Below are 57671 nucleotides of genomic sequence, written 5' to 3' on the forward strand. Positions count from 1 at the left end.
CTGTAGCGACCCTTTGCCGTGAACACGGCATGAGTAATGCTACCTTTTATAAATGGCGTGCCAAATATGGTGGTATGGATACATCATTAATGGCTCGACTGAAAGAGCTAGAAGCCGAAAATACCAGACTTAAAAAGATGTATGCGGAAGAGCGATTAAAGGCCGAAATCATCCAGGAAGCGATGGCAAAAAAGTGGTAAAGCCATCTTGCCGGCGTAAGATGGCACAACAGGCAGTTGCCCAGCATGCCATTAGTATTCGTTTGGCTTGTAAAGCATTTGGCATTAGTGAAACCTGCTACCGCTATCAAGCCAAACTCAGCGATGACAATGCACTCATTGCTGAACAGCTCATTGAACTCACTGAGGAAAATTCCGATTGGGGCTTTGGTTTGTGCTTCTCGTATTTACGGCATGTTGAGAGTTGCTGCTGGAATCACAAGCGGGTTTACCGCATTTACTGTGAGTTGGCACTGAATCTGCGTATTAAACCGAGAAGAAGACTAAAACGGCATGCGCCTGAACCATTGAAAGAACCAATCCGAGAAAATCAGGTTTGGTCATTAGATTTTATGCATGATCAGCTTTCCGATGGTCGCAAGTTTCGATTATTGAATGTGATTGATGATTACCGCCGCGAAGGCCTAGCCATTGAAGCAGGGTTCTCATTGCCCACAATCAGGGTTATTCGTACGTTGAATCAATTGCTGGAGTGGAGAGAAAAACCGTTAGTGATCCGATGCGATAATGGTCCCGAATTTATCAGTCACGAATTTGTGCGCTGGGCTACTGAGCACGGTATTCGTATTGAATATATTCAACCGGGTAAGCCACAGCAGAATGCGTATATTGAACGCTATAATCGGACCATACGTTATAGTTGGCTGAGCAAGCATTTATTTGATACTTTGGATGAAGTACAAGATTATGCAACAAACTGGTTGTGGCATTACAACCATGAAAGACCACATCAAGCTAACAAAGGAAAGCCACCTCTAATGGCTGCTTAACCTCTACTTTTAACTTCGGTTATTTATGGGAGGATTACCGCAAGACTTGTTTTTCCAGCTCCACCCGGACCTATGAAATGTATAAGCATGGGTCAATTTCCTTTATTAATTCAGCCTTATTTCACCAATAAATATAGTTTACATTTTCACCGGAAATCTGTCTCATAGCCGCGATGAGCAATCTTTCAATTATTTTATCAAGAGCTAAATAATTAGGAGGAAAACTTTCTAACGTAATAATATCGGTACTTATTTCCCATAAATTTTCTTTAATTTTTATACTCTTTTTTATTTGAATAGAATTTATTTTTTGTTGAAGTAAATCAATACAATCAGTTATTGCAACTTCTACAAATCCTACTATCTCATTATCTTTCGGCTTGAGCTCGACTAATTCAATATTTAAAGGGAGTAAGAAGATATGTTGAAATTCATTTGCAATATAATTATCTGTAATATGGCAAGAAGTCTGTCTAATTCCTATAGGGATAAGCTGATTGAATTCAACCTTAATTCCTAACTCTTCCTCACTCTCTCTTATTCCTTGTTCAATAGTTTCACCTGCCTCGTAATGCCCACCAACAGAGATATCAAGAAAACTTTTTCTATCAAAAGTATAGTTATCAGAATTTTTTAGCTGGAAATAAACATATTGAGTTGATGGGTTGTATACAAGACAAGTAAACACCCTATGCCATAGTCCCAATTGATGGGCTAATTTTTTATCGACAACCCCAATATATTCATAATTATCATTAAATATATCAATATTCATATCTTTTTTATCAAGTATAAATTTAATCAGAATATTTTAACTTCATTTAAAGTTTTAAGTATCAAAAAAGCAATTTTATTCTAGCTGCGCTTTACTCATAAAAGTTATAGATTACATTTGAATAAATAGAAGGATTCAATAATGAAAACAATTGGCTTATTAGGCGGAATGAGTTGGGAATCTACAGCGCTTTATTATCAACAAATCAATAAAATGATTCATAGCAAATTGGGAAAATTGCATTCTGCTAAAGTGATTATTAATAGTGTTGATTTTGAAGAAATAGCAGCCTTGCAAGCAAAAGGTTTATGGAAAGAGGCTGGAACATATTTAGCCGAGCAAGCGCAAAACTTAGAGAAAGCAGGGGCAGATTGTATTTTGGTGTGTACCAATACCATGCACAAAGTTGCTGCACAGATTGAAGATTCAATTACCACGCCTTTCTTACATATTGCCGATGCAACCGCAAAAGAAATTGTGAGTCAAAACATTGGTAAAGTCGCTCTCTTGGGAACGGCGTTTACAATGGAGCAAGATTTTTATAAAGCTCGATTACAAGATCATGGAATTGACGTAATTATTCCAAATGAAGCAGATCGAAAGATAGTCCATCGAATTATTTATGAAGAACTTTGTTTAGGGGTAATCAACCCAGAATCACAGCAAAAGTACATTGCTATTGTAGAGAGGCTCATTGCTGAAGGCGCCCAAGGAATTATCTTGGGTTGTACCGAAATTTGTATGTTGATTGGTGAGGTTAAATTTTCGGTGCCTTTATTTGATACGACCGCCATTCATGCAAAAGAGGCGGTGAGTTTTAGCTTAAATGAGAATAAAAACTCTAATGGTGTCAATCTACGTATGTCTGCTGCGAATATTGTTTAGCCATATTTCAAATATCCGTCTTGTCATTAAACGTTAAGCCTGTGTCGTCAAATGTAAAGTGGCGCCTATCCTACTTATTGTAGTTTTAGTTATTGCTTTTATAGGCACTCAATAAAAAACCAAAATATGGGATAGGACATGACGTTGACGAAAGCTATACGTTTCTATGGAACAGGAACGCCTGAAGTAATGCGCTATGAAGATGTAGAAGTAAGAGACCCAAAAGAAGGGGAAGTACGCCTACGTCATGTGGCAGTCGGTTTAAATTATGCCGATACATATTTTCGTAATGGAACCTATAAAATTCCAATGCCTAATGGCATGGGCGTCGAGGCTTCAGGTGTAGTGGAAGCCTTAGGTGAAGGCGTGACTCAGGTCAAAGTAGGTGATCGAGTCACTTATACAGGTTTTCTAAATACTTTAGGTGCATATAGCACCCACCGCATAATTCCAGCAGATGCTTTAATTAAATTACCCGAAGAAATTTCCTGTGAAACTGCGGCGGCCATGACCATGAGAGGGCTGACTGCTGCTTATTTAATGCGCCGTATTTATGACTTTAAAGCGGGCGATTCAATTTTATTGCATGCAGCAGCAGGTGGCGTTGGCCTGATTGTTTCTCAGTGGGCCAAATTACTTGGCTTGACCGTGATAGGCACAACGTCGTCAGAAGAAAAAGCAGCCGTAGCGCGAGCTCATGGTTGTGACCATGTGATTAACTACAGCCATGAAAATGTTGCTGAGCGTGTACGTGAGTTAACAGGCGGCGTTGGTGTAAATGTCGTTTTCGATAGTGTCGGTCAAGCCACTTTCATGAGTTCATTAGATTCTCTAAAACGCCGTGGTTTGTTGGTCTGTGTAGGCACTGCGTCTGGTCCAATTCCTGCTTTTGATCCGGTATTACTTGCCGTAAAAGGTTCACTGTTTGTGACGCGTCCAGCTTTGGCCGATTACATTGCAGATCCTGCCGAGAAAAAAGAACTGGCAAATGAATTATTTGAACATGTGCGACATGGACGAATCAAAATTGAGATTAATCAGCGCTATGAGCTAAAGGATGCGGTACAAGCTCATCTCGATTTAGAAGCACGTAAAACAATAGGTTCATCAATTTTTGTAATTTGAAGGGATTTCTTATGCAAATTGAACAGTTAACTTGCAATATTGGTGCAGAGTTAAGCGGTGTAAAACTCGCTGATGCTATTTATGATGATGGCTTATTTTCTGAAATTCGCTCACAACTGCTTAAACACCGTGTTTTGTTCTTGCGAGATCAACATTTAACTCGTCAGGATCATGTGGCTTTTGCAGAAAAATTTGGACAACTAGAAGATCATCCTGCTGTAGGGAGTCATCCTGACCATCCGGGTTTAGTACAGATTTATAAAAACCCCGAAAGCCCAGTCGATCGTTATGAAAATGCTTGGCACAGTGATGCGAGTTGGCGCAAGATCCCACCAATGGGATGCGTGCTGCATTGTGTCGAATGTCCACCTGTAGGCGGCGATACAATGTGGACCAATATGGTCATGGCTTATGAGTCATTACCCGATGATATCAAATGTAAGATTGCAGACTTACGTGCTTACCACAGCATAGAAGCGAGTTTTGGTGCTGCAATGCCACTTGAAAAGCGCTTGGACTTAAAAGCAAAGTTCCCCGATGCTGAGCACCCTGTGGTCCGTACTCATCCTGAAACGGGCGAGAAAGTTTTGTATGTCAACGCGTTCACAACGCACTTCAGTAACTATCACACCAAAGAGCGGGTCAGATTTGGACAAGATGCCAATCCAGGCTCAGCTGAACTGCTACGTTATTTAATATCTCAAGCCTATATACCAGAGTTTCAAGTGCGTTGGCGTTGGAAGCCTAACAGTATTGCAATTTGGGATAACCGCAGTACGCAGCACTATGCCGTGATGGATTATCCGCCTTGCCATCGAAAAATGGAGCGGGCAGGCATTATTGGTGATGCAACCTATTAAGGTTATTGGTTAACTCATTTTATCTATTTGAAAATTCTAAAAATATATTAGGAGATGCGCATGCAATTCTTTGACGACTCATTGCACCCAGAAAATATGGAAAAAGTGGTGATTACTGTTGCGCCGTATGGACCAGAATGGATGCCAGAAGACTTTCCCGAAGATATTCCTGTGACCATGGATGAGCAAATACAAAAAGCGGTCGAGTGCTATGAAGCGGGTGCTACCGTGCTGCATTTACATGTTCGTGAGCTTGATGGTAAAGGCTCTAAACGCCTATCAAAATTTAATGAACTGATTGCAGGTGTGCGTGAAGCTGTGCCTGACATGATTATTCAGGTGGGAGGTTCGATTTCATTTGCACCAGAGAGTGAAGGTGAAGCGGCCCTATGGTTAAGTGACGACACTCGACATATGTTGGCTGACCTTACACCAAAACCTGATCAGGTCACGGTAGCAATTAACACCACACAAATGAATATTATGGAATTGCTCTATCCTGAATATTTGGAAGGAACTTCACTGGCACATCCAGCGACTCAGGCAGCATATGCAGAGATGACTGTGCCAGCAGGGCCTGCATGGGTTGCCGAACATATTAAACGCTTATGTAAAAACAATATTCAACCACACTTTCAATTAACGGGAATGCATGGTCTGGAAACTCTAGAGCGTATGGTGCGTAAAGGGTTATATATGGGACCATTAAACTTAACTTGGATTGGAATTGGTGGTGGTTTTGATGGTCCAAACCCATTTAATTTCTTTAATTTTATTCATCGCGTACCTGATGGATGTACTTTGACCTCAGAATCACTACTCAAAAATGTATTGCCTTTTAACACCATGTCGATGGCAATGGGTTTACACGCTCGTGTGGGTAATGAAGACACGATTATTGATCATCATGGACGTCGTTTTTCATCTGTAGAGCAAATTAAACAAACAGTTCGAATTGCCCATGAACTAGGCCGTGAAATTGCTTCTGGAAAAGAAGCCCGCGAGATTTATCGTATTGGCGTTCAATACAACACCATCGAAGAAACTCTAATTGCAAATGGTATGTCACCTAACCGTCAAGCAGGGCAAAAGGGCGTTCCTCAACGTCGTTAATATGACGAGGTCTAATGGAATTTAGACCTGAATTATAGTGCAGCTTATTCGCGTTGGTTTTTAAAGGCGGGGTGCTGCACTAGCTCAATAGAAATTATAAAAAATACAAGGAGGTCTTATGAATGCGCATCAGTATTCAGATCAGATGAGCGATGTTGATACGTCAATCAGTATACCTCGTCGTTATGCATGGCTTGTTTTTGCTTTGACATTTGGTTTGCTCATTTCAGATTACATGTCCAGACAAGTCTTAAACGCAGTCTTTCCTTTACTTAAAAATGAGTGGTTGCTCAGCGATAGCCAGTTAGGTTTGCTCAGTGGCATTGTGGCTTTAATGGTGGGTTTATTGACTCTGCCATTGTCTTTAATGGCAGACCGTTTTGGGCGAGTTAAAAGCTTGGCCATTATGGCGGCTTTATGGAGTTTGGCGACTTTAGGATGTGCACTCGCTGAAAATTATGAGCAAATGTTTATTGCTCGTTTTATGGTTGGTGTGGGCGAGGCAGCGTATGGCAGTGTTGGTATCGCAGTGGTGGTAGCTGTTTTTCCTCGAGAAATGCGTGCAACACTCGCCAGTGCTTTTATGGCGGGCGGCGTATTTGGTTCGTTTTTGGGTGTGGCTTTAGGTGGTGTACTCGCACAGCATTTCGGTTGGCGTTGGGCTTTTGGTGGTATTGCTTTATTTGGTCTCATTTTGGCTTTTCTATATCCAATTTTAGTGAAAGAAAACAGAATAAAAGCAGCACCTCAAAATAAAATTCGTAGTAAAACCCAGCACATAAAAAGCCCTTTAAAAACTTTATATTCAAGTCGTTCAGTCATTGCCACTTACATTGGTAGTGGTCTGCAATTATTTGTTGGTGGCACAGTAATTGTCTGGATGCCGAGTTATCTCAATCGCTATTACGGCATGAGTACCGACAAGGCAGGTGTGATGGCAGCGGTCATTTTGCTATGTAGTGCAGTAGGCACAATTCTATGCGGGATGTTGTGTGATTATTTGGGCCGTAACTGTCCAGATCGTAAGGTCAGTTTAGCGATTACATACTGCTTGCTCGGTTGTGTTCTTTTATTAATTGCTTTTGCTGTGCCTGTGGGACGTAACCAGTTACTTCTCATTTGTCTCGGAATGTTTATTGCCCTAGGAACCAATGGGCCATCTAGTGCCATGGTGGCCAATCTCACACATAACTCAGTTCATGGTTCTGCATTTGCAACACTCACCTTAGCTAACAATTTTCTTGGTTTAGCACTTGGTCCTTTAGTCGTTGGTAAAGTATCTGATGTGATTGGTTTACATAGTGCATTTCAACTGATGCCATTGGTCAGTATTGCAGCCGCAGCCGTATTTTTTTATGCCAAACGCCATTATCACAAAGATATCGCACGCTTTGAGCAGCAAGGAATAACTGAGCTTAAAAATCATTCAAGTAACCAAATACAAAAATGCGAGATGAATAACAAATGATGATTCGGCAATTACATATTGATGTATTTTTTGACTTTATTTGTCCTTGGTGTTTGATCGGAAAACGTCAGTTACTGATCGCTATAAATAGATTTTATCAGCTTCACCCCAAAGTCAAAGTTGTCGTGCATTGGCGAGGTGTACAGCTCATACCAGACTTACCCGTTGAAGGAGTCCCGTTTCAAACATTTTATTTGAAAAGGTTAGGCAGTGTGACAGCAGTTCGTATGAGACAGGAACAAGTCAATAAAGCTGCAAATAAGGTCGGGCTTAAGATCGATTTTGAACAGATTAAACGCATGCCAAATACGGCTAAGGCTCATCGCTTATTTGATAAAGCTTTAAAGGTAGGCACTCCTGAGCAGTGCAATATGCTGTTAGAGCAACTCTTTGCGGCATATTTTTATGATGGGTTAGATATTGGAAATACCATCACTTTATCCAGAATAGCAAAACGTTGTGGCTTTTCACCTGAGCTTATAAAAAGTTCACTTATTCAAGATCGTCAAGATTTTATATCAGCAAGTACAGGCGGGAATGGCGTGCCTTACTTTATTTTTGATAATGGTTCTGTGCTGGTTGGAGCGCAATCAGCAGATGCACTTTACCAAGCGATGCATGAGGCGCTTGTGGGACAAGGAGAGTTGATATGACCCAACGATTTGAAGTGCCTCTAGAAAAAATACCGAATTCAGGTGAGCGGGCTTTTTTAAAAATTGGAGATAAAACTCTCGCGCTATTTAATGTTGCGACTCAGTTTTATGCAATCGATGACAGTTGTCCTCATCAGGGGGCATCGCTATTTAGTGGACGTCTAGAAGGACGAGTGATTCAGTGCTGTGCCCATGGTCTACGCTTTGATTTAACAAATGGCTGTTTAGTTAATTCTGCTCATCTCAAAGTGGCGACTTATCCCGTAGAAGTGAGTGGAGAAAAGTTATTTATTGTGATGGGTTCTGGGGAAAATCATGGCTAGTTTAGTTTTGAAAAATTTTACCCAGCGTACAAAAGAATTGGCACCAGGTTTTATTGTAAGTTCGATCGTTGCGGCGGCGGCATGTTTTTTATCTGAGCACTACGGTGCCCCAGTCATGTTATTTGCGTTGTTACTGGGAATGAGCCTGAATTTTTTAGCAGCCGAAAGTAAATGTAAGGCGGGCATTGAATTTACCGCACGCAGTGTGCTGCGAATGGGCATTGCGTTACTCGGCATGCGTATCACTTTGGGGCAAATCACTGCATTGGGCTGGCAGCCTGTAGCTTTAGTCGTAACACTTGTGATTGTCACAATCGCCGTCTCTGTAATTGCAGCTAAAATTTTAGGTTTCCAAAAATTATTTGGCATGCTCACTGGTGGATCAACGGCAATTTGTGGCGCTTCAGCTGCGTTAGCACTATCCGCCGCTTTTCCGAATCATCCGCAAAAAGAAAAAGCGACTCTGTTTACAGTCATTGGTGTGTCGGCACTTTCGACATTTGCAATGATTGTCTATCCCATGATTGCGAAGTGGCTAGAACTATCGCCACAAGCTGCTGGCGTGTTTCTTGGTGCAACGATTCATGATGTAGCCCAAGTGGTCGGGGCGGGTTATAGCATGTCTACTCAAACAGGTGATACGGCGACTGTCGTTAAACTTATGCGTGTGGCAATGTTGCTTCCAGTGATTGTTTGCGCTGCCATGATTACCCGCATGCAAGGTGCAAATTCAACGGGAGAACGACCGCCATTATTGCCTTGGTTTGCAGTTGGATTTTTAATACTGGCTTGTATTAACAGTACTGGATGGGTGCCAGTGGTCGTTCAAAATGGAATAAATGATTTATCACGTTGGTTTTTAGTCATCGCGATTAGTGCCTTAGGCATGAAAACTCAGTTAAAAGAGTTAGCTTCTGTCGGGATTAAACCAATTCTTTTGATGGTCGGCGAAAGTATCTTTTTAGTACTATTGGTACTCGGCCTCATGCACTTGTGGTTTTGACCTCATTTTAAATATTTAGAGGAGGTTTTGGGTTATGCATAAAACCTCCTCTATCTTTTGTATGTCACTTTATTTTTGAATCCATTCATTTTTTCTAATTTCAATGTAGACGAGTTTAACTATGAAGTGATTTGTTATGGCTGCGCCACATTGTTGGTGACATGCCAAACTGACTAATAAACCAACGAGTAAAAGAACTCGGCATCGAGTAACCTAAAATATCAGATACTTGAGCGAGTGAATAATTTAGATTTTTTAAATAACGAAATACGAGATCTTTACGGACTTCATTGATTAAATCACTAAAACTCGTCTGAGCTTCTTCTAAACGACGCTGTAAGGTCCGAACATGAATACCATGTGTTTGAGCGACTTGATCAATCGTGGCACGGCCCATTGGTAAAAGAAGATAAATACTTTTACGAATATCAAAAATCATGGTCGATTCATCACTATTCTGTAAAATATCTAAATAGCGCTGTGCATGGTTGGCCATAGCCAAATTTGCCTGAGGATTTGTTGTATCAAGTTCGGCCGTGGTACAAACAATACCATTAAAGTCACTGCCAAACTCTAATGCACAGCCAAAAATCCGTCGATGCAGAGTTAAATCGCTTGGTGGATTATGGGTAAAGTGAACACTCAAAGGCCGCCATTTTTGCATCAATAATGCTGCACAAAAACGATGGGTAATTCCTAAAGCAAGTTCAGTTGCTTGACGACTATATCCGCAAGTTGTTGTGACAACTTCTTCTCTAATGACAACAGTATCATCAATTTCTTCAATATATATTTCAAGTGAGTTGTTAAGTAAATTTCTATATCGAACAAGAGTTTGTAAGGCATCTCGCAATGTGTGCTGATAATTTAACAAAAGGCTAATTTCACCAAAATCTGCGATTTCACGTTGCTCTGCCATGTGTAAACCGAAAACATCACAGCTACTCATTTGGGCTGAGTCTTCAAGTAAGGTAATCGCTTTATCTACAGGAATGCGCTGATTAAGATCATTTAATTGAGTTTGGCTAAGACCAACGCGTGATAATAAATGGTATGGATTAATAGCTAATTGCTGTGCAACGGCCAAATAGTTTTTTAAAGAGGCGGTATGCGCAAGAGGAACCATTTTATTATCTCCTTGTTCTTAATAAGCCATATTCCTTACAGCTCATATTTAGTTATAACCAAAATCTTCACATTACAAAAGCTTTTATTTAAGAGCTTAAACGTTAAGTACGGTTAATTTTACACTTCTTCTTTTAATTTATTTGTAATTACAAAACTTATTTTAATTAATTTTAAGAAGATGTGTCGTCAAATGAAAAGCCCGTGACGCCTTATGTGCATCATTGAATGAAATGAGACTTTATTGTGAGTGTGAGTTTTATAAAAATTCTTATGCATCCTAGATGGCGAAGTTCACAGGTGTCGAAATGGAAAAAATACAAACCAGAGCAACAATTTTAATCATTCCGGGGTTACGTGATCATGTTCCCGAGCATTGGCAAACCATTTTAGAGACAAGGCTAGCGAAGGTTCATTCTGTGCCACCTGTGCAGAACCATAAACTGAATTGTCAAAATAGAGTTGCTGCTATACAAGCCCAACTCGAACAAATACAAGGACCTGTCATTTTAGTTGCTCATAGTGCTGGTGTACTTATGACTATACATTGGGCAGCAAAATATCAACGACCAATTCATGGTGCGTTACTTGTTGCACCGCCTGATTTAAACAAAAGTTGGCCTGAAAATTATCCGAGCCCAGCCGTACTTCATCAAGAAGGATGGAGTCCTTTACCAGATCAAACCCTTCCTTTTCCAAGCATGTTGGTTGCAAGCACAAATGACCATTTAGCGCGTTATGAAGCTGTAAGTGATATGGCAGAAAAATGGGGAAGCCAACTCGTAAATTTGGGTGATGTGGGACATCTAAACCCAGCATCTGGCTTTGGGTATTGGCCCTTAGCTGAACAATTTATTCAACAGTTAGATCAGGTAGAACAACCCGCCTAGTACAAAAAATACCTGCTTATTTAAATCCTTTAAAAGCCAATGGATGGTTTTTAGTAATAAGCATAAATAAGAAAAATCATATTTATATGGAGATAATATGGTCATTACCTACGCATGTTTAAATCAAAGAAACAATTATATTTTATATATTCAAAAAATAAGTGTTTCATTAAGTCTGATTTTACTCATGTCTAAAGCAAGTGCTGGCAGTTTTGATTTTGATAAAGATTGGCAATTTGAATCAAAAACCACATTAAGTTTAGGCGCCAGTTGGAGTACACAAGATCCATCTACTTCATTACTTTATCGGCCTGATGCAAATAAAATCGGCAAACAAGGTTCTAGCATTGATGTGAATGGTGATGATGGACGCATGAATTTTAGTAAATATGACGCCATTTCACAGATCATTAGAGGCATAACTGAAGTTAAGCTCAATGGGAAGCAGCAAGGTGCGGTCATTAGTACTAAATATTGGTATGACCATGCCTATGAAACAGGACACGGAGACTTGAAACCCTTTAATGATTCAGCGTGGCCAAGGCTTGCAAAGTTCAAAGGTATCGATTTATGGAATGCCTATATATGGAAAGATTTTGAACTAGGTGAAGGAAAAACCATAAATTTAAAATTAGGTAAACAGACTTTAAATTGGGGGAAATCGCAGTTTTTCCAAAATGGTTTAAACTCGGTGAGTGCATTTGATTTTGCCGCAATCAACCGACCAGCTGGTGATGCAAAAGAAAGAATGATTCCCACCGAAATGTTTTCATTCGATACAAGCATTAATAAAAATTTGAAAATAGAAGGGTTCTATCAATTTAAATTTAGACCGTCAGTCGTTGATGGTAGCGGAACTTTCTTTGAAATTTCTGACTTTGTTCCCGAAAATGCGGGTCCAGTTCTGATTGCAGGGGGCGGAGATAAATTGTCAGATACAGCAATGCGTTTACGTACTTATATTCCGCGTGCAGAAAGCAGAAAAGCAAAAGACAATGGTCAATATGGTATTGCTTTAAAACAGACATTACCAAGTTTAAATAATGCCGAACTGGGTATTTACTATGCTAATTACCATAGTCGCAATGCAAACTTTGATGGAACGGCTGTAACAGCGCGGGGGCCAGAGAACTTTAATACCGCAAGTTATTTTTCTATCTATCCTGAAAATATCAAAATGTTTGGATTAAGTTTGACTGGCAAAGTTGGAACAACAACTGTTTTTAGTGAATTAACACATAAGCCAAATCAACCTTTGCAATTAAACGGTACAGACATTGTCTATGCCCAAGTGTTATCGGACGGCACACCATTTTCGCCGCCGGGGGAAACTCCTGAATTAGGTCAATATATTCAGGGATATGTACGCTTACCCGTAACACAATTCTCCATTGGCGCAACTGATAGCATATCGAATATTTTTGGAGCAAATTCGATGACTTAGTCTACAGAGTTTGCCTTAAATCATATTGCAGATATTGGTAATCATCGGATAGGTCGAACAGGAGCTTTTGGCCGTAGCGAGCTTTCAACGGGTGCCTATAATCCTGATACAGGAGCATTCAAATGTACGCCTTATGGTACAGCGCATCTTACAAATGCAGAAATTGACAACTTAAATGAACGTTTTTGTAATGGAAATGGGTTTTTTAGCGAATGGTCATTGGGTTATCGTTTACGCGGCGCGTTAAATTATCAGGATATTTTACCTTCCACAATTATTACTCCAAGTCTTAGTTTTAGACATGATGTTTATGGATTTAGCCAAAACTTTCAAGAAGGGCAAATGAGTGTAAGTGCTGCGTTATCTATGACTTATCAGCAAAAATATACCACTGAGATTGCTTATAATAACTTTTTTGGTTCCAATGAATTTAGCACGATAGATGATCGAGATTTTGTGTCATTAGCATTTAAAGCTAATTTTTAGTTTGATCACTTTTTCTCTCCCGATAAATTATAATAAATGAAAATTAAATAATTTTTTGATTCATCATTTTTAATAAAGGAGAATTCATTTTGAAATTTACCTCAAAAATTGATTGGTGGCTTTTATTAATCCTGATCGTTGTTACAGTAAGTATAATCTCAAAAATTTATAAAGCTCATCATACTGATTCTTTAGCATCTAATTTTAGTTACTTAGCCATTTATAGCGTTATTATTTTTCTAATTTGGTTGCCTGTATTTAATACTTATTATGTTATAGATCAGAATAAATTAATCATTAAAAGTATAGTGTTTCGCTGGAAAATCAATATTGATGATATTACTAAAATTGAAGAAACTCATAACCCACTTTCTTCACCAGCACTGTCATTAGATAGACTAAAAATTTATTATTTTAAAAATGGGAGCATGAATTCGGTCATGATTTCACCAAAAGATAAAGAAGGTTTTTTTCAAGCAATAAACAAAAGACCATATTAAAGTTGCTTGTTTAATTGCACACATAAACTACGCTATCTCCATTATGACAAAAAAGAAATGGAGATAAGCCATGTCCACACGCTTTTTACTGCCTATTTTAAGCACTACGGTTTTAATGGCATTAACGGGATGTACCTCATCTGCTCAATATTCTATTGCAGAAAGTTATGGTCCCGAACCAAAATTGCCTGAGCCTAAATCAAGTTTATTTCCAACCGTAAATATCGCACCCGCTGAAGGATGGCCAAGTGGTGTTATGCCAAAACCAGCAGAAGGTTTGAAGGTAAAGGCATTTGCACAAGGCCTTGAGCATCCACGATGGTTACATGTTTTACCTAATGGAGATGTATTGGTTGCTGAAACCGATGCACCCCCTAAGCCAGATGATGGTAAGGGGATTAAAGGTAAAATAATGAATTTAGTGATGAAAAGAGCAGGTTCATCTCATCCGAGTGCTAACCGTATTAGTTTGCTTCGTGACACTAACGGAGATGGAGTTGCCGACCAAAAAACGGTATTTCTCAAAAACTTGAATTCCCCATTTGGCATGGCATTGGTGGGTAATAACTTATATATCGCCAATACGGATGCACTTGTACGTTTTCCTTATCAAGAGGGTGAAACACAAATTAGTGCAAGTGGAACCAAAGTATTGGACTTACCGGGCGGGCCTTTGAATCATCACTGGACCAAAAATGTAATTGCAAATCCTGAAGGAACTAAACTATATATTACGGTCGGCTCCAATAGTAATGTTGCTGAAAATGGTCTAGATAAAGAAAAAGGCCGTGCACAAATTATGGAATACGATATTGCGAGCGGTCAGTCTCGTCCATTTGCAACTGGATTACGTAATCCAAATGGTATGGCTTGGCAGCCTCAAAGCGGAAAACTTTGGACAGTTGTAAATGAGCGCGATGAAATTGGCAGCGACTTAGTCCCTGACTATATGACGTCAGTTCAAGATGGCGGTTTTTATGGCTGGCCTTATAGCTACTATGGTCAACATGTGGATGTGCGAGTAAAACCACAAAATCCTGAACTGGTCGCACGTGCCATTAAACCTGATTATGCACTGGGCAATCACACTGCCTCTTTAGGCCTTACATTTTATGCAGCTGAACTCATGCCGCAATTCCGAGGTGGTGCATTCATTGGTCAGCATGGTTCTTGGAACCGTAAGCCTCACAGCGGTTATAAAGTCGTTTTTGTACCATTTAGAAGTGGTCAACCCTCTGGGCCACCTCAAGATATTTTGACTGGATTCCTAAGTGACAAAGGCAAAGCTTATGGGCGTCCTGTAGGAGTGGCAGTAGACTTTTCTGGGGCAGTGCTAGTCGCAGATGATGTGGGTAATACTATTTGGCGTGTCTCACCCATTGCCGAGACGACTTATGAAGCTCCTATGAAACGTGCTATTGGAACCCCGCCAGGCACGCCATAAAGTGTATTAATGATCATTAATTAGCATGGGCGGCCTTTAAGTTTTATAGAGGCCCGTCCAAGAGGCTATTATTTAATTTTTAAATAATTGAACAAAAAAAATACTAATTGGACTTTATAAGCCAACTTCTCAAGAATGAATATGTGAAAACGATAATGATGTTTAAGGATCAAACACATGAATACACATATTCGAATTGCCGTGGTTGGTGGTGGTATTGCTGGTCTGGCTTTAGCAAGTAATTTAAGTAAACATGCTCATTTAGATGTACAAATGTTTGAATCTGCACCTCAGTTTTCTGAAATTGGGGCTGGGATTTCTTTTGGTGCTAATGCAGTCAAAGCCATTGAATTATTAGGTTTAGCTAAAGAATATCACGCCATTGCAGATAAGGTGAGTGCACCGTTTCAAGATGTTTGGTTCCAATGGCGCAATGGTTATACCGATGAATATTTATCTGCATCTATTGCTACAGGTGTAGGGCAATCTTCGGTTCACCGTGCAGATTTTCTAGATGCCATTATTCCTCACATGCCTACGCAAAATGTCCATTTTTCTAAACGCCTTGAAGCAATTGAAGAACAAAACGATCAGGTAATTTTGCACTTTAATGATGGTAGTCGGCACGAGTGTGACTATTTGATTGGTGCTGACGGTATTCGCTCTGTTGCTCGTCAATATGTTTTAGCTACTCATCATTTGCCACCAGTTCATCCACGTTTTTCAGGAACTTGGGCATATCGTGGCATTATTTCGCACGCTTCATTTAAAGAAGCTTTGCAACAAGTAAATGGCGATACAGATTTAGCAGATATTCCCCAAATGTTATTGGGTAAAGACAAACATATTTTAACGTTCCCAATTCGTAAGGGAGAGCAAATTAATATCGTTGCTTTCTGCTCAAACCGCGAAGATACAGTACTACCAGCCGATACACCGTGGACTAAGCCTGTCGATAAAGCTCAAATGCTTTCCGATTTTTCAGACTGGAGTGAAAGCTGCCAAACATTACTCGGTTTAATTGAACAGCCTACCATTTGGGCCTTACATGAAATTGAAGAGCTTTCAACTTATCAAAGTGCTTCTGGTCATGTCATTGTCATGGGCGACGCTGCACATGCCATGTTACCTCACCAAGGGGCTGGAGCAGGGCAAGGTCTCGAAGATGCATTAATCATTGCAGCCTTATTGGCGACCAAAAACTTACAAGCAGAGCAGTTAACCGATGTGTCTGCCATCTATGAAAAGTTGCGTTTAAAACGCGCTTGCCGCACTCAACAAACTTCTCGTGAGTCTGGCGAAATTTATGAATGTTATTCAGCTCAATACCCAACATTTGCCGCAATTGGCGAACATCTTGAACATCGTTTTGACTGGTTATGGCAACACGATCTAGAGCAGGATGTTGTAGATGCACAGCGCCAATTACATCAATTAGGAATGGCAACCATTTAAATAAATTTTTGTTTTACACACAATTTGCTAAGGAAAGCAATTATGGAAAAACTAAATGCAAATCAATTGATTGATGATGCAAGATTAACACCCTTACATTGGCGGGTGATCTTGCTGAGTGCACTCATTATTATTTTTGATGGTTATGACCTCGTCATTTATGGTGTTGCATTACCCAAGCTCATGCAGCACTGGCAGTTAGATAGTATGACTGCTGGATTGCTCGGTAGCGTTGCGTTATTTGGCATGATGTTTGGTGCCATGATTTTCGGGAGTTTGGCAGATAAATTAGAGTCCTATGGGTTTAGCCGTAAACGTTTAATTATGCTTTGCGTGCTCATTTTTAGCGGTTTTACCGTGTTATGCGGTTTTGCCAATAGCCCTAAAGAATTTGCCATCTATCGTTTTATTGCTGGCCTAGGTTTGGGCGGTGTCATGCCAAATGTTATTGCCATAATGACCGAATTTGCCCCAAAGAAATTACGATCAACTTTGGTATCGCTCATGTTTAGTGGCTATGCGATTGGTGGTATGAGCTCAGCACTTTTAGGCATGTGGTTGGTTCCTAAATTTGGTTGGCAAATCATGTTTATTTTGGCAGGTATTCCTCTCATTTCATTACCTATTATTTGGAAATTTTTACCCGAATCAATTGATTATCTGGTTCGCCAAAAAAAATGGAATGAGGTACGTCATTTACTTCAACAGTTAGCACCAGAACAAAACATAGCTGATCATACGAGCATCGTATTACATCAAGAAAATCAACAAACTGTAGCTCGACCTTTGGTTGCTCTTTTTACCGAGAATCGCGCTTTAGTCACTGTGTTTTTCTGGCTGAGTGTATTTATGGCTTTACTGATGGTGTATGCGCTCGGTAACTGGATACCAAAACTCATGGTCGAGGCGGGATATGATTTATCAACCAGTCTGGTCTTTTTATTGGCGCTAAACTTAGGCGGGATGTTGGGTGCAATCGGTGGAGGGTACTTTGCTGATCGTTTTCACCTAGGCAAGGTCATTTGTTCACTCTTCTTAGCGGGTGCAATTTCACTTTACTTGCTGAGTTATGCTTTACCCATGGTTATTTTATATCTCTGTATTGCCGTGGCAGGCGCGGCATCTATAGGTGGGCAAATTTTATTGTTAGCCTATATGGCCCAGTTTTATCCGTCGCCCATTCGCAGCACTGGCATTGGTATGGCTTTGGGTGTGGGGCGTATTGGCGCTATTTTAGGCCCGATTTTATGTGGCTGGCTTTTAAGTTTACATCTACCCATTGAATATAATTTTATCGCTTTAGCCATTCCTTGTGTGCTGGCAACTTTAAGCGTCGTTGCCATAAGTATTTGTAGCCGAACCAAACAGGTCATATTGAATTCAAGCATGTCTCCATAGTTAAGTATTTTTATTCCCACAAAAGGAACTACACTCTAAACAAGGAAGTTAACGTCTTTGTTTAGAGTATTTAAAGGATCAGAACCATGGATTTAGGTTTGATTAAAGTTTTTGTCTGTATTTATGAGTCTCGTCACATTAGTAAAGCTGCCGATAAATTAAATTTGAGTCAGCCTTCTGTGACTTATAATTTGAACCGGTTACGCCGTCAGTTAAATGACGAGTTGTTTACCCGAAGCAGAGGTGGGGTCGAACCGACAAAAGTTGCACATGAGCTTTATCCAATTTTTCATCAAGCAATTTTTAATATTGAGTCAGCAATTGCTCAAGCACAGGAATTTCATCCTGAAAATTCAAATAAAACTTTTCGCATTGGACTGTCAGATGCAGGGGAAATTTGCCTCTTACCCAGTCTGATGGCTTTTTTGCAAAAAACAGCACCCTATATTCAAATTGAGATTGAAGAGATTCAGTCGTCTAAGGTTGAACAGTGGCTCATTGATGGTTTTTTAGATCTAGCCGTATTTAATAGTACGCAGACCATAATGCCTAAAATAGAAACGCGTACTTTATTTGAAGAAAGATATGTATGTATTGCCAGAGCTGACCATCCAAGGCTACAACAGCAACTGACGTTAGAACAATATTTGCAAGAAGATCATGTTGCCATCAAGTCATCGACAGGGCATATCCAAGTTGAGCAATATTTAAAAACAATGGATTTGAAGAGACGTATTCGATTAGAGGTTCCTCATTTTAGTGTTTTGCAGGGCGTTTTGCAGAGTTCAGATATGTTGGTGACATTACCGTCGAGAGCAGCACGACATTATTTAGCGCATGGTAATGTTCAAATGTTTGAATTACCTTTTGCTATGGATTCTTTTAAAGTGAGCTTAAATTGGTTTAATCGTAGTGATGATATTATTGCCAGAAAATGGTTGATTCAATCTGTTGGTCAAATATTTGAAGTTCTATAAAACCATTAATATCTGTGTTGAAAGTTATATTTAAAATTTCATTTTCAGATGAATGAGCTTGATCTGAGAAGTTAAAGTTCTTTCCAATTTATTATTAAATTTTGATAGCATTCGCGGCATACACAATAAGAACTGTTGATACGAATTATGACCGATCAATTAAGAGCAAAATTTGAAAATTTAGAACTTAACGCAGGTTTAGGGAAAATCAGTGCCTTTATTTCAATGTCACTCAGCTTACTTTGTTTATTTGGTGCATTATGTTTTTTATTTCCCAGCATATTAACGACACCGGAACTTCGTCCTCTTTACGCAAAACACTATAATCTTTTTTATTATGGCCTGATCACTGGCATTGTGATTAGTGCTGGTTTTGGTGCATTTAGTGCAATTATTCGTCAAAACCGATATGGATTCTACGGGCTATGTTTTTCACTTGTAGCAGCAGTTTTGGGCTGTGGTGTAATTAAAGCACCCGTTTTACCCAGTGTACCGTTTTATGCAGGTATCGATTATTTTGTACTGACCTTATTCATTTTAGCGTTTGTTTTTATTCCGCTTGAAGGTTTTTTTGCTAAAAATCCTGAACAAAAAATATTAAGAGTGGGCTGGGTGACCGATATGAAATATTTCATGGTCAGCCATGTTGGAATCCAATTATTCAGCTTTTTAACGGTCATGCCGATTCAATATTGGATTACCCATCTACCTGATAATCCGATTGTGCCTTATGTACAAGCTCAGCCGATTTGGCTGCAATTTATTGAGCTACTGATTGTGGTCGACTTTACGGTCTATTGGCTACATCGTGCTATGCATGAAGTTAATTTCTTATGGCGTTTTCATGCGATTCATCATTCGACTGAATATATGGATTGGTTAGCATCTTCTCGTTTACATGTCATAGAAGTGCTAATGACTCGTTTTATTGCGACTTTACCGATTTTCCTATTAGGTTTTCATACTTCAGCTGTTTTTGCTTATTTAATTTTTATTTCGTTTCACGCTATTTTTATCCATTCTAATGTGCGTTTTCGTTTTCCATATTTGCGCTGGATTATCGCAACACCAGAATTCCACCATTGGCATCATTCCTCAGAAAAACCTGCTATTGATAAAAATTACGCTGCTTTTATTCCACTCTATGATGTCATTTTTAAAACCGTCTATATGCCAAGTCATTTGGCGAGCGTATATGGGACGGTGGGTTATAAAATCCCAAATAGTTTTATAAAACAGTTTACTTGGCCTTTTAAAAAGTATGTAAAACGTTTTTTAAAACCTTGGCGTGATCAGTAAAATAAAAATAGCCTCGATGGAGGCTATTTTTTTAAAACATTATTTGCTTTTAATATTTTTAAAAATCATTACAAGGGCAATCAGAGCAAGGCTAATAATTAAACTCATATAAATATTGGCACTGTTCATAAGTCCAATTTTACCCACAAAATAGCCTGCAAGAATTGCCGGAATGCTAAAAGCTAAATAGCTTTCAACAAAAAATGCGGCCATAAGACCTGCACGTTCTTCGGGTAAAGCTAGGGGCATGACTGTGCGGATTGCTCCCATAAAAGCTGTACCAAAACCCACTCCAGTAATAATAGAACCTATAAATAAAACAGCCGCACTTGTAAAATTAATCGCTAAAAATAAAACGGTTGCGCCAATAATGATGGATAAGGTGCCCGTCAGCAAAATACGAAAATTTGTAGATTTTCTAAGTGTCAGAATTCCTGCTGCACCTGAAAGGGCGAGAGCCATAAACATAATACCGTTTAGCCAAGCCGAAGATGTCTGAAAAATTTTTGCCAGCAAAGATGGCATCAGTGATAAGAAAAAACCACTGACCATCCAAAGCGCAATATTAATAGGACTAATACTGAATAAAGCACTTCTTGCCTGATGAGGAATGGCCATGTTGGGTTTTAAAGAAGCAAGCGCACCCGATCTTTTTTGTACAGTTTCAGGATTAAAAAAACTTAAAATGAGTTGAAATGTAAAGAGAACACATAAGAGTTCAAAAACCAGATGTAAAGGTTGTGATGAGAATTGCAGAATAAGACAGGTAATAAAAATGCCAGCTGCCATGCCAACCATTGGAGCAATACTATTAATCAGAGATCCTTGAAGCTTGCTGAAATCTAAGATGGCGGCGCCTATGGCAGAAACGGCAAGTCCAGTCGCAATGCCTTGTAGACCACGCGCAATGAATAGCATAGAAACATCTGAGGCAAAAAGGAAAAAGCTCATTGAAATAATTTGAAGAAAAATCGCCGAAAGAATGACAGGCCGACGTCCAATATAATCCGATAAAGAACCAATAATGAGTAAAGAGGCAAGTAAGGTAAATGCGTAGGTTGCAAAAATTAAGGTTAATGTAACAGGCGAAAAATTCCATGCTTGTTGATACAAGCGATATAGAGGAGTAGGAGAGCTGGATGCGGCCATAAAGGTCATGAGCGTAACCGTGTTTAAGGTCAACGCAATTCTTGAATCTAATCGAAAAACAGATCCAGACCCTTTAGAACTTGAATTGTTCATATAAGATGAATAACATAAAAGCGAATATTTAGCTTTTATACATTATTTTTGTACTAAAGCAAATCCTTAGCTTTAGTGTATTTTGTATATACAAATTATATTTTAATTGTTTTTTATTGAAGTAGAGCTGATTAATGGCAAAAGTTGTTACTGGGTTACGACCGGGCGGCCGTAGTGAAAGAATTCAAACTGCGGTACATCAAGCAGTCAAAGAGCTTCAAAAAACATGTGAACAAAGCCAAATCACTATACCTATGATTGCTGATGAAGCAGGAGTAACGCCTTCTACAATTTATCGCCGTTGGGGAGACATCAATCAGTTATTTTCAGATGTCGCCCTTAATGAACTGAAACCCGATATGGAGCCAAAAGATTTAGGCTCATTTCAACTTGATATCACGACATGGATCGAACAATATTTCGAAGAATACTCTTCTGAAGTAGGGCAAACATTGCTACGAGATTTGCTATATGCAACTGAATCTTCAAACGCTCGAAAGTGCGAAACTTTAATCATTCAACAACTTGATATTATTCAAGCCAGAGCTAAGGCGCGTAATGAATTAACTATAGAAAATCAAGAGATTATCGAAGCTGTTATTGCACCTATGCTATTTCGAATCTTATTCACTGATCGTACATTAAGCTTAGACTATGTCCAAATTTTATTGGAGCGGTTATTTAAGGCCCATCCTAATTTGAATTAATTTATCACAGCTTATTAGTGTAATTTTTTAACAAGAAATAGACACTTTCTCTTGTTAAAAAATTATATATCAATTTTTCTTATTATTTTTAAATTAAATTTTCATAATTTATATTTAATATGTTTTCTATAAAATCATTTATTTAATAAATGATTGCCTTGAGTTGGCTTCTAACACTCTTAAGGAGGGTTTTATGAGTATTTGTTATCTAAAATATTAATATAAATAGTAACTTATTTAAATATAAATCTGTTTTTATGACATTTAAAAACTAAAAATAAAATTGATTCTATACAATTTAATGCATGATTTCTGAATTTGTCATTTTTTAAATTTATAACACAGGGTGTTTTTTATTCTTTACAATGGCTTTTCCTTGTTAAAGCAGCTTGTGGTGCTTGCTTTATATTTTATTTTTTTATCCCCATCGAAAAGGTATTTAGATAATGGATTTCAATACCCTTGACCAAGAAACGGTACAGAAAAAACAGAAATTTCACCAAATTTTGTATGTACAGGTCATTTTTGCAATTATTTTGGGCATTTTAATTGGTCATTTTTACCCAGAACTTGGCGAAAGTTTAAAACCGCTTGGTGATGCATTCATCAAGATTGTTAAAATGATTATTGCTCCCGTCATCTTTCTAACTGTTGTTACAGGCATTGCCAGTATGACAAACATGAGCCGAGTTGGCCGTGTCACTGGTAAGGCTATGCTCTATTTTCTGACCTTCTCAAGCTTGGCTCTTGTGGTTGGTATGATTGTGGCAAATATTATCCAACCGGGTAAAGGCCTTAATATTGATCCTGCTACCTTAGTCAACGACAAAGTAAATACTTATGTTGAAAAGGCGCATGCAACAAATATTACTGATTTCTTCATGAATATTATCCCGCAAACATTGGTCAGTCCTTTGGCTGGTGGCGAGATTTTACAGGTGTTATTTGTAGCGGTGCTATTTGGTATTTCTTTAGCTGCTTTGGGTGACAGAGCACGTCCAATTACCGATTTCTTAAATAACTTAACAGCTCCAGTTTTCTACTTGGTCGGTATGTTAATGAAGCTTGCCCCAATTGGTGCTTTTGGTGCAATGGCTTTTACAATCGGTGCATATGGAATCGAATCAATTGGTAATTTATTGCTGTTGATCATGACGTTCTATATTACTGCTGTGTTATTTATCTTAGTTGTTTTAGGTGCAGTCGCTCGTTATAACGGCTTTTCAATTATTCATTTAATTCGTTATATCAAAGATGAGCTTTGGTTGGTTTTAGGGACAAGTTCTTCTGAAGCAGCTTTGCCATCATTAATGGACAAAATGCAAAAAGCGGGGTGTGAAAAATCAGTTGTAGGTTTGGTCATTCCAACAGGTTATTCATTTAACCTAGATGGGACAAATATTTATATGACAATGGCGGCTCTATTTATTGCCCAAGCCTGTAATGTAGATTTATCAATTAGTGAACAAATCGCATTGCTTTTAGTTGCAATGGTAAGTTCTAAAGGTGCAGCAGGGGTGACTGGTGCAGGCTTTATTACTCTGGCTGCAACTCTATCAGTTGTGCCAGCTGTTCCTGTCGCGGGTATGGCTTTAATTCTGGGTATCGACCGTTTTATGTCTGAATGCCGCGCTTTAACAAATTTAGTGGGTAATGCATGTGCAACAATTGTTGTGGCGCGTTGGGATAAAGCTTTAGATAAAGATCTTCTGGATAAAGCATTAAAGAACCATAAAGCAGATTAACCTTATAAAAAAATCTGTAGCTAAAGGCAATTTGGGAGAGTTGCCCAGCTACAGATTTTTTGTTTAATATCGAAAAAATATATTTTAACTAAGCCATTCTAAAGTTCTGCAACATTACTTTCTTGTAGGAAAGATACTACTGTAATTAAAATCGGGTTGTAAAAAATTATGCTTTTAAGTGATCCTCAAATTCTTCACCTAATTGCATAGCTAATGAATTACCTGCTAAATCACAGGTCACCAAACCATATTCTTTTTTAAAACTAAAAGTAAAACCTTTCCCGTCAGCAAGATTTTTAACTGAATATCCTAACTTTTCTAACCAAATACGAAACGCAATCAAATTTTTAGCTTTAACAACCTTTTTCACGTGAGAACTCCTTCTATCCGTGGCATTACATCTTATTTATTAATAGGGTTTTAATTAGATTTTTTAAAGGGGCAAAACTTTGTTTTATTTTGCAACTTGTAAAAAAAGTAAGATAAAGAAATAAAAGATTTCATTTTTATGAAATTTTGATTGTGTTATGTAATTAAAAAATAATAAATTTTTATGTAAAGCACTGTTTGGGTAAGTGATTTTGAAAATTATAAATTTGATGAATTTTTTTAAATAATGAATAAATAAAAAATAGAGTAAATGTAAAAAATAATTACAGGCAACAGGGAGTAAGCAAAAAGATACAGTTTTTAAAATGAAACTGTATCTTCTTTAAAAGCTGAATTTTAGAAATTATCTTTAAGGGCGCGTAGGTGAGCAAAATCTTCAACACTTTCCGCGCGAAGAAAAGGGTTGGTTGCTAATTCAAGCTCAATAGTGCTCGGTAATGTGATTAATTTTTGTTTACGTAGCTCATGGACTTCTTCAGCACGTTTTGATAAGGCATGGTTATGCGGTTCCACCGTTAAGGCAAATTCAGCGTTTGAAAGCGTGTATTCATGTGTACAATAAACTTTTGTATGGGTTGGTAGTGCTGCTAAGCGGCTCAGTGAGTGATACATTTGTTCGGCTGTGCCTTCAAATAGTCGACCACATCCCATTGCAAATAAAGTATCGCCGCAAAATACAGCTTCTAATTCTTCAATAAAATAGACAATATGCCCTAAGGTATGACCTGGGGTTGCGATAATCTCGACTTTTAAATCATTAAATTTTAAATGATCGTCATGTTGTAAAGGGTGAGTAATTCCCGGAATTTTTGTGAGTTCATCACGTGGGCCATACACAGTAATATTTTGCGTAGCCGTTAAGTCCGCCACACCACCTATATGATCTTTATGCCAATGGGTGAGCCAGATTTGTTTTAAGGTTAACTGATGACTCTGACAAAATTGAGTTACCAGCTCTGCTTCGGTTGGGTCAACTGCAACAGCTTCTTGAGTTTCAGTATCTTCTAAAATCCAGATATAGTTTTGGAGGGCATTTTGCACATCAATAAAATGAATTCTGTAACGCATTGTTTTATCCTAAAACCAAATCCAAAGAGTAAATAAATAATCACTGATTTTGATCATAACAGAAAATGGTATTAACCCACGTACTTCACCATTTTATGAAACTGGTTTATATAAAACAAAAAAGCCCCCGTGTAGGGAGCTTCTTATAGTCGATGATTTAACGTACTTTCGCGAGCCAGTTGCCTAGCGTCTGTACAATCTGTACTAAGAGCAGTAGAACAATCACTGTTAAAATCACAACGCTCGTATCAAAACGTTGATAGCCATAAGAAATCGCTAAATCACCAATACCGCCTGCACCAACTGCACCAGCCATGGCAGTTGCACCAATAAGACTGATTGTCGCTGTAGTAAGGTTTAAGATGAGTGAACTGCGTGCTTCAGGCAAAACAAAGCGAGAGATAATTTGCCAAGGGGTAGCACCCATCGCCTGAGCAGATTCAATAATTCCTTCATTTACTTCAAGCAAGGAAGTCTCAATAAGACGTCCCATATATGGCCCAACATAAATAGTTAATGGAACAATAGCTGCCCACGTACCAATTGAAGTGCCTACTAATAGCTTAGTAAGAGGAATCACTGCAATAAGTAAAATGATAAAAGGAAGAGAGCGTAAAGCATTTACAATTGGATTAAGTAAATGATAAATCACTTTATTGGGCAAAATGCCTTCTGGACGGGTAACTAATAAAATAATTCCCTGAATGAACCCCCAAATACCACCAAACAAAAGTGCGAAGAAAACCATATGAAAGGTTTCTTGCAAAGCGGTAACGAACTGATCAATAGAAAGAGAACTATGCCAGAAAGGTTGAGTGAGTTCAGTTAACCACTGTACGATTAAATCTCTCATACTTGATCTCCTGATTGAACTACACCCACTTCATTTTGTTCTAAAAACTCAATAGCCTGCTTAATTAGCAGAGGATCACCTAAAAGCTGCACAAACATTTGACCAATAACGGTGCCATTAATTTCAGTCATGTTAGCAAATAAGATATTTAAGCTAATATCGAATTGTTTAATCAGTGACTGAATGACAGGTTCTTGAGCAGAACGTCCTAAAAACTGTAAACAGTAAATACTATGATGATGCTGGTTTTCGAGCTGGTTTAAAATATTCACAGGTAACTGTTGATGTAAAACAGTTTGAATGAAGTTTTTAGTTGTCGGATGTTGAGGTTTACTAAAGATATCAATCGTTGAACCTTGTTCAATGACTTTACCTGCTTCCATCACAGCTACATGATCACAAACAGTTTCAATGACATCCATCTCATGGGTCACCATAACAATCGTGATTTTTTGCTCTTGATTGATTTTCTTTAGTAGCTCTAAAACTGACTTGGTTGTTTGAGGGTCTAGGGCAGAGGTTGCTTCATCACACAAAAGGATTTTTGGATGATTTGCCAAAGCACGGGCAATACCAACACGTTGCTTTTGGCCGCCAGAAAGTTCATCAGGATAAGCATCTTTTTTGTGCTTAAGGTCAATGAACTCCAATAACTCATTCAAGCGCTTTTCACGTTCTACCTTATTGTAATTTAGTAGACGCATTGGCATTTCGATATTTTCAGCAACCGTCTTGGTTTGTAGCAGATTGAAGTGCTGAAAAATCATACCAATATTTGCACGTTCCTGACGTAATGAACGCGCATCCAAAGCAGTGAAGTCCTTTTGATTAATGATAACCTGACCTTCATTTGGTCGTTCAAGTAAGTTAATCAGGCGGATTAAAGTACTTTTACCTGCACCACTATAGCCAATAATACCAAAAATACTACCTTCTGGAATTTCCAAATTAATTTGGTCCAGGGCACGTATGGTTTGGCCTTTAAGCTGATAGTGCTTTGAAATGTTTTTAAATTGAATCATGTCGTCAAAAAACTATGCTGAAAAGAAAAAACAGGCAAAGAGACTTTGCCTGTTTCGCGTTGCGGGTATTATATTACTATTTAGCTTCTGTGAGGTAGCTGATTGGCTGATTCACGTCAACTTTTGTACCACCAAAGTGCTGTTCAACGTATTTTTTTACAGCTTCAGTATGATATAGCTGACCAACCTTCTGAAGAGTAGGGTCATCTTTACGTGATTCCGCTGTTGCAAGAATGTTTACGTTGAGTTTTGTGCTACTGTCTACTGGCTCATAGAAAATAGAATCTTTGAGCACATTTAAACCGCCTTCCATTGCCAAAGTATTACCTAAAACAATTGCATCAACTTCATCTTTTACGCGTACAGCTGTCGCCATTTGGATTGGTTTGATATCAATTTTTTTACTATTGTCGATAATGTCGTTTGGAGTGCCTTTAGCAGGATCGAAATCAGCCTTAAGCTTAATTAAGCCCGCACTTTGTAATAACAATAATGCGCGAGCTTCATTTGCAGCATCATTAGGAATTGCAATACTTGCGCCTTGTGGGAACTCATCTACTTTCTTATGTTTACTAGAGTAAATACCCATTGGTTCAAGATAAGTGGTAGAAACTGGCGCAATTTTATCTTTGTTAGATGCATTAAAAGCAACTAAATATGCATAAGACTGGAATGCATTTAAGTCAACTTCTTTATTTGCAACAGCTGTATTCATTGACACATAATCAGTGAAATTTTTCACTTCAAGCTTAATGCCAGCAGCTTTAGTTTCCGGTAGAGTTGAAATATAACGCCAGATATCAGCGTCAGAGCCAGTTGAAGCAATAACTACAGTTTGCAGTTGTGATGAATCACTACCTTTTCCGGCTTGTGGTTCATTTTGCTGTTTACCGCAGGCTGCAAGTAATAGCACAGACACGCTTAAAAAAAGACTGATCAGCTTTTTCATGTAAAAAAAGTCCTGATTATGAGAGAAATCAACTGTTCAAGTTGGTTCTCGACGAGAAATGAAATGAGTTCTATTGCAACATTCCAAAGTTTTCAACGCTAAAAGTTATAACTTTCAGTACTTTTCTAATTCTTCAGATACTTGTTCTAGCATTTTTGATCTGAGCTTGATAAAACTATTTTTACAGCAGCTTTATCAAATATTATCAGTCATTAAGCAATGTTAAAAAGTATTGAATATTAAAAAATTACGATCATCCTTAACGAAATTAGACCATGTGCGATGATGTTTAGCAGCACATTAACTTGGTGGAATGTTCCAACGGTTTAACCAATCATATCAATAAAAACATATTCAATATAGTGGACATGTTTCGATCTTATTAATTGGAAGTGAATAAAAGATAAGATTTAAATAAATTTATCTAATAAGTAAGATCGAAATAAAAAAGCCCTCTATGAAAGAGAGCTTTTTATAAATTAAGATTTTTTATTCAGCTTTTTCACGTGCAATTGCGCGGTAGCCAATATCACTACGGTATTGCATACCCGTAAAGGTAACTTGACCACATACTTCTAGCGCATTAATTTGTGCTTCAAGAACGCTGTCGCCCAATGCTGTTACACAAAGAACTCGACCACCAGAAGTCACGATGTGACCATCTTCACGAGTTGCAGTGCCTGCATGGAAAATCTTGGTATCTTCAGGAGATTGCCCGATACCTGAAATTACGTCACCTTTGCGTACGCTATCAGGATATCCTTCTGCTGCAAGTACAATACCGATTGACTTGCGCTCATCCCACTCAGCTTCTTTTGGTAAATTACCAGCAATACCAGCCTCTACCAATTCAACAAGAGATGACTTTAAACGCATCATGATCGGTTGAGTCTCAGGGTCGCCAAAACGACAGTTAAATTCGATCACACGTGGTTGACCTTGCTCGTCAATCATTAAGCCAGCATATAAGAAACCGGTATAAACATGTCCGTCAGCAGCCATACCATCAACAGTCGGACGCATGATTTCAGTCATAACACGTTCGAAAATGTCAGAAGTTACAACCGGAGCAGGAGAGTAAGCACCCATACCGCCGGTGTTAGGTCCTTGATCGCCTTCAAAAATACGTTTGTGATCTTGTGAAGTTGCCATTGGTAAAATATTTTTACCATCAATCATACAAATGAAAGAAGCTTCTTCACCTGCAAGGAACTGTTCAATTACAACGCGTGAACCAGCATCACCAAATTTGTTGCCTGCCAGCATGTCATCAATTGCTGCAAAAGCTTCTTCGTTGGTCATTGCAACGATTACACCTTTACCAGCAGCAAGACCATCAGCTTTAATTACAATTGGCGCACCATTTTTTTCAACATACGCTTTAGCCGCGTCTACTTCAGTGAAAACATCATAGAAAGCAGTTGGAATGTTGTGACGCTTTAAAAAATGCTTAGCAAATGCTTTTGAACCTTCAAGCTGCGCTGCATATTGAGTAGGTCCCCAAATTTTTAAACCTGCTTCACGTGCAGCATCTACCACACCATTAACTAATGGAGCTTCTGGACCAACAATAATAAGATCAACATTATTTTCTTTAGCAAAAGCAATGATTGCTGAGTTGTCTAAAATATCAAGTTGAACATTCACACATTTGTCTTCTGTTGCAGTTCCAGCATTACCTGGTGCAACAAAAACTTGAGTGACATTGGTATCTTGCGCAATTTTCCATGCTAAAGCATGTTCACGACCACCACTACCTAAAACTAAAATATTCATTTTTAATTTGTTCCTTAACTTTAATCCTTTTCATCCCCCTCTATCCCTCAAGGTGGAGAGTTAGCTCCATTATTGTGGAAAACCCTCCTGAATAAAAGGAGGGTTAGGGAGGACTAAATTTAAATTAGTGGCGGAAATGGCGCATACCAGTGAAGACCATTGCAATGCCAGCTTCATCAGCTGCTGCGATTACTTCTTCATCACGCATAGAACCACCTGGTTGAATAATGCATTTAATGCCCGCTTTAGCAGCATTATCAATCCCGTCGCGGAACGGGAAGAATGCATCAGATGCCATTACGGCGCCTTCAACAACCAAACCAGCATGTTCAGCTTTAATGGCAGCAATACGAGCTGAGTTAACACGGCTCATTTGACCTGCACCTACACCAATAGTTTGGCGGTTTTTCGCATAAACAATGGCATTTGATTTTACATATTTCGCAACTTTCCAAGCAAAAATGAGGTCATCAATTTCTTGTTCAGTTGGCGCGCATTTGGTCACTACTTTAAGATCATCTTTAGTAATCATACCTAAATCTTGATCTTGAACTAATAAACCGCCATTAACGCGTTTGTAGTCAAGTTGTGGTGCACGTGCATCAATCGCAGGTAATTCGCCACATACTAAAACACGTACGTTTTTCTTAGCGCCAGTCACTTCAAGCACGCCATCAGCAATACTTGGAGCAATAATCACTTCAACGAATTGACGGTCAACGATTGCTTGAGCAGTTGCAACATCTAACTCACGGTTAAATGCAATAATGCCACCGAAAGCAGATTCAGGATCTGTTGCATAAGCTAAATCGTAAGCAGCTTTAATGCCATCTAAAGAAACAGCAACACCACAAGGGTTAGCATGTTTTACAATCACACAAGCAGGTTTTGCAAATGACTTAACACATTCAAGTGCAGCATCTGTGTCAGCAATATTGTTATAAGACAATTCTTTGCCTTGTAACTGTTTTGCCGTAGAAACTGATGCTTCTTTTGCATTTGCTTCCACATAGAATGCAGCAGATTGATGTGGGTTTTCACCGTAACGTAAATCTTGTGCTTTGTTCAATTGGGTATTGAACGTACGAGGGAATAAATCAGCTTCACCTTCGGTCTTACCAACGCGAGCGCCTAAGTAAGAAGCAATCATGCCATCATATTGAGCAGTATGTTCAAATGCTTTAACAGCTAAATCAAAACGTGTTTCATAAGAAAGTGAACCAGCAGTTTTTAATTCATTGATTACGGTGTCGTAATCTGAAGCATTTACTACAATACCTACAGAAGCATGGTTTTTAGCAGCTGCGCGAACCATTGTAGGACCACCGATGTCGATATTTTCGATTGCATCGGCAAGAGTACAGTCAGGTTTTGCAACTGTTGCAGCGAATGGATAAAGGTTTACAACAACCAGATCAATCGGATCGATGTTGTGTTCTTCCATTACTGCTTCATCTAAGCCACGACGAGCAAGAATACCGCCATGAATTTTTGGATGTAATGTCTTAACACGACCATCCATCATTTCTGGGAAGCCAGTATGTTCAGATACTTCAACCACTGCGATATTATTATCTTTAAGCAACTTGTATGTGCCGCCTGTAGATAATAGTTCTACCCCTAGAGCTGCAAGGTTTTGAGCAAATTCGACAATTCCTGTTTTGTCAGATACAGAAATCAAAGCACGTTTAATAGTCATGATGTTTAATTCAACAATTTCAAGTCTACGGATTAAAACCAATAAGCATAAAAAAATGCCCACGACGTCGTGAGCATTTTATCATTTATTCACTCATCAAACCGTGAGCTTTTAACTTTTTACGTAAAGTGCCACGGTTGAGTCCAAGAATCTCTGCAGCACGGGTTTGATTACCACGTGTATATTCAAGAACTACAGATAAAAGAGGTTTCTCCATTTCTGCTAGCACCATGTCATATACCTGAGATGGCTGCTCACCTTGCAATTGTGCAAAATAATGACGAACTGCGCGATCCACGTGGATGCGAAGAGCAACATCAGATTGTGCAGTAAAAATAGGAGATTTGCTATTCATGCGAGTTAATCCGAAAATCAAATACTAGCTTGGATAAAGTAGTATATAAATGTGGTCTAAAAATACGGAGCCCTGTTTTAGATCCTAAAACAGTGACTCTAAAACATAAGAACAATTAGCTTGCCATATTTCTTCGTATTGAATAAAAAATAAGCGTAACAATAGTTAAATATTTGTTACAGCTCCCTCAAAAACAAAAAAAGTTAGGCTATGTGCTTAAAGTAGAAAAGCACACATGCTTAACAGTATTTTTTTTGGATTGAGAGCGAGGAGTATATGAGTCAAAGCTTTCGTGGCGCGTATCATACCATTGTCTAGGAAAAAGTGAGCAAATTAACTGCATTTTTTTTTATTTTTTTTTCACTTTTTTTACATTTTAGGGGTGGACAATTTCTAATCGATAATTTAGTAGGCTTTTTTTGCTTCTGTTTAGCTCAAATTGGAAACGGAAAGGGGTGTTAGACGGAATACGTTGAATACCTCTTAAGTTTTCAACAAGATATTGTTGAGGAGTTAATATAATTTCTTCTGTTTTGTTGGACTCTGTTCCAAAACTCAACTTTAGATTGGGAAGTTCAATACTTTTATCATTCTGATTAAGCAAGATGCCTGAAAATTGTGTATGACTTGTGTCCACTTTGCGGAGTTTTAACTTTTCTATATAAATAAGTTGATATTGTTCGGCTGATTTATTGCAATGCAGTATTTGGCAAACATAATTAAATGCATGGCTGACGGTTGGGCTTGCATGCATGAGTTTAGGATTAAACCAGAGAATTTGAAAAGTAAAAACTAAAATCAAAATAAGGTTAGCGGAGCTCCAAAGCGTATAGTACAGCCAACTATGCTTTTTATTATTGTCTTGTTCCTGCGAGGATGTTTGTTCAGCTAAATTAAGATTTGGTAGAGCATTAATGGGTTCGTTGTGAAAATAATTTAAGTTGTTGAGATAGGTTAAAAGATCAATATTCGAATTTTCAACTTTTTGATCAAAGATATCTAACACATGAGAATGAGTCATATATCTCGTTTGCATTGAACCGTTAACTAATGTAGATGAGCTCACCATAACAGGCTGTTCAATATTAATCAGATGGGTGAGTGCATTAAAGTTCGAATCACATTTAGGGCAACAAACCATACCCTGAGCAACAGTTAATTGAGTAAGAGATACTTTATAGACTGTTAAGCACTTAGGGCAGCGGGTTTGTTTTTCATTCATGAGTTAAAAATCTCAATTTATTGTTTTACGTTTTCCTGAAATGCGACACCAATTTTCTTCGCGTTTTTCGACATCTAATATATCAAAAAATTCAGAATAAACACGTGAAACATCAGCAACTTGCTCTTCAATTACACCTGCAAGTGCGAATTCACCCTCAGATTTAAGTAAATTTGCAAACTCTGGCGCAAGAGCCATGAGAGGACCCGCTAAAATGTTTGCAACTAAAACTTCTGCCTGTTGTGGCTTGAATTCTTGATCAAATTCTTCAGGAAGACCTACATATAGTCGATCTAATACGCCATTAAGTTCAGCATTTTGTTTAGTTGCTAAAACAGCCTGAGGGTCAATATCAGTGGCATATACTTTTTTAGCGCCTAATAATAATGCTGCTACACCTAAAATGCCTGAACCACAACCATAGTCAATAACGATCTTATCTTTAACGTCAGTTTTACCTAGCCATTGTAAGCATAAGAATGTACTTGCATGGTTACCTGTACCAAATGCAAGACCTGGGTCTAACTTAATATTAGTTGCATCAGCTTCTGGTGGCTCTAACCATTCAGGTACGATCCAGAACTTTTCCCCAATTTGAATTGGTTCGTAATAATCCATCCATGCGCGTTCCCATACTTGATCTTCAAGTTCTTCATGACGTATAGGAGCGTCTGGAAGTTGAGCTTTTAAGAAAGCTTCTAAAGTGTCGACATCAATTGGGTCTTGTTCGTCTTGTTGATAAATGCCTGTCACAATTACTTTATTCCATAAAGGTGTTTCACCTGGTAATGGTTCAAGTAAAGCCTGATCTTCAGCATCATCCAGAGTTACGCTTACCGCACCTAGAGACATTAAAAGTGTTTCTGTGAACTCAACTTGTTCTTGATCAACGGTAATGTGTATTTGTAACCACTTCACGAAAAGGACCTAAAAATTTTATTTAAAGGCGTATTGTAGCGGACTGGACAGTTTTAAAAAAGAAAGCGGCCCATCTTTAATGAGCCGTCTTTGAAAATACTGATGAGATATAGCGGAAAATAATGATTTCTTCTATACCCTACATTGGAGCAGATTAAGGAGCCGGGGCTTTAAATTGTAGTTTACCGTTTTCGTTTGGTTCGCAAGTACCATTAAAGGTTACACCATTATGGCTATATGACACCCATTCACCTTGCTGTTTTTTTACACAAGCTCTAAGTTCTTTTTGCATCACTGATTTGCCTGAATCTGCAGCATGACTAGCTGTTTTACTTGATTTAGTCGTATGAGTCGATTTAGCCGTATGGGTCGTCGCAGCTTGGGTCAACGTTACGCCTGAAAAACAAAGGAGAGATGCGGTTAAGATTTTTAACAGAGTCGTTTTCATTTTGTGTTCCTTCTCGTTGCGTTAATTTTAAAGTCGTAGAAGTGCTGTACATTTTTTATTCTAAGATGAAAATTTTTTAAAAACATTCACTTTGTATTGAATTCATGCAACAAAATGTCAAAACATGTGGTTTACCGTAAATCATGTGAAGACAATTTTGTAATTATGTACATCAATAAGCAGATAATTTTGCTATAATGTTCCGTCTTTTTTTTCTGGTGTTTTTGTACTCATGCACTATCCTAAAGTTTATGATGTTATCGTTATCGGTGGCGGTCACGCAGGTACGGAAGCGGCCCTCGCTGCTGCGCGTATGGGACGACAGACTTTGCTTTTGACCCATAACATTGAGACTTTGGGCCAAATGAGTTGTAACCCTGCAATCGGTGGTATCGGTAAGTCACATTTAGTACGTGAAATTGATGCACTTGGCGGTGCAATGGCTTTAGCTGCCGATAAAGGTGGTATTCAGTTCCGTATTCTAAATTCGCGTAAAGGTGCAGCAGTGCGTGCAACACGTGCTCAAGCGGACCGCGTTCGTTATAAAGCTGCTATCCGCGATACTTTGGAAAATCAAGCGAATCTTGATATTTTCCAGCAAGCTGCTGATGACCTGATTGTTGAAGGTGATACGGTTAAAGGTGTCGTTACCCAAATGGGTATTCGCTTTGACGCTAAAACTGTCGTGTTGACTACAGGTACATTCTTGGGTGGCGTAATCCACGTTGGTTTAGAAAAATCAAGCGGTGGTCGTGCGGGTGATCCTCCTTCTATTGCGCTTGCTCAGCGTTTACGTGAATTAAAACTACCTGTGGGGCGCTTAAAAACGGGCACACCTCCACGTATTGATGCACGTTCAGTTGATTTTTCAGTCATGATTCCGCAGCCGGGCGATTTTCCATCTCCGGTTATGTCATTCATGGGTGATGCTTCTATGCACCCTGAACAAGTAAATTGCTATATCACGCATACAAATGAAAAAACCCATGACATTATTCGTGGTGGTTTAGACCGTTCACCAATGTATACCGGTGTTATTGAGGGTGTAGGCCCACGTTACTGTCCATCAATTGAAGATAAAATTCACCGTTTCGCTGATAAAGACTCGCATCAAGTATTTTTGGAACCAGAAGGTTTAGATACGCACGAGCTTTATCCAAATGGTATTTCTACTTCACTTCCATTTGATGTGCAGTTTGAGCTAGTTCGTTCTATTCGTGGTATGGAAAATGCTCATATTTTGCGTCCAGGCTATGCGATTGAATATGACTATTTCAATCCACAAGCTTTGAAATTTACTCTCGAAACTAAAGCGATTAATGGGCTGTATTTTGCAGGCCAAATTAATGGTACGACAGGTTATGAAGAAGCAGGCGCTCAAGGTTTACTTGCTGGCTTAAATGCTGCACGCCGTGCGTGGGAGCAAGAAGAGTGGACACCTAAGCGTGACCAAGCATACATGGGCGTGTTGGTTGACGACCTTATTACTTTGGGTACTAAAGAACCATACCGTATGTTTACTTCACGTGCTGAATATCGTTTGATGTTACGTGAAGACAATGCGGATCAACGTTTAACGACTATTGGTCGTGAACTTGGTTTGGTTGATGATGTACGTTGGGCTGCTTATTGTGAAAAAATGGAAGCGGTTGAGCGTGAAACCTCTCGTTTACAACATTTATGGGCTGCCCCAAATAACCCTATGGGTAAAAAGTTCGTTGAAATGACGGGTGCTGACTTAAGTAAAGAATGTAGCGCAATTGATTTACTTAAACGCCCTAATATTAACTTTGGTCAAATTGCAGAACTTACTGGCTCTGAAGTTTCTGAGCAAGTGGGTGAGCAAATCGAGATTGCTGTGAAATACGAAGGTTATATTAACCGTCAGCATGAAGATGTGGCACAGTTAAAGCGTCTTGAAGAAACTAAAATTCCTGCCGATTTTAATTATGATGTAGTGTCTGGTTTATCACGTGAGATTACCCAGAAATTAAAAACGGTTCTTCCGGAAACATTAGCTCAAGCAAGCCGTATTCCGGGTGTTACACCGGCAGCTGTTCAGCTTGTAATGATCACAATTCGTAAAAATAATATGATTAAGAAAACAGCTTAGTCTTTTAAACATAAAAAAGCCCAGTTAAGACTGGGCTTTTTTATGTTCTGTTCAAAAAATATATGGAAACTTCCTAAGGAAGAAAACAGATTTCACTTCCTTTTTTTCTTATTTCACATATTTCGAGTAGCCAGTTATATTAAATTCACGTTCAAACAAAGAGGGCTTTAACCATGACAATGAAATCAATTCGCTACAATGGATATGAAATGGCATGCCAATGCTCGTGTTCAAAATAGCGCAAAAGAAAGAGCGGATCAGTTTTGTAGGGGGAGAACACATTGATCTGAAAACAAGTATAAATATAAGAAGAGCCAATATAAAATTAAGAAAATTATAATTCAAACTCTCAAGAGAACCTTATGGTTCTCTTTTTTATATCTATTTACTCTCAGATTCAACTTCTCGTACAGCATTGTGTACTTGAACTGGTTCAATATGCAGTAATTTCTTGCCAAAACTACGTAGCCACCATACCAGTTGAGATGTAAAAGGTACGGTCGCTGTAACTTCTACGATATTTTCTTCAAGTGGAATTATAGTTTGGTCCTTGCTTAACTGACTTTCATAGAATGTTCTGGCAGTTTGCTCGGTCATGGTTAATGTGAGTTGAATTGATTCAGTTGGCTGTTTGTAGTCCACTCTAAAGCCTAGAGCACCTGAATCAATATAATCATCAATATCAAAATTGACCGGATGTAAGGCTCGACTATCTAATACCTTTGCTGTTTTAAAACGGTGCAAGGCAAAAGTTTGAACTTCAGTTTTGTCATGTCGAGTGCAAATCAAATAAATGACTGCACCTTTTTGTATCAAAGCCAAGGGATTTAAAATATATGTTTTATCTTCGCCCTGATTGACTCGTGCTTGATAAATACATTCTATTTGCTTGTCTTGAAGTAGGCCTTCATAAATTGCTTGTTGAGCATTTCGATCGACTACAGGCGGAATCAGCGGTTGGCTTGCTGGTACGATGCGTACTCGGTTAATCCATTGTCTCACATTATTTTGTGTAGAGAGGCTGCGTTTAGCCAAATCAAACCACGGCCCCATCTCATCAAGCAGGCTTGGAGGAAGTAAGTGTTTAAGATGCTCCTCAACCATCATAAACGTTACTGCCTGAGAGCTCGTCATGTGAGGTAAGCTTTGAATAGGCGCATCTGATTGCCACCGCCAGCCTTGTGGTACGGCTTTATTACTTTCAATTGGAAAGCGCTGAGCAATTTGGTTTAAATCACGCTGAATAGTCCTTAAACTGATATCAATACCTTCACGTTCAAGCATTTCTTGTAATTCTCGAGTCCCGATCCATTTACCGGTAGGGAGGCGAGATAAAATCTGCCATTGGCGATATAAACTATTTGAAGTTTCTTTTTCTATTACAGACATAAGCGTAATACATCTATATCCAACTGCTTTGGTGTCAACACAATAAAAAATCTTTACACATTTAGCAAGTTTGTCAGATTCGGTTTATGGGTCCTTTTACAATAGATGTTAAGATTTAGAAGAAGAAAGTTATAACTAAACACCGTAAAAATATTAAAGATATATAAATGGCACTGAAATTGCTTATTTAAAAATGAAATATAGATAAATGATAAAACGAGGTGGTTATGTCAGAACAAGAGCATGAATTACATACCGAAAATGATTTTTTTATACAAGAGCAGACGACTAAGGCACTCATTAACCCAACCTCTTTTTTAGAACATATTTCCGTAAAAACCAATCTATTTGAGCAACTAAAATCACAGTTTTTTAATGAGATGCTTGATGATGTAACATCAAATGGTGCGGCTTCTAAAAAAATTGAACAATGGTTGAGTATCCGTACTTTAGATGAGCTAAAAGAATTAAATGCTCAAGCGAAGCAGCATTTTCTTTATCATGGAATTACTTTTAATGTATACGGTGATAAAGAAGGTACAGAGCGAACGATTCCTTTTGATTTAATTCCACGGGTAATTGAAAAAAAACAGTGGGAGAAAATAGCTTCGGGCTGTGCTCAACGCGTTAAAGCATTAAATTATTTCCTCGATGATATTTATCATGGACAACATATTTTAAAAGAACAACTGATTCCTGAAGAGCAAATCATGGGGAACGAGGCTTTTCAGCCCCATATGCTTAAACATTCTCTGAAAGGTAAAATTTATTCACAAATTAGCGGAATTGATATTATCCGTGATGGTGAAGGAGAGTTTTTTGTATTAGAAGATAATTTAAGAACACCTTCTGGTGTGTCTTATATGATTGAAAGCCGAAAGATTAGCCAACAATTGATGCCTGAGTTATGTGCAGCCAATAATTTACAGGGAATTGAGCATTATCCCAAACTGTTAAAAGAAATATTGCAAGAGAATTCACCTGCCGACCTTCCTTTTATTGTGGTGCTAACACCGGGACGTTTTAACAGTGCTTTTTATGAGCATGCTTTTCTAGCTCGGGAAATGGATGTACCCCTGGTTACAAATCGGGATTTATTTGTAGAAAATGATCAAGTTTTTGTCAAAACTATTCGTGGGCGTCAAAAAGTAGACGTAATTTACCGCCGTTTAGATGATGATTTTCTAGACCCTTTAGCATTTCGACCAGACAGTGCTTTAGGCGTAGCAGGCCTGATGTCTGCTTATTTGCAAAAAAATGTTGTGATTGCAAATGCGCCAGGCACAGGGGTGGCTGATGATAAATCTATTTATCCTTATGTGGATCAAATGATTCAATATTATTTAGGTGAAACACCAATTCTAAAAAATGTACCGACTTATCAGTGCCGTAAAGATGAACACCTAGATTATGTACTTTCTAATCTGGACCAATTAGTTGTTAAAGAAGCGCAGGGTTCGGGTGGTTATGGCATGCTAATTGGCCCTCAAGCAAGCGCGTGTGAAATTGAGGAATTTAGAAAAAATTTGATGGCCACACCTCATATGTACATTGCACAACCTACTTTGGCCTTATCTGTTGCTCCAACTTTAACTACAGCAGGGGTGGCGGAACGTCACATTGACTTACGTCCATTTGTATTGAGTTCGCCTTATCGTACAGAGATCGTACCGGGTGGTTTAACACGAGTGGCCATGCAGGCTGGCTCTTTAGTTGTAAATTCTTCTCAAGGTGGCGGTATAAAAGATACATGGGTTGTCGAAACATTACATTCCTAATTGTGGGTTAAGAGGAACTTTATGGTTTTACTCAATTCGAGTGCGCATCAAATATATTGGTTGGGTCGATATTTAATGAGAGTTCAATTTGCAGCCTCTCATTTACCCTTTACGCAAGATGAGGAAGCAACAAACTTTGCAGCAGCATTTGGTCTGGTAATAGAAAATGCTGAATTACTAAATCACTATATGTTAGACAAGAAGCAAACATTTTCATTACTGAACCAGTTGGTTATTGCTAAAGATAATATTCAAGAACTAAGAGGTATATTGTCATCAAGTGCTTATGCAGAATTAAATAATGTTATTAACACGCTTCAAGGCCAGCCCGAAATTTTGAGAAAAGCTGTTGAAAAATGTACTCAAATATTAGAAGCGGAGAGTGAAGACGTTGGTTTATTTCTGTATTTAGGCCAAAAAATAGAGCAATTTGATATAGAGCTACGTTTCGGACAGGATTTATCAGCCTTAGTGTCGGAGCTAGATGTCTTAGTGCAACGGCTTGCTGGCTTAGATTGGGAGAACATAGATCAAAATTGGCAAGTACTAAAGCATCAGCTCACGTGGGACGCTTATTATACTTTTACGCAGCAGTTGGAAAATATGTTTGAGGTCTGATTATGAAATTGATGGTTAATCATCAAACGCATTATAGTTATACTGAAACTGCTCAAAACAGTATTCAGTATATTAAAATGATGCCTCAAACATCGCCGCATCAACATGTTATGAATTGGGCAATTAGCGTGCCGGGTGACAAAACGATTAAAAGAGACATATTTAACAATGTATGGATGACGGCTAGTCAGCGCTATCAATACCAACATCTTACATTTATGGCTCAAGGAATCGTTGAACTCCAAAATATAGAGCTGGGTTGTGTAAATCTATCTACACCTACAAATTTGTTTTTGCAGATGACCAGTGCAACCCGATGTGATTCGGAAATGTTAGACTTTGCCAAAAATATTGTAGCAGTCAAAGATCGACAGCATATTGCTTTATTAAGTGAATACATTTTGCAAAAAATACTTTATCAGCCTGAAAGTACATCGGTTCAGACAACTGCGATTGAAGCATTTCATGCTGGTCAGGGCGTATGCCAAGATCATGCTCACATTTTAATTGCGATGTGTCGTGCGTTACAATTACCTGCACGTTATGTCTCTGGTTATCTATTTGATCAAAACTATCCGCACCTTGCCAGTCACGCTTGGGCGGAAGTATTTTTAGAAAATCAGTGGTATTGTTTTGATGTAAGCAATCAGTTGTTTACACCCAAACATCATATTTATCTTGCTGTGGGACGTGACTATCTCGATGTGGCACCTATTCGTGGTGTAAGAGAGCAAGGTGGAGTTGAGAACATGATGTCTGTGGTTCAAGTGTTGGCATGTTGAATGTAAAGAGAATGAAATGACCTATTGTTGTGCGCTAAGATTGGAACAAGGTTTGGTGTTTATTAGTGACACAAGAACCAATGCAGGAGTTGACCATATTTCTGTGTTCCGAAAATTGCATACTTTCGGCGTTACCGGAGAGCGCTTTATGGCGTTGCAAACAGCAGGTAATTTAGCCACAACACAAGCTGTTATAGGTCATTTGCAAAATGCGCTTACTTTGCAGCAAGAGCCTAATTTATATAGTGTTAATACGATGTTTGAGGCAGCTGAACTGATAGGTAAAACTTTGAAAGCTGTTTTAGAGGATATTAGTTCGGATACCCAAGAACAAATGAATTATGCCTGTAGTATTTTAGTGGGTGGACAGATTAAAGGTGGTGATATGCAGCTTTATAATGTCTATCCACAAGGCAATTTTATTTGTGCAACGACAGATACGCCTTATTTTCAAATTGGTGAAAGTAAATATGGCAAACCGATTCTGGATCGAGCTTTATATTATGCAATGCCATTAGATGATGCATTACGTTGTAGTTTGATTTCTTTTGATTCGACTTTACGTTCAAATGTTTCTGTAGGCTTGCCACTTGATGCATTAATTTACACGAAAGATAGTTTCGTTATTCCGATGGGAAAACGAATTACAGAAGATGATCCTTATTTTTCACAAATTAGTCGACAATGGTCAGATACTCTACGTCGTGGCCTACAAGAAATGCCAAAACCAACAGATGATTATTGGCGATAAGATTTTGAATATTTAAATAAAAAAATCCAAGCATGCTTGGATTTTTTTATACTTTATTATTTAACTACTTTTACGAATAGGGCGATTGCTTAAGCGACAAAGTAATTCATATCCTATGGTTCCGTTTGCATCTGCAACATCATCAACTAGGCGGTGTAGACCCCAGAGTTCGACTGGCGTACCTAATTTTACTTGCAGACCTGTCACGTCGATTGCAAGCATGTCCATACTCACTCGTCCTACAACTGCGCAGAGCTGTTTATCAATAGCGACATAGTTTTGTTTAATATAAGCGCGTGGATAACCATCACCATACCCTATAGAAACAATGGCGATATCCATGGCTTGCTTTGCGCAGAAAGTAGAACCATAGCCGACATGTTCATCAGTTTGAATATGGTTTAGGGCAATCACTTCTGCTGAAAACGTCATGACTGGTTTTAAGTCAAGATCATGAACTGTTTTATCAGCGAAAGGAGAGGCGCCGTAAAGCATAATACCCGGACGAACATAATCAAAATGTAATTCTGGCCATTTATAAATCGCAGCAGAGTTACAGCAAGATGCTAAAACTGGATCACAAGCTTGTTTAACCTGTAAAAATTGTTGTTTTTGTTGTTCGTTAAGTGGATGGTCTACATCTGCATTTGCGAAATGCATCGCCAGCACGCAGGTAAATCCTTCAGCTTTTAAAGTTTTAATGACTTCAATAATTTCAGGAGCTTTAAAACCTAAACGGTTCATGCCACTATTAAGCTTAACCCAGACTTTTAAACCTTGAGAAATGTAGGCTTGTTTGTGTTTAATTAACCATTCAAATTGTTGTTGATGGTGAATCACACATTCAAAATTTTGCTCAATTGCAATTGGCATTTCTTCTTCAGAAAATGCCCCTTCAATTAAAGTAACCGGTTGTTGAAACCCAAGTTCACGAATTTCTAAACCTTCTTGTAGGCAGGCGACACCAAAGGCATCTGATGCATTTAAGGCTGCTAAACAGTCTTTGATTCCATGTCCATAAGCATTAGCTTTCACCATACTTACAATTTTTGAATTTGCTGCGAGTTGTTTGACACGGTTTAAATTATATTGAAGCGCATTGCGATCAATATAAACTGTTGCTTGGCGCACCCTCATTTACTCCTTTGGGCTAGAGATAGAGTTTATTCTTCATCATCATATTGGCTGTAATACTCAGGAGAGAGATTACTAAATCGAGTATATTGACCTTCAAAAGCAAGACGAACTGAACCAATAGGACCGTTACGCTGCTTACCAATAATAATTTCTGCAGTGCCGGCTTCTTTCGACTCTTTGTTATAAACCTCATCACGGTAAATAAACATAATTAAGTCGGCATCCTGCTCGATCGCACCAGATTCACGTAAGTCGGACATTACTGGGCGTTTATTTGGTCGGTTTTCCAGACTTCGGTTGAGCTGGGAAAGTGCGATAACAGGGCATTGCATTTCTTTTGCTAATGCTTTCAAACTACGTGAAATTTCTGAAATCTCACCTACACGGTTATCACCCATACCGGGAACTTTCATAAGCTGCAAGTAATCGACCATGATACAACCGATTTTACCATCATGCATTTTGGCAACGCGTCGAGCACGGGCACGAAGTTCGGTTGGAGGGAGGGCAGATGAGTCATCAATATACAAATGCATTTGTTGAAGCTGCAAAATGGTGCCAGTCACTTTGGTCCATTCATCTGCATCTAAGTTACCCGAACGCAAATGTCCTTGGTGGACTTTACCCATTGCAGAAATAAGACGCATTGCAATCGAGTCTGCTGGCATCTCCATTGAAAATACTAGAGCGGGTAGCTTGTTATATTGCAAAACACTTTCAACCAAATTCATAGCAAAAGTAGTTTTACCCATCGATGGACGCGCAGCAACAATAATTAAGTCACCAGGCTGCATACCAGATGTTTTATTATCAAGTTCTAAGAAGCCTGTGGTTAAACCTGTAATATTGCCATCGAGTTTTGAGAGCTCATCAAGTTTACTAATTACATCGGCGGTAACAGAGCTAATAGATTTAGGACCTGCATCCTTTTTATTGTTATTGTGCTGTTCTGCTAAAGAGAAAATACTCGTTTCGGCCAAGTCTAGAATTTCACTAACACCTCGACCTTTTGTGTCATAAGCATTTTGTAAAATTTCAGTACTGACTTTAATCATGCTGCGAAGCGTAGAGAATTCTTTAATTTTACTGGCATACGTTTCTAAGTTATAGAAACTTGAGGGTGAATCAGCCATAAGCTGCATTAAATATTCTTCGCCACCAATTGCATCGAGTAAATTTTGTTTTAAGAGCCAATCACTTACTAACACAGCATCATAAGGAGAGTTTTCTTGTGCCAGTTTCTCAATGGCACGATAGATATATTTGTGGCGTGTTGCATAAAAATCATTTTCTTTTAATAAGTCGCTGACTTGCTCAAAAGATTCGGCAACTGTCATTAAGGCCGCAAGAACAGCTTGCTCAATGGCTAAATTGTGTGGGGGAGTGCGAAACTCTTTAAGTTGGCCTGATTCACTCGTCTTATTTTCTGTTGGAGATGAAAGAGTTAAAGAAGTGGCATTCGCCTGAGACATAATTAGACCTGATGATAAAGAAAGGTGTACGCAAATAGCCTATAAGGCCGAGAACTATCTTAAAACAAAACTAAATAAACTACCTAATTAAAAAACCAATTAAACTAAAGAACTGATCAGGAATTAATATATCTTATTTTAAAAATAGGGCACATAAAAAAAGAGCATGCAAAAGCATGCTCTTTTTTTGATGAGAAATTACTCAGATACGATAGTAACGAGAACTTCTGCAACAACATCATGATGCAATTGGATTGCGATGTTGAATTCACCAGTGTGACGAAGCGCGCCATTCGGTAAACGAACTTCTGCACGGTCAACTGTAAGACCAGCATTCGTTAAAGCGTCAGCGATGTCACGAGTACCGATAGAACCGAAGAGTTTACCTTCGTCACCAGCTTTAGCAGTGATAACGATGTTAACTTCATTCAATTGTTCAGCACGTGCTTGAGCAGCAGCTAAAATTTCAGCTTCTTGCTTTTCAAGTTCAGCGCGACGAGCTTCAAAAGCAGCAGTGTTAGCTTCAGTAGCTGCAACTGCTTTACCTTGAGGGATAAGGAAGTTACGGCCGTAACCAGCTTTAACTGATACTTTATCGCCTAATTTACCAAGGTTCTTAATGCGTTGTAATAAGATAACGTCCACAGATCACCTCACTTATGGTTGTCAGTGTACGGAATCAAAGACAAGTAGCGAGCTTGCTTGATAGCAAGAGCTAATTGACGTTGATAACGAGCTTTAGTACCAGTGATACGGCTAGGAACAATCTTGCCGTTTTCAGTGATGTACTGTTTTAAAGTATCGATATCTTTGTAGTCGATGTACACAACATTCTCAGCTGTAAAGCGGCAGAACTTGCGACGACGGTAAAAACGTGCCATTGATGTTCTCCTTATTCAGCGTCTTGAGCAACTTGCTGTGCTTCTTCGCGTTGAGCTTTACGCGCACGCTTTTCTTCAGCACTTTTAGCAAGCAATGACTCTTCAGTGATTGCGTGTTCACGACGAATGATAAGGTTACGAATGATCGCGTCATTATAACGGAATAATTCTTCTAGCTCATCAAGCGTAGTTTGACCACATTCAACATTCATAAGAATGTAGTGTGCTTTGTGAATTTTGTTAATTGGGTAAGCCAATTGGCGACGGCCCCAATCTTCTAAACGGTGAATTTGACCTTCAGCTTCTTTGATCTGAGAGATATAGCGTTCAACCATACCTACAACTTGATCGCTTTGATCTGGGTGTACTAAAAGTACGATTTCGTAATGACGCATTGTCAGCTCCTTACGGTTTAAACAGCCCCTAATAAATAAAAAATTAGAAGCAAGGAGTCATAACTTAATAAGTTATGTCGCAAAAATTGCGAAGGCTGAATTATAGGTAAAAGTTCGACTAAAAACAAATCTTTTGATGAGAAAAGTAAAACTTCTTTACTATAAGGAGGAAATCCTCCCTTATTTAAAAGAGAGGAAGATTTGGAGCAGGGGATTGATAGGTAAAGCTAAAGCTCAAACTTAACAGGGTAATTAATATGACCGAGTAGAGGAAAAAACGTTTAGCCCAAAGTTGGTCATTGTCAGCTTTAAATCCAATAATTGATAAATAGAACCAATATGCTGTTAATGCATTAAAGGTGACTAGAAAAAATATATTGGTATAGCCAAAACAATATAAACCATTCAATACGGCTGCAAACAACACAATATAAATGACACACTCTACTTTCGTGCGATAAATAGAACGTGCAACAGGCAGAATGGGGATTCCCGCATTTTTGTAATCGTCAAAACGATAAATAGCAATTGCCCATGAATGTGGCATTTGCCATAGCGCGTAAGCTAAAAACAAAAGTAAAGCGGCTACATCAAAATGATGAGTTACTGCTGTATAACCAATAACAGGAGGGCTCGCTCCGGAAATACTACCAATAACGGTTTGATGGATTGAGGTACGTTTTGTCCACAAACTATAAAAACCGACGTAGACAATAAAACCAATCATTGCAAACAAGAAAGCGTAAGCATTTACACCGAACCACAAAATACTAAAACCGATAAGTCCAAGAACAAATGCATATATAAGTGCAACAGTAGGAGAGATGGTTTTTTTGACCAGTGCGCGGTTTTGCGTGCGCTGCATTTTGGTATCGATGTCTTGGTCTATCACATTATTTACAACACAACCAGAAGCAACAACTAAAGTTGTTCCAAGTAAGGTGAGTAGTAATAATAAGATGTCTATAGAGCCTTGGGCGGCTAAGAAAAAGCCGCCCAAGGTGGTAATGAAATTACCGAAGAGAATTCCTGGTTTAGTCAGGAATAGATATTTTTTCAACATGACAATCAGTTTAGATCATCATATTGTAGTGAAGGTAATTCATAATCCACACAGAACCGATTAAAAGTACCGCGATACATAAGATTGTGTAGATAAAAGCAATCATATTCCAGCGTTGTTCAGATGATGTATTCATGTGTAGGAAGTACACAAGTTGTACAAGAACCTGAGCAACAGCAGCGATTGCAATTACTGTAACTAAGATGCCACGACTGAAACCACCCGCCATCACCATCCCAAATGGGATGATGGTGAGAATAACAGAAAGGATAAACCCAACAGTATATTGCTTAAAGTTACCGTGTGACGCGCCTGCAGCATTATGGTCATGACTACTCATTAGAGAACTCCCAGTAAGTAAACGACGCTGAATACACAGATCCAAACGATGTCAAGGAAGTGCCAGAACAAGCTTAAGCAAGCTAGACGACGTGTATTCGGTAATGTCAAACCTTTAGTCTTGATTTGATACATCAATACTAACATCCACACTAAACCAGAAGTTACGTGGATACCGTGTGTACCAACCAAAGTAAAGAACGATGATAAGAATGCACTGTGAGTTGGACCATGACCTTCTTCTACAAGGTGATGGAACTCATAAAGTTCCATTCCAATGAACGTTGCACCGAAAAGGAATGTAATAAATAACCAAGTGATAACTTGATTTACATTCTTTTTATAAGATGCAAGTACAGCAAAACCGAAAGTTACCGATGAAATCAATAAGGCAAATGTTTCAGTTAACACGTAGCCTAATGAGTCATGGAACAGGTCATATGCACTTGGAGTTCCTGGTGGAATATGACTGCTTAATACAGCGAACGCAATGAAGAGTGATCCGAAAAGAATCAAGTCACTCATCAAGTATGTCCAGAAACCAAAGACCGTTAAGTCAGTATCATCATGTTCATGATGACCATCGTGGCCGTGGTTGTCGTGATGAAGTACTTCAGCCATTTCCTTAGTCCTTCTTCAAGTGTTTTTCAAGTAAAGCATAGCGTTCGTTTTCAATACGCTCAACTTCAGCAGCCGGAACATAGTAATCAACATTCTTGGTGAATGAGCTTACGATCAAGCTAACAACAGCTGAAACGAATGAAACAACAACGAGCCACCAAATATGCCAGATGAGTGCAAAGCCAAGAATTGTAATGAACATTGCAATGACAAAACCAGCTGCACGATCGGTCGGCATGTGGATGTCTTCATATTTAGTATTACGTGCGTATGCTACACCATTTTCTTTGTCAGTCCAGAAACGGTCAATACCGCTTGCATCTGGTTCATGCGCAAAGTTATAGAACGGAGCAGGGGAAGAGGTTGCCCATTCAAGCGTACGTGCATCCCATGGATCGCCTGTAAGGTCCATGTTGTCTTTGCGTTGTAAGAAACCAACAATGATTTGCATTAAGAAACATGCAATACCAATAGCAACGAGAACAGCACCAAATAATGCAATCGCAAGGTACGGATCCCATTCAGGGTTGTCATATGTATTCAAACGACGAGTCATACCCATGAAACCAAGGATATAAAGTGGCATGAATGCAAAATAGAAACCGAAGAACCAGAACCAGAACGCAGCTTTACCCCATGCTTCATTGAGCTTCCAACCAAACATTTTTGGCCAGTAGTAAATGATGCCGGCAAACATACCAAACACCACACCACCGATAATTACGTTATGGAAGTGAGCGATCAAGAATAATGAGTTGTGTACCAAGAAGTCCGCAGGTGGAACAGCCATAAGTACACCAGTTAAACCACCGATACCGAATGTTACAAGGAAGCCAAGCGTCCATAACATAGGAGTAGTAAAGGTGATGCGACCTTTATACATAGTGAATAACCAAGAGAAGATTTTCACACCAGTAGGAATCGCAATAACCATAGTCATGATACCGAAGAACGCGTTAACGTTCGCACCAGCACCCATGGTGAAGAAGTGGTGAAGCCATACAACGAACGCAAGAACAGTAATCGCGATAGTTGCATACACCATAGACTTGTAACCGAACAACGCTTTACGAGAGAAGGTTGCAACGATTTCTGAGTATAGACCAAATGCTGGTAATACCAAGATATATACTTCAGGGTGACCCCATGTCCAGATCAAGTTCACATAAAGCATTGGGCTACCGCCAAGCTCATTTGTGAAGAAATGGAAGCCGAAGTAACGGTCAAGAGTAAGCATTGCAAGAGTACCTGTTAATACAGGGAACGATGCAATGATTAATACAGCCGTACAAAGTGAAGTCCACGTGAAAATAGGCATATCCATTAATTTCATGCCAGGTGCACGCATTTTGATGATGGTAACGAAGAAGTTAACACCAGATAAAAGCGTACCTAGACCAGAAACCTGAAGTGCCCAGATATAGTAGTCAACACCTACACCAGGAGAATATTGAATGCCAGATAGAGGAGGGTAAGCCATCCAACCAGTCGCAGCAAATTCACCTAATACAAGTGAAAGCATCATCAAACCAGCAGCACCAGCGAATAACCAGAAGCTTAAAGAGTTCAATAATGGGAAAGCAACGTCGCGAGCACCAATCTGTAAAGGTACAGAGATGTTCATCATACCTACAACGAGACCCATTGCTACGAAGAAGATCATAATTACACCGTGCGCGGTGAAGATCTGGTCGTAATGGTCTGGATGTAGATAACCTTCGCCGCCGCCTTTAGCGAGGAAAAGTTGTAAACGCATCATGATCGCATCGGCGAAACCACGCAAAAGCATGACTACAGATACGAGAATGTACATGATACCAATCTTTTTATGGTCTACCGTAATAAACCACTCATTCCACAAATATCCCCATTTTTTGAAATAGGTGATACCGCCAAGCACAGCAATTGCACCAAGTGCCATAAGGACCATGGTGACAAGCACAATTGGCTCTGTCGGGATAGAGTCCCAACCCAGTTTACCAAAAATCATATCCATGTCTTATTCCCCTTGAGCAGCGTGTTCAGCTGCAGCATGAGTGTCAGCTGTTGCATGCGCAGCAGAGTGGTCAACACCATGATAGTTACTCATATAGTGGTTGATAATTGTTTCAAACAATTTTGGTTCAACTGAAGAGTAATAAGTCACAGGGTGTGGCTTTGTCGGGAACGGTTTCATAGCTTCAGCTTTAGCAAGCGCTTCTTGATCACCAGCAGCTTTAGCACGATTTACTAAATGCTCGATCTGGTGCTTAGAACGGTCACCATCACGTAAGGTTGCTAATTCAGCTTGGTCAAGCGTAGTTTTTTGAACTGCTTCTGGATTAATAGTAGAACCATTACCCGCTTTTACAGCTGCTACCCATTCGTTGAACTGTTGCTCTGTAACACTATGCGCCTTGAAACGCATTTGAGAGAAACCGTAACCTGAGTAGTTAGAAGAGAAACCACGATATACGCCAGTTTCATTTGCTAACAAATGAAGGTGAGTTTGCATACCTGCCATTGCATAAATCTGGCCGCCTAACTGTGGAATGAAGAATGAGTTCATTGTAAAGTTAGAGGTGATTTTAAAGCTTAACGGAGTTTTTTCAGGGAAACGTACTTCGTTAACAGTTGCAATGTTTTGTTCAGGATAAATGAAGATCCACTTAAACTGTTCTGCAACAACTTGAATAGTTAAAGGAGCTTTGTCTGATTCTAAAGGACGGTATGGGTCATACTTGTGGGAACCCCACCAAGTTAACCAAGCTAAAATACCAATAATAATGACAGGGATACCCCATACTACAACTTCAATTGTAGTTGAGTGTGCCCATGTAGGTTTATAGTCTGCATCTTTATTTGACGCGCGATATTTCCAACCAAACCATAATGCCATGATGATTGAAGGAATCACCACAAGTAACATTAAATAGATCGCAGTCATCATAAGGTCACTTTGACCTTGACCAACTGGACCTTTAGAGTTTAGAAGTACCATATCACCACCACACCCAGTCAAAAGTGCGGCAAGCGTTGATAAAGACAATACAGCTAAAATCGTTTGTCTCATTTTACAACCTCGGTGAAGAGTCCCATTCCCTAATTAAATATGGGATAGCGATTAAAGTGTCGCATGATTGAGAACGCTAATCCTTAAATTTAGACTTCTCAATTATATGACACCGCTACGTTGTAGGGCATTATGCCTCATATCGACAAACTAAGCTATACATAAAGTAGTCTGAAATAATTGTTTTAAAACCCGATTTTTTTTGTAGGGTATCTAATCTTTATAGAGCTTTTATTTAAATATCAACTCTCTATAGAAAAAAGGAGGCGGGGTGCCTCCTCTTTTTTTAGACCTTAAATGAATGAGTCATTCACTATCATTTGATCACTTTTGTTCTTGCAATTTTGTCATGTAGCGCTTGTCGCTTTTGTCCTAAAGCAAAAGCATAGTCAATAATTGTGCTAACAGGCATAAACAGCAAGTTGAGTATGATGAAAACAATGCTTCTTAATAAGAAGATGCGAGTTAAATTAACTTTACCATTGCTCTCGGCATCTACGATTTTAATTCCAACAATTTTCTTACCTATACTTTGCCCATATTTTGTTAAAAGAAAGGCTTGAATTGCAAGCATGATTACGACGTAAACAAGCATAGAATGCCAAGCTTCAATAGGAATTAAAGTAAAAAGTTGATGTTGTAGCTCTGCTGCTTTAGTTGAAGCAACTTCAGCTGATTGCATTTGTTTTTGCAATTCAAATAATTGCTTATACTGAGATTCATTAAAGAAAAAAGACGGAATTGCAGCTATGGGTAGCCAAAGTAATAAATCAATAATTTTTGCCAAAGCTCGAGATGGAATAGAGGCAAGTTCATGAATTTTAGGCTCTACACGAATTTGACGAATAGTTTCATTCGTTGAGCTGTTTGTGTTTATGACAGATGCAGAATAACCGATAGGTTGATATACAAGTTTACCTTGGGTTAATTCTCCTAAAGCTTTCCACTCTGTCATGCCTTCATGCCAAGCTAAATCAGTTAACAAAATTTGTTGGCTAGCCAACATTTGATTTACTTGCTCTAAGGTGTAAGGCCCAGCTTGTTGATTATTACGTGCCAAGTAAATTTGCATAAATAAAAATTCTCTGTTCTAAAGATGAAAAAAGACCCACGGATGGGCCTTTTTTTATAACATATTAGATTTGCTTGATTTTTTCTTCAGCAAGGAAGAACCATGTATCTAAAACTGAGTCTGGGTTAAGAGAAACAGACTCAATACCTTGTTCCATCAACCATTTTGCAAGATCAGGATGGTCTGAAGGACCTTGTCCACAGATACCTACATATTTACCTGCTTTACGGCAGGCATGGATTGCCATTGAAAGAAGTGCTTTAACTGCTGCATCACGCTCATCAAATAAGTGTGAAACAATGCCTGAGTCACGATCAAGACCTAGTGTTAATTGAGTTAAGTCATTTGAACCAATAGAGAAACCATCAAAATGCTCTAGGAATTGTTCAGCTAATAAAGCATTAGTTGGTAATTCACACATCATGATTACTTTTAAGCCGTTCTCACCACGTCTCAAACCATTTTGTGCTAGTAATTCAATAACACGTTTTGCTTCAGATACAGTACGTACAAAAGGAATCATGATTTGAATATTGGTTAGACCCATTTCATCACGAGCTTTCTTAAGTGCGCGGCATTCTAATTCGAAACAGTCACGGAAGTTATCAGATACATAACGGCTCGCACCACGGAAACCGAGCATTGGGTTTTCTTCTTCAGGCTCGTATAACTTACCGCCAATCAAGTTTGCATATTCATTTGATTTGAAGTCAGACATACGAACAATAACTGGCTTGTCACCGAATGCAGCAGCAAGAGTGGCAATACCTTCAACCAATTTTTCAACATAGAAATCTACAGGTGAAGCATAACCCGCGGTACGAGTTAGAACCGCAGCACGAGTTTCACGAGGTAAGCTATCAATGTTGAGCAGGGCTTTAGGGTGTACGCCGATCATACGGTTAATAATGAACTCAAGACGAGCAAGACCAATACCTTCATTTGGTATTTGAGCAAAGTCAAATGCTCGGTCAGGGTTACCTACGTTCATCATAATTTTGAACGAAAGCTTAGGCATAGATTCAATTGAGTTACGTTGAACTTCGAAATCCAAAGCGCCTTCGTAAATGAAGCCAGTGTCACCTTCAGCACAAGAAACTGTTACTTCTTGACCATCAGTCAATACTTCTGTTGCGTTACCACAGCCTACAATAGCGGGTACACCAAGTTCACGTGCAATAATTGCCGCGTGACAAGTACGACCACCACGGTTAGTGATAATTGCTGCGGCACGTTTCATTACCGGTTCCCAATCAGGATCGGTCATATCTGATACAAGAACGTCGCCTTCTTGAACTTTGTCCATTTCTTTAATTGAGTTAACAATACGGACTTTACCAGAACCAATACGTTGACCAATTGAACGACCTTCACAAAGAACAGTACCTCTTTGTTTTAGAAGGTAGCGTTCCATAGTGCCTACATTTTGACGGCTTTTTACGGTTTCAGGACGAGCTTGAACAATATAAATTTGACCATCATCGCCATCTTTTGCCCATTCGATATCCATCGGCGCACCGTAGTGTTGCTCAATGATAAGCGCCTGTTTAGCTAACTCTTGTAACTCATGGTCATTTAAAGCGAATTGTTGGCGCTCTTGTTTCTCAACATCAACAACGACAACCGATTTACCCGCAGAACCTTCTTCACCATAAATCATTTTTTGGTGTTTTGAGCCAAGGTTACGGCGTAAAACTGAATGTCTACCAGCATTTAATAATGGTTTAGATAAGTAAAACTCATCTGGGTTAACCGCACCCTGCACAACCATCTCACCTAAACCATAAGATGCTGTGATAAATACAACTTCACGGAAACCAGACTCAGTATCAAGTGTAAACATTACACCCGCAGCGCCAGTTTCAGAACGAACCATACGCTGAACGCCTGCAGAAAGTGCAACGACGTCATGGTCAAAACCTTGATGTACACGGTAAGAAATCGCACGGTCATTATATAAAGAAGCAAATACTTCTTTGATCGCAATAAGAACGTTATCAATACCGCGAATATTTAAGAAAGTTTCTTGCTGACCTGCGAATGAAGCATCCGGTAAATCTTCAGCAGTTGCAGATGAACGAACGGCAACCGCGATTTCTGGGTTGCCGTTAGAAAGTGTTGTAAAAGCGGCGCGAATTTCTTGTTCTAGGGCTGCAGTGAGTGGAGTCTCTACAATCCATTGACGAATTTTGGCACCTGTTTCTGCAAGAGCATTTACATCATCAACATTGAGTTGGGCAAGTTCTGCTTGAATTCGAGCGTTAAGACCGCTTTGATCTAGGAACTCACGATAGGCATCAGCAGTAGTTGCAAAACCGCCTGGTACCGATACACCAGCATTTGATAAATGGCTGATCATTTCACCCAAAGATGAGTTTTTCCCACCTACGAGTTCGACATCGTGTTTCCCTAATTTTTCTAGACCGATTACGCGCGCTTCCAAAGTTTTCACTCCACTTTTGCAGTATTAATGTCTATCTTGGCATGAAATTATAAAAATAAAGTGCTTAGTTGAGAATTATACTAAGCGACAGTCATGTAAGATCAGTTTACTATAAAGATTATATAGCACTAAGACAAATGTTTAAGGAGAATTTTAATGTCAGAAAGTAAACAGTTTAGACGGAGCGTTTTTTTTATTTCTGATGGAACTGCAATTACTGCCGAGACTCTTGGACATTCGTTATTAGCACAATTTCCCAATGTAGATTTTGACATTCATATCATGCCGTATATTACAACCGAAGAGGCGGCAATGGATGTTGTGATCGAAATTAATAGATGTCAAACCAAAGATGGTTGTCTACCTTTAGTCTTTGATACTTTAGTTGATCCACACGTACGAGAAATCATTAATACTGCTAAAGCAGTTAATCTTGATGTGTTCGAAGGTTTAATCAGTAAATTGGAACAAGAACTAGGTACACCGCCTACCACATTGGTTGGACAGACCCATGCTGTAACCGATTCTGAATCTTATAAAGCACGTATCGATGCTGTTCATTTTGCGCTTGATAATGATGATGGAGCGCGTACTCGTCATTATGATAAAGCGGATTTAATCTTAATTGGAGTTTCCCGTTCCGGTAAAACGCCGACTTCTATTTACTTATCTCTTCAATTCGGTATCCGTGTTGCAAACTATCCATTAACTGAAGAAGATTTGGATGATAACCGTTTGCCTGCTGTACTAAGACCTCATCGTAGTAAATTATTTGGTTTAATGATTGATGCTGAGCGATTAGTTGCGATTCGTAGTGAGCGTAAAGCGAATAGTCGTTATGCAAGTTTTAGTCAATGCCAAATGGAACTAAGAGCAATCGAAGGAATCTATATTTCCGAAGGCATCAAATATTTAAACGTAACTGAAATGTCGATTGAAGAAATTTCAACGCGTGTTTTACAAATGACAGGATTAAAACGTCGTATTGGTTAATTTAATCAACTGCTTATTTTAACCATTCAATTTATATATTTATTTTTGATTAAATTGAATGGTTTTTTAATATAAAAAGTGAGAGAAATAAAAGTTTTAAATATAAAACAAAAAGTTATTAAAGCGTTTTTATTAGTTATCGCCCTGTAAGGTTTTTATAATCCAATTGTGAAATAAAATAAGAGTATTGAAAAGAAATGTATATATTTGAGTATGTTTAGAAATTCTAATTATTTAATTTTGCTAAATTTTTTTAAAAGTTATGTAAAAATACATTAAATATTTAAAAATGATAAATGGTTCACATTATTTTGTTGTTGTGTGATTGATTTTGGATTTTAATTATACTTTCCCACCTCGATATGGGACTATCCGATTATCAAAATGCTAAAAAAATGTGTTTTTTCATTAGTATACATCTTGCCTCTCAATTTATATGCTGCTCAAGTGGATGATTTGAGAGAGCAGGCTATTCATACTTACAAAACTGGACAAACTCACCAAGCAATATTTCAACTAGATCAATTGCTAAAAACTTATCCGCATGATCAAAAGTTGCTAGCTGATTATTTAGTTGTAATGTCAAATGAAAAAAAAGATCTATTAACTTTCTCTCAGCAATTAGCAAATATTAATTTGGTTACTTTTCCAGAATATGGACAGCTACCTTTAATACGTAATTTTCGTGATTTTAAACACTTTAAAAATGCAGTTGATTGGTTGAATAAATTTAATATTCAAAAAACAGTTGATGGACAGATTTTGTTAGCAGTTTTATACGCTGAAGCTCAAGATGCTGTAAATGCCAAAGCACAGTTAGTAAAAATTAATAATAAAAATCTGAAGACTGATCAACTAGTGCAAATAGCCTATGCTTATCGCCTTATCAATTTACCTGTAGATGCTTTATCTGCAATTGAACAAGCATATAAGCAACAACCAAAGTCTTTTGCAGTTTTACAGGAATACAGTTATGACTTAGCGGCTGTGGGGGCTTATAACAAGGCTCAGCAGTTATTGCTTGCCAGCGATAAAAATGCACAAATAGAATCGTTGCAACACTGGCTACAAGTCAGTGAGTATTCTCAACGTGTAAATAATGCAATTGCTCGTTATAAATATTTAAATCGGGAAGGCACGGCAGATAGTGAAGGCTTTGCTGAGCTTGATGAGGTATTGAAGCAAGGCGAGCAAATGCAGCCTTTGATTCAACCATCAGATCCTAATTATTTAAGATTCCATTATGACTATATATATGCGCTAGATTTCCGCGGACGTAGCCCTACGGTACTAGATCAATTTACTCAATTAAATGTGCCTTTAGAAAAACTACCGGCTTATATTCGTCATGCAATAGCTGATAGTTATTTAGCTGAAAGACAGCCACAACAAGCTGAGCTTGCTTTTAAAACCTTGCTGACTGAAAAAAACTATCCAGATATGACGGTATATACTGGTCTGTACTACTCATATATTGAACAAGAAAAATATAAACAAGCTGAACAGCTTTTAAGTGATGTTGATCGGCTAATTCCTACGTATAAATACAGTCAAGCCAAAGGGGTGGATAAATCGAGCCATCCAGATCGTGATGACTATATTAATTTACAAGGCATGCATTTAGCCTATGCAAATCATCTTGATCAAGCAGAAAAGCATTTTCAGAAACAAGTAGATCTTGCACCTGCCAATGAAAGCTTAATTAATAATTTGGCTCGTGTTGAGCGCTGGAGAGATAAGCCACTACAGTCTAAGCAAACTATTGCTCGTTTAAATGGTTTAACACCAGTTGGCAAAGATACTCGAATTAACCAGATGCAAAATGCTCAGGCTTTAGGGGATATTCAGGAATGGCGTAAAAATACAGAAAGTCTTTTGCAATATTATCCTGAAGATAGTGGCGTAGTTAAAAGTCGAAAAGAGTTAGATGATCGCAATCGAGCGACAATTTCTCACTCAACCACTTGGGGGCAAAGTAAGGCAGATAGCAATGATTCTGTCAGTGGGCAAAATGGTTTAAAAGACCGCGAAATGGAAACTCGTCTTAATAGTCCGTGGATTAAAGATAACTATCGTCTATTTGCTTGGCATCAAGATCGTTTCGGAGAATACCGTTTTGGTGATGTGCATGACCAACGTTATGGTG

General features: G+C 38.7%; 52 protein-coding genes and 1 pseudogene (1 of these 53 running past the window's edge). 26 read left to right on the forward strand and 27 right to left on the reverse strand.

Features of this window, described 5'->3' with window-relative positions; genetic code table 11:
- Positions 1–1009, forward strand: a protein-coding gene (locus tag ACINWC141_RS12280; protein ID WP_155757872.1) for an IS3 family transposase whose coding sequence is annotated in 2 segments (ribosomal slippage) — positions 1–186 and positions 186–1009 — 1010 coding nt annotated over the 2 segments. Because the reading frame shifts where the segments join, the coding sequence is not laid out codon by codon here. This gene is flagged as partial in the annotation.
- Between the two features lie 121 nt (positions 1010–1130).
- Here ACINWC141_RS12280 and ACINWC141_RS12285 read toward each other — a convergent pair.
- A complete protein-coding gene (locus ACINWC141_RS12285) occupies positions 1131–1784 on the reverse strand; it encodes an NUDIX hydrolase (protein ID WP_009391757.1) in 654 nt (217 codons plus the stop codon).
- A 141-nt stretch (positions 1785–1925) separates the two neighbouring features.
- Here ACINWC141_RS12285 and ACINWC141_RS12290 point away from each other — a divergent pair, with 141 nt between their 5' ends.
- The 8 genes from ACINWC141_RS12290 (at position 1926) to ACINWC141_RS12325 (ending at position 9214) form a co-directional block, all read left to right on the forward strand.
- Positions 1926–2669 carry an aspartate/glutamate racemase family protein gene (locus ACINWC141_RS12290; protein ID WP_009391825.1) on the forward strand — a complete coding sequence of 248 codons (744 nt, stop codon included), beginning with the start codon at positions 1926–1928 and terminating at the stop codon, positions 2667–2669.
- 138 nt (positions 2670–2807) lie between these two features.
- A complete protein-coding gene (locus ACINWC141_RS12295; RefSeq protein ID WP_034678522.1) occupies positions 2808–3794 on the forward strand; it encodes a quinone oxidoreductase family protein in 987 nt (328 codons plus the stop codon).
- A gap of 11 nt (positions 3795–3805) precedes the next feature.
- Entirely contained in the window at positions 3806–4654 is an 849-nt protein-coding gene (locus ACINWC141_RS12300; protein WP_009391764.1) for a TauD/TfdA dioxygenase family protein, read from the forward strand.
- A gap of 60 nt (positions 4655–4714) precedes the next feature.
- Entirely contained in the window at positions 4715–5767 is a 1053-nt protein-coding gene (locus ACINWC141_RS12305; protein WP_009391669.1) for a beta-keto acid cleavage family enzyme, read from the forward strand.
- Positions 5768–5885: 118 nt separating this feature from the next.
- Positions 5886–7235, forward strand: coding sequence for an MFS transporter (locus tag ACINWC141_RS12310; protein ID WP_009391729.1), 1350 nt, complete (start codon positions 5886–5888; stop codon positions 7233–7235).
- Entirely contained in the window at positions 7232–7888 is a 657-nt protein-coding gene (locus tag ACINWC141_RS12315) for a DsbA family oxidoreductase (protein ID WP_034678532.1), read from the forward strand. The genes ACINWC141_RS12310 and ACINWC141_RS12315 overlap by 4 nt, the downstream gene beginning before the upstream one ends.
- Positions 7889–7902: 14 nt before the next feature.
- Complete coding sequence (locus ACINWC141_RS12320; protein ID WP_081400140.1) at positions 7903–8211, forward strand: Rieske (2Fe-2S) protein; 309 nt, start codon at positions 7903–7905, stop codon at positions 8209–8211.
- Positions 8204–9214: a YeiH family protein gene (locus tag ACINWC141_RS12325; RefSeq protein ID WP_009391692.1), complete on the forward strand. Its 1011-nt coding sequence runs from the start codon at positions 8204–8206 to the stop codon at positions 9212–9214. The genes ACINWC141_RS12320 and ACINWC141_RS12325 overlap by 8 nt, the downstream gene beginning before the upstream one ends.
- Before the next feature lie 115 nt (positions 9215–9329).
- Here ACINWC141_RS12325 and ACINWC141_RS12330 read toward each other — a convergent pair whose 3' ends face one another.
- A complete protein-coding gene (locus ACINWC141_RS12330; protein WP_009391728.1) occupies positions 9330–10340 on the reverse strand; it encodes an AraC family transcriptional regulator in 1011 nt (336 codons plus the stop codon).
- Between the two features lie 283 nt (positions 10341–10623).
- Here ACINWC141_RS12330 and ACINWC141_RS12335 point away from each other — a divergent pair, with 283 nt between their 5' ends.
- The 8 genes and pseudogenes from ACINWC141_RS12335 to ACINWC141_RS12370 all read left to right on the forward strand — a co-directional run bounded on the left by ACINWC141_RS12335 (position 10624) and on the right by ACINWC141_RS12370 (position 20232).
- A complete protein-coding gene (locus tag ACINWC141_RS12335) occupies positions 10624–11229 on the forward strand; it encodes an RBBP9/YdeN family alpha/beta hydrolase (protein ID WP_081400136.1) in 606 nt (201 codons plus the stop codon).
- 97 nt (positions 11230–11326) lie between these two features.
- Positions 11327–13159 (forward strand): annotated as a pseudogene (locus tag ACINWC141_RS12340) (DUF1302 domain-containing protein).
- An 89-nt stretch (positions 13160–13248) separates the two neighbouring features.
- Positions 13249–13659, forward strand: coding sequence for a PH domain-containing protein (locus ACINWC141_RS12345; RefSeq protein WP_009391710.1), 411 nt, complete (start codon positions 13249–13251; stop codon positions 13657–13659).
- A gap of 70 nt (positions 13660–13729) precedes the next feature.
- Positions 13730–15103, forward strand: coding sequence for a PQQ-dependent sugar dehydrogenase (locus ACINWC141_RS12350; RefSeq protein WP_009391817.1), 1374 nt, complete (start codon positions 13730–13732; stop codon positions 15101–15103).
- 177 nt (positions 15104–15280) lie between these two features.
- Complete coding sequence (gene salA, locus ACINWC141_RS12355; RefSeq protein WP_009391744.1) at positions 15281–16558, forward strand: salicylate 1-monooxygenase; 1278 nt, start codon at positions 15281–15283, stop codon at positions 16556–16558.
- A 42-nt stretch (positions 16559–16600) separates the two neighbouring features.
- Entirely contained in the window at positions 16601–17956 is a 1356-nt protein-coding gene (locus tag ACINWC141_RS12360; protein ID WP_009391670.1) for an MFS transporter, read from the forward strand.
- A gap of 86 nt (positions 17957–18042) precedes the next feature.
- Entirely contained in the window at positions 18043–18933 is an 891-nt protein-coding gene (locus ACINWC141_RS12365) for a LysR family transcriptional regulator (protein ID WP_009391740.1), read from the forward strand.
- Between the two features lie 147 nt (positions 18934–19080).
- Complete coding sequence (locus ACINWC141_RS12370) at positions 19081–20232, forward strand: sterol desaturase family protein (RefSeq protein WP_009391701.1); 1152 nt, start codon at positions 19081–19083, stop codon at positions 20230–20232.
- Positions 20233–20271: 39 nt separating this feature from the next.
- Here ACINWC141_RS12370 and ACINWC141_RS12375 read toward each other — a convergent pair whose 3' ends face one another.
- Positions 20272–21474, reverse strand: a complete 1203-nt coding sequence (locus ACINWC141_RS12375; protein WP_034678534.1) for an MFS transporter — start codon at positions 21472–21474, stop codon at positions 20272–20274.
- A 134-nt stretch (positions 21475–21608) separates the two neighbouring features.
- Between ACINWC141_RS12375 and ACINWC141_RS12380 the strand changes: the two genes are divergently transcribed.
- Positions 21609–22181: a TetR/AcrR family transcriptional regulator gene (locus ACINWC141_RS12380; protein ID WP_009391713.1), complete on the forward strand. Its 573-nt coding sequence runs from the start codon at positions 21609–21611 to the stop codon at positions 22179–22181.
- A 446-nt stretch (positions 22182–22627) separates the two neighbouring features.
- On the forward strand, positions 22628–23926 hold the full coding sequence (locus ACINWC141_RS12385) for a dicarboxylate/amino acid:cation symporter (RefSeq protein ID WP_009391753.1): 1299 nt from the start codon (positions 22628–22630) through the stop codon (positions 23924–23926).
- Positions 23927–24092: 166 nt separating this feature from the next.
- On the opposite strand, the gene ACINWC141_RS12390 is transcribed toward ACINWC141_RS12385, so the two are convergent.
- From ACINWC141_RS12390 to ACINWC141_RS12440, 11 genes are all read right to left on the reverse strand, one after another.
- Positions 24093–24296 carry a hypothetical protein gene (locus ACINWC141_RS12390; RefSeq protein WP_002119766.1) on the reverse strand — a complete coding sequence of 68 codons (204 nt, stop codon included), beginning with the start codon at positions 24294–24296 and terminating at the stop codon, positions 24093–24095.
- Positions 24297–24652: 356 nt separating this feature from the next.
- Positions 24653–25384 carry a hydroxyacylglutathione hydrolase gene (gloB, locus tag ACINWC141_RS12395; protein ID WP_009391761.1) on the reverse strand — a complete coding sequence of 244 codons (732 nt, stop codon included), beginning with the start codon at positions 25382–25384 and terminating at the stop codon, positions 24653–24655.
- 157 nt (positions 25385–25541) lie between these two features.
- On the reverse strand, positions 25542–26237 hold the full coding sequence (locus ACINWC141_RS12400) for a methionine ABC transporter permease (RefSeq protein WP_009391782.1): 696 nt from the start codon (positions 26235–26237) through the stop codon (positions 25542–25544).
- Positions 26234–27259, reverse strand: a complete 1026-nt coding sequence (locus ACINWC141_RS12405; RefSeq protein WP_009391712.1) for a methionine ABC transporter ATP-binding protein — start codon at positions 27257–27259, stop codon at positions 26234–26236. The genes ACINWC141_RS12400 and ACINWC141_RS12405 overlap by 4 nt, the downstream gene beginning before the upstream one ends.
- A 76-nt stretch (positions 27260–27335) precedes the next feature.
- On the reverse strand, positions 27336–28208 hold the full coding sequence (locus tag ACINWC141_RS12410; RefSeq protein WP_009391686.1) for a MetQ/NlpA family ABC transporter substrate-binding protein: 873 nt from the start codon (positions 28206–28208) through the stop codon (positions 27336–27338).
- A gap of 489 nt (positions 28209–28697) precedes the next feature.
- Positions 28698–29984 carry a phosphoribosylamine--glycine ligase gene (gene purD / locus ACINWC141_RS12415; protein WP_009391730.1) on the reverse strand — a complete coding sequence of 429 codons (1287 nt, stop codon included), beginning with the start codon at positions 29982–29984 and terminating at the stop codon, positions 28698–28700.
- Between the two features lie 124 nt (positions 29985–30108).
- Positions 30109–31683 carry a bifunctional phosphoribosylaminoimidazolecarboxamide formyltransferase/IMP cyclohydrolase gene (gene purH / locus ACINWC141_RS12420; RefSeq protein WP_034678556.1) on the reverse strand — a complete coding sequence of 525 codons (1575 nt, stop codon included), beginning with the start codon at positions 31681–31683 and terminating at the stop codon, positions 30109–30111.
- An 85-nt stretch (positions 31684–31768) separates the two neighbouring features.
- Positions 31769–32038 (reverse strand): DNA-binding transcriptional regulator Fis, encoded by a 270-nt coding sequence (fis, locus tag ACINWC141_RS12425; RefSeq protein ID WP_001086304.1) that lies wholly within the window; start codon positions 32036–32038, stop codon positions 31769–31771.
- 376 nt (positions 32039–32414) lie between these two features.
- Positions 32415–33260 carry a DUF3426 domain-containing protein gene (locus ACINWC141_RS12430; protein WP_009391765.1) on the reverse strand — a complete coding sequence of 282 codons (846 nt, stop codon included), beginning with the start codon at positions 33258–33260 and terminating at the stop codon, positions 32415–32417.
- A 12-nt stretch (positions 33261–33272) separates the two neighbouring features.
- Positions 33273–34178: a 50S ribosomal protein L11 methyltransferase gene (prmA, locus tag ACINWC141_RS12435; protein WP_009391766.1), complete on the reverse strand. Its 906-nt coding sequence runs from the start codon at positions 34176–34178 to the stop codon at positions 33273–33275.
- Positions 34179–34332: 154 nt separating this feature from the next.
- A complete protein-coding gene (locus ACINWC141_RS12440) occupies positions 34333–34626 on the reverse strand; it encodes a hypothetical protein (protein WP_009391745.1) in 294 nt (97 codons plus the stop codon).
- Positions 34627–34858: 232 nt separating this feature from the next.
- On the opposite strand from ACINWC141_RS12440, the gene mnmG reads away from it, so the two are divergent.
- A complete protein-coding gene (gene mnmG / locus ACINWC141_RS12445) occupies positions 34859–36739 on the forward strand; it encodes a tRNA uridine-5-carboxymethylaminomethyl(34) synthesis enzyme MnmG (protein ID WP_009391708.1) in 1881 nt (626 codons plus the stop codon).
- A 381-nt stretch (positions 36740–37120) separates the two neighbouring features.
- Here the strand turns inward: mnmG and ACINWC141_RS20395 are convergent, their stop codons facing one another.
- Positions 37121–38128, reverse strand: coding sequence for a helix-turn-helix transcriptional regulator (locus ACINWC141_RS20395; protein WP_009391694.1), 1008 nt, complete (start codon positions 38126–38128; stop codon positions 37121–37123).
- A gap of 227 nt (positions 38129–38355) precedes the next feature.
- Here ACINWC141_RS20395 and ACINWC141_RS12455 point away from each other — a divergent pair, with 227 nt between their 5' ends.
- The 4 genes from ACINWC141_RS12455 to ACINWC141_RS12470 are packed head-to-tail and all read left to right on the forward strand — an operon-like array spanning position 38356 to position 42057.
- Complete coding sequence (locus ACINWC141_RS12455) at positions 38356–39906, forward strand: circularly permuted type 2 ATP-grasp protein (RefSeq protein ID WP_009391737.1); 1551 nt, start codon at positions 38356–38358, stop codon at positions 39904–39906.
- 21 nt (positions 39907–39927) lie between these two features.
- A complete protein-coding gene (locus ACINWC141_RS12460) occupies positions 39928–40524 on the forward strand; it encodes an alpha-E domain-containing protein (RefSeq protein ID WP_009391684.1) in 597 nt (198 codons plus the stop codon).
- 2 nt (positions 40525–40526) lie between these two features.
- Complete coding sequence (locus ACINWC141_RS12465) at positions 40527–41306, forward strand: transglutaminase family protein (RefSeq protein WP_009391790.1); 780 nt, start codon at positions 40527–40529, stop codon at positions 41304–41306.
- A gap of 16 nt (positions 41307–41322) precedes the next feature.
- Positions 41323–42057: a proteasome-type protease gene (locus tag ACINWC141_RS12470; protein ID WP_009391741.1), complete on the forward strand. Its 735-nt coding sequence runs from the start codon at positions 41323–41325 to the stop codon at positions 42055–42057.
- Between the two features lie 60 nt (positions 42058–42117).
- Here the strand turns inward: ACINWC141_RS12470 and alr are convergent, their stop codons facing one another.
- The 12 genes from alr to ppsA form a co-directional block, all read right to left on the reverse strand.
- The gene (alr, locus tag ACINWC141_RS12475; protein WP_009391678.1) at positions 42118–43188 is read right to left on the reverse strand and encodes an alanine racemase; all 1071 of its coding nucleotides are present in this window, start codon (positions 43186–43188) and stop codon (positions 42118–42120) included.
- A gap of 32 nt (positions 43189–43220) precedes the next feature.
- A complete protein-coding gene (gene dnaB / locus ACINWC141_RS12480; RefSeq protein ID WP_004791451.1) occupies positions 43221–44666 on the reverse strand; it encodes a replicative DNA helicase in 1446 nt (481 codons plus the stop codon).
- Between the two features lie 198 nt (positions 44667–44864).
- Positions 44865–45311: a 50S ribosomal protein L9 gene (gene rplI, locus ACINWC141_RS12485; RefSeq protein ID WP_004700828.1), complete on the reverse strand. Its 447-nt coding sequence runs from the start codon at positions 45309–45311 to the stop codon at positions 44865–44867.
- A gap of 8 nt (positions 45312–45319) precedes the next feature.
- A complete protein-coding gene (gene rpsR, locus ACINWC141_RS12490; RefSeq protein ID WP_004791454.1) occupies positions 45320–45547 on the reverse strand; it encodes a 30S ribosomal protein S18 in 228 nt (75 codons plus the stop codon).
- A gap of 11 nt (positions 45548–45558) precedes the next feature.
- Entirely contained in the window at positions 45559–45942 is a 384-nt protein-coding gene (gene rpsF / locus ACINWC141_RS12495; protein WP_004791455.1) for a 30S ribosomal protein S6, read from the reverse strand.
- A 184-nt stretch (positions 45943–46126) separates the two neighbouring features.
- The gene (gene cyoE, locus ACINWC141_RS12500) at positions 46127–47005 is read right to left on the reverse strand and encodes a heme o synthase (protein ID WP_009391812.1); all 879 of its coding nucleotides are present in this window, start codon (positions 47003–47005) and stop codon (positions 46127–46129) included.
- Positions 47006–47015: 10 nt separating this feature from the next.
- Positions 47016–47345 carry a cytochrome o ubiquinol oxidase subunit IV gene (locus ACINWC141_RS12505; protein ID WP_004643325.1) on the reverse strand — a complete coding sequence of 110 codons (330 nt, stop codon included), beginning with the start codon at positions 47343–47345 and terminating at the stop codon, positions 47016–47018.
- Positions 47345–47965, reverse strand: coding sequence for a cytochrome o ubiquinol oxidase subunit III (cyoC, locus tag ACINWC141_RS12510; protein ID WP_005306751.1), 621 nt, complete (start codon positions 47963–47965; stop codon positions 47345–47347). The genes ACINWC141_RS12505 and cyoC overlap by 1 nt, the downstream gene beginning before the upstream one ends.
- Positions 47966–47969: 4 nt before the next feature.
- Complete coding sequence (gene cyoB / locus ACINWC141_RS12515; protein ID WP_009391804.1) at positions 47970–49961, reverse strand: cytochrome o ubiquinol oxidase subunit I; 1992 nt, start codon at positions 49959–49961, stop codon at positions 47970–47972.
- Positions 49962–49964: 3 nt separating this feature from the next.
- Entirely contained in the window at positions 49965–51017 is a 1053-nt protein-coding gene (cyoA, locus tag ACINWC141_RS12520) for a ubiquinol oxidase subunit II (protein ID WP_009391784.1), read from the reverse strand.
- Between the two features lie 316 nt (positions 51018–51333).
- On the reverse strand, positions 51334–52089 hold the full coding sequence (locus tag ACINWC141_RS12525) for an RDD family protein (RefSeq protein WP_009391802.1): 756 nt from the start codon (positions 52087–52089) through the stop codon (positions 51334–51336).
- Between the two features lie 64 nt (positions 52090–52153).
- Positions 52154–54541 carry a phosphoenolpyruvate synthase gene (ppsA, locus tag ACINWC141_RS12530; RefSeq protein ID WP_171061973.1) on the reverse strand — a complete coding sequence of 796 codons (2388 nt, stop codon included), beginning with the start codon at positions 54539–54541 and terminating at the stop codon, positions 52154–52156.
- A gap of 147 nt (positions 54542–54688) precedes the next feature.
- On the opposite strand from ppsA, the gene ppsR reads away from it, so the two are divergent.
- Together ppsR and pgaA are read left to right on the forward strand one after the other, a co-directional pair.
- Positions 54689–55525, forward strand: a complete 837-nt coding sequence (gene ppsR, locus ACINWC141_RS12535) for a posphoenolpyruvate synthetase regulatory kinase/phosphorylase PpsR (protein WP_004791471.1) — start codon at positions 54689–54691, stop codon at positions 55523–55525.
- Positions 55526–55909: 384 nt separating this feature from the next.
- A protein-coding gene (gene pgaA / locus ACINWC141_RS12540; RefSeq protein WP_009391823.1) for a poly-beta-1,6 N-acetyl-D-glucosamine export porin PgaA crosses the window boundary here: on the forward strand, positions 55910–57671 show its 5' portion. It continues 677 nt past the right edge of the window; only the first 1762 of its 2439 coding nucleotides appear in the window; it begins with the start codon at positions 55910–55912; the stop codon falls past the right edge of the window.

Source organism: Acinetobacter sp. WC-141 (genome assembly GCF_000313935.1).
Taxonomy (GTDB): Bacteria; Pseudomonadota; Gammaproteobacteria; order Pseudomonadales; family Moraxellaceae; genus Acinetobacter.

What these genes read in the sequence shown, in the direction of transcription:
- ACINWC141_RS12285 (WP_009391757.1), bottom strand. Translation starts at nt 1,784, where the DNA reads ATGAATATTGATATATTTAATGATAATTATGAATATATTGGGGTTGTC.
- ACINWC141_RS12290 (WP_009391825.1), top strand. Translation starts at nt 1,926, where the DNA reads ATGAAAACAATTGGCTTATTAGGCGGAATGAGTTGGGAATCTACAGCG.
- ACINWC141_RS12295 (WP_034678522.1), top strand. Translation starts at nt 2,808, where the DNA reads ATGACGTTGACGAAAGCTATACGTTTCTATGGAACAGGAACGCCTGAA.
- ACINWC141_RS12300 (WP_009391764.1), top strand. Translation starts at nt 3,806, where the DNA reads ATGCAAATTGAACAGTTAACTTGCAATATTGGTGCAGAGTTAAGCGGT.
- ACINWC141_RS12305 (WP_009391669.1), top strand. Translation starts at nt 4,715, where the DNA reads ATGCAATTCTTTGACGACTCATTGCACCCAGAAAATATGGAAAAAGTG.
- ACINWC141_RS12310 (WP_009391729.1), top strand. Translation starts at nt 5,886, where the DNA reads ATGAATGCGCATCAGTATTCAGATCAGATGAGCGATGTTGATACGTCA.
- ACINWC141_RS12315 (WP_034678532.1), top strand. Translation starts at nt 7,232, where the DNA reads ATGATGATTCGGCAATTACATATTGATGTATTTTTTGACTTTATTTGT.
- ACINWC141_RS12325 (WP_009391692.1), top strand. Translation starts at nt 8,204, where the DNA reads ATGGCTAGTTTAGTTTTGAAAAATTTTACCCAGCGTACAAAAGAATTG.
- ACINWC141_RS12330 (WP_009391728.1), bottom strand. Translation starts at nt 10,340, where the DNA reads ATGGTTCCTCTTGCGCATACCGCCTCTTTAAAAAACTATTTGGCCGTT.
- ACINWC141_RS12335 (WP_081400136.1), top strand. Translation starts at nt 10,624, where the DNA reads ATGGCGAAGTTCACAGGTGTCGAAATGGAAAAAATACAAACCAGAGCA.
- ACINWC141_RS12350 (WP_009391817.1), top strand. Translation starts at nt 13,730, where the DNA reads ATGTCCACACGCTTTTTACTGCCTATTTTAAGCACTACGGTTTTAATG.
- salA (WP_009391744.1), top strand. Translation starts at nt 15,281, where the DNA reads ATGAATACACATATTCGAATTGCCGTGGTTGGTGGTGGTATTGCTGGT.
- ACINWC141_RS12360 (WP_009391670.1), top strand. Translation starts at nt 16,601, where the DNA reads ATGGAAAAACTAAATGCAAATCAATTGATTGATGATGCAAGATTAACA.
- ACINWC141_RS12365 (WP_009391740.1), top strand. Translation starts at nt 18,043, where the DNA reads ATGGATTTAGGTTTGATTAAAGTTTTTGTCTGTATTTATGAGTCTCGT.
- ACINWC141_RS12370 (WP_009391701.1), top strand. Translation starts at nt 19,081, where the DNA reads ATGACCGATCAATTAAGAGCAAAATTTGAAAATTTAGAACTTAACGCA.
- ACINWC141_RS12375 (WP_034678534.1), bottom strand. Translation starts at nt 21,474, where the DNA reads ATGAACAATTCAAGTTCTAAAGGGTCTGGATCTGTTTTTCGATTAGAT.
- ACINWC141_RS12380 (WP_009391713.1), top strand. Translation starts at nt 21,609, where the DNA reads ATGGCAAAAGTTGTTACTGGGTTACGACCGGGCGGCCGTAGTGAAAGA.
- ACINWC141_RS12385 (WP_009391753.1), top strand. Translation starts at nt 22,628, where the DNA reads ATGGATTTCAATACCCTTGACCAAGAAACGGTACAGAAAAAACAGAAA.
- gloB (WP_009391761.1), bottom strand. Translation starts at nt 25,384, where the DNA reads ATGCGTTACAGAATTCATTTTATTGATGTGCAAAATGCCCTCCAAAAC.
- ACINWC141_RS12400 (WP_009391782.1), bottom strand. Translation starts at nt 26,237, where the DNA reads ATGAGAGATTTAATCGTACAGTGGTTAACTGAACTCACTCAACCTTTC.
- ACINWC141_RS12405 (WP_009391712.1), bottom strand. Translation starts at nt 27,259, where the DNA reads ATGATTCAATTTAAAAACATTTCAAAGCACTATCAGCTTAAAGGCCAA.
- ACINWC141_RS12410 (WP_009391686.1), bottom strand. Translation starts at nt 28,208, where the DNA reads ATGAAAAAGCTGATCAGTCTTTTTTTAAGCGTGTCTGTGCTATTACTT.
- purD (WP_009391730.1), bottom strand. Translation starts at nt 29,984, where the DNA reads ATGAATATTTTAGTTTTAGGTAGTGGTGGTCGTGAACATGCTTTAGCA.
- purH (WP_034678556.1), bottom strand. Translation starts at nt 31,683, where the DNA reads ATGACTATTAAACGTGCTTTGATTTCTGTATCTGACAAAACAGGAATT.
- fis (WP_001086304.1), bottom strand. Translation starts at nt 32,038, where the DNA reads ATGAATAGCAAATCTCCTATTTTTACTGCACAATCTGATGTTGCTCTT.
- ACINWC141_RS12430 (WP_009391765.1), bottom strand. Translation starts at nt 33,260, where the DNA reads ATGAATGAAAAACAAACCCGCTGCCCTAAGTGCTTAACAGTCTATAAA.
- ACINWC141_RS12440 (WP_009391745.1), bottom strand. Translation starts at nt 34,626, where the DNA reads ATGAAAACGACTCTGTTAAAAATCTTAACCGCATCTCTCCTTTGTTTT.
- mnmG (WP_009391708.1), top strand. Translation starts at nt 34,859, where the DNA reads ATGCACTATCCTAAAGTTTATGATGTTATCGTTATCGGTGGCGGTCAC.
- ACINWC141_RS20395 (WP_009391694.1), bottom strand. Translation starts at nt 38,128, where the DNA reads ATGTCTGTAATAGAAAAAGAAACTTCAAATAGTTTATATCGCCAATGG.
- ACINWC141_RS12455 (WP_009391737.1), top strand. Translation starts at nt 38,356, where the DNA reads ATGTCAGAACAAGAGCATGAATTACATACCGAAAATGATTTTTTTATA.
- ACINWC141_RS12460 (WP_009391684.1), top strand. Translation starts at nt 39,928, where the DNA reads ATGGTTTTACTCAATTCGAGTGCGCATCAAATATATTGGTTGGGTCGA.
- ACINWC141_RS12465 (WP_009391790.1), top strand. Translation starts at nt 40,527, where the DNA reads ATGAAATTGATGGTTAATCATCAAACGCATTATAGTTATACTGAAACT.
- ACINWC141_RS12470 (WP_009391741.1), top strand. Translation starts at nt 41,323, where the DNA reads ATGACCTATTGTTGTGCGCTAAGATTGGAACAAGGTTTGGTGTTTATT.
- dnaB (WP_004791451.1), bottom strand. Translation starts at nt 44,666, where the DNA reads ATGTCTCAGGCGAATGCCACTTCTTTAACTCTTTCATCTCCAACAGAA.
- rpsR (WP_004791454.1), bottom strand. Translation starts at nt 45,547, where the DNA reads ATGGCACGTTTTTACCGTCGTCGCAAGTTCTGCCGCTTTACAGCTGAG.
- rpsF (WP_004791455.1), bottom strand. Translation starts at nt 45,942, where the DNA reads ATGCGTCATTACGAAATCGTACTTTTAGTACACCCAGATCAAAGCGAT.
- cyoE (WP_009391812.1), bottom strand. Translation starts at nt 47,005, where the DNA reads ATGTTGAAAAAATATCTATTCCTGACTAAACCAGGAATTCTCTTCGGT.
- ACINWC141_RS12505 (WP_004643325.1), bottom strand. Translation starts at nt 47,345, where the DNA reads ATGAGTAGTCATGACCATAATGCTGCAGGCGCGTCACACGGTAACTTT.
- cyoC (WP_005306751.1), bottom strand. Translation starts at nt 47,965, where the DNA reads ATGGCTGAAGTACTTCATCACGACAACCACGGCCACGATGGTCATCAT.
- cyoB (WP_009391804.1), bottom strand. Translation starts at nt 49,961, where the DNA reads ATGGATATGATTTTTGGTAAACTGGGTTGGGACTCTATCCCGACAGAG.
- cyoA (WP_009391784.1), bottom strand. Translation starts at nt 51,017, where the DNA reads ATGAGACAAACGATTTTAGCTGTATTGTCTTTATCAACGCTTGCCGCA.
- ACINWC141_RS12525 (WP_009391802.1), bottom strand. Translation starts at nt 52,089, where the DNA reads ATGCAAATTTACTTGGCACGTAATAATCAACAAGCTGGGCCTTACACC.
- ppsR (WP_004791471.1), top strand. Translation starts at nt 54,689, where the DNA reads ATGTCAGAAAGTAAACAGTTTAGACGGAGCGTTTTTTTTATTTCTGAT.